Raw genomic sequence first — 48,153 nt, forward strand, 5'->3', positions numbered from 1 at the left:
CAACGAGCTGTACCTCCAGCTCAACGCCGCGCTCCACAACCGGATCTCCGGTGACAGCGTCTATCTCGGGCGGGCGCGGAGCGAGTGGAGCTGGTTCCAGAGCAGCGGGATGATCAACTCCTCGCACCTGGTCAACGACGGGCTCAACGACTCCTGCGTCAACAACGGCCAGCCGACGTGGACGTACAACCAGGGCGTGATCCTCGGCGGTCTGAGCGAGCTGTACAAGGCGACCGGCGACAGCGGCCTGCTGACCACCGCGCGCACCCTCGGCAACGCCTCGACCACGTCCACCGCGGTCAACTCCGGCGGGGTGCTGCGCGAGCCGGGCGAGGGCGACTCGTGCGACAACGACGGGGCGTCGTTCAAGGGCGCGTACGTCCGGGGGCTGCGCGACCTCAACAAGCAGCTCTCCGACCGCCCGTACAGCGGGTATCTGCGCACGCAGGCGAACGCGGCGCACGCCAACGACCGCAACGCGCTGGACGTGTACGGGCCGCACTGGAACGGGCCGCTGGCCGGGACCGGTTACGGCTGCCAGCAGAGCGCGCTGGACGCGCTGAACGCGTCCGAGGCGAGCTGACGTCTCCGCCGTGAGCGTCACACGCCGCCGCCCGCCCCGGAGTCCGGGACGGGCGGCGGCTCTCTGTGCGCGGGGCTCGGCCTCGGATTCGGCCTCGGCCTCGGTATCGGCCTCAGCCGACCGACAGGGCGAACACGTGGAAGCCGCTGTCGTTCGGCAGCGTCACCGTGGCGACCGTCTTGGCCGGGTCGAGCGCACCGCCCGTGGTGTACAGGCTGACGGCGTGGTCGCCGAGCGTGTCACCGGGCGGGCGGTTCCAGTTGGCCGTGGTGACCGCCAACTGGCTGTTGCCGCTGGCCGCGTTGCTGTACCAGTCGGGCAGGACGACCGCGAGGTCCGCGCTCGTGCCGTCGGTGTAGGTCACCTTGACCGTCCCGGCGTGCGTGGAGCTGATGCCCGTGCCGAGCAGGCCCAGGCGGGTGCCCTGGCCCCGCAACCGGATCACCTGTCCGGCCGCCGCCACGTTGTCGGGCTGGCCCGGCTGCGTGTCCGGCCAGGTGTACGGCAGTCCGCCCGCGGTCACCGTGGCGCCCGGCGTGTAGCCGACCGCCGCCAGTTGGGTGGCGGAGAAGCTGTAACCGGCGGGGTCGAGGGTGCCGGTACTCGGATCGCTGTCGGCGCTGATCCCCTTGTTGTTGTACGCGGCGGCCGTCGTCGCGTAGGGGACGGTGGTCGCGGCGTCCGCGGTCCTGCTCTGCCTGCCGCTGAGGTCGTACGTCGCCTTCCCCGTCAGTGTGGCCGCGCCCGGCACCGCGTTCGCGGGCGCCGTGACGACCCAGGTGGCGCTCACCGAGGAGTGCGGCGCGACCGTACGGCCGACGGCCTTGCCGGGTGCGGGCGTCGCCGTCCAGCCGGCCGGGACCTTCAGGCTCAGCGCGAGGTCGCGCACGGTCGAGTCGCCGGTGTTGGTGAAGGTCTGCTTCACCGGGTACGAGGCACCGGCGTCGGCGGCGGCGGGCACGGAGAGCGCGGTGTACTGCGCGCCGACCGTCCTGCTCACCGTCACCGCGGACGTCAGCGGGGTGTCGGCGGACGACTGGCCGACGTACAGCGGGTAACGGCCCTTGAGGACCGTCCAGTCGTGCGCGTCGGCGTCCCACGTCCGGAACGCGTCGGCGGACAGGGTCAGCCGTACGGTCTTCGTCCGGCCCGGCTTGAGCTGGACCTTGGCGAAGGTCTTCAGGGCTTTCGGCGGCTCGCCGGACCCGGCCGGGTAGCCGATGTAGAGCTGCACCACGTCGGTGCCGGTGCGGCGGCCGGTGTTGGTGACGTCCACCGAGACCCGGACCGGCTGGGTGCCGCGGGCGGTGGCCTCGACCCGGTCGTGGTCGACCGTGAGGCGGGACTGCTTGAAGGTGGTGTACGACAGGCCGTATCCGAACGGGAAGAGCGGGGTCTGGCCCTGCTGGTCGTACCAGCGGTAGCCGACGTCCAGGCGTTCGCTGTAGTCGTACACGCCGTTGACCGCGGGGTAGCGGCCTGGCGCGGCGGCGACGGCGGTCTGCGTGTCGGACTTCGGGAAGCTGACGGGCAGCCGGCCGCCGGGCTCGGCGTCGCCGGTGAGCAGCGCGGCCAGCGCGTTGCCGTCCTCCTGGCCCGGGTACCACATGTCGAGCACGGCGGGGACGTCGGCGAGCCACGGCATGAGCACCGGCGCCCCGGCCCTGACGACCACGACGGTACGGGGGTTGGCGGCGGCGACCGCGCGGATCAGGTCGTCCTCGTTGCCGGGGAGCGCCAGCGTCGTACGGTCGGAGCCCTCGCTGGAGGAGTCGCCGACCACGACGACGGCCGCGTCGGCCTTGGCGGCGGCGTCGGCCGCGGCCTGGATGGTCGGGTCGGGCAGTCCTGCCCCGGACCAGCCGATGGTCACCGAGGCGTTCTGGGCGCTGTCGTAGTACTCCACGCGCAGGCTGTGCGGCTCGCCCGCGGTGAGCTGGACGGGCGCGCTCTTGACCGTACTGGCCGCGTGGTCGGACCAGTTGTCGACGATGAGCTGTCCGTCGAGGTAGATCCGGCTGCCGTCGTCGCTGGTCGCGGAGAAGGTGTACGCGGCCGTGGCGGGCGCGGTGACCGTGCCGGTCCAGCGGGCGGAGAAGTTGTCGACGGGGATGCCGTCGGCCGGGGAGCCGAGGACCCAGTCGAAGTCGATGTCCGGGTCGTCGCGGGTGATCGCGGGCGTCCCGGAGAGCGTCTTGTTCGCGAAGTACTCGCCCTTGAGGCCGGTGAGCGCGGAGGCCGGGATCGCCGGGAAGCCGTCGGCGCCGCCCGCCTTCACCGAGGTGACGTCGACTCCGCTGCCCAGCCTGGCCTTCAGCCCCGAGACCGGGTCGACCTTCTTGTACGGGGTGACCGCGGAGCTGCCTCCGCCGCCGGTGACCGCGGTCTCGGCGTTCGGGCCGATGACGGCCAGGGACTTCAGCTTCCTGGTGTCCAGCGGCAGGGTGCTGCCGCTGTTCTTCAGCAGGACGCTGCCGTCCTCGGCCGCCTTGCGCGCGAAGGCGCTGTCGGCCTCGTAGTCGACGGTGGTGGGGGTCTTGGCCTCGAACTGCCCGGTGCGGAACTCCAGTCGCAGGATGCGGCGGGCCGCGTCGTCCAGGACGGACTGCGGCACCTGGCCGGCCGCGACGGCCGCCGGGAGCTGCTGGAAGTAGGTGGTGCCGCTGAACTCCTGGTCGAGACCGGCCAGCGCGGAGGCCACGGTGCTGTGGTTGGCCGGGTAGTCGGTGTCGACGACGCCGTCGTACTTCCAGGTGTCGATCAGGATGTCGCGCAGGATCTGCGCGTTCTCGCAGGCGTAGGTGCCGTTGACCTTGTTGTAGGCGCACATCAGGGACCAGACGTGGGCGTCCTTGACGGCCTTCTCGAAGGCGGGCAGGTAGATCTCGTGCAGCGTGCGCTCGTCGATGTTCGAGCTGGTCGTCGTGCGGCCGTTCTCCTGGTTGTTGCCCGCGTAGTGCTTGACCTGCGCGGCGACGCCCTGCTTCTGGATGCCGTCGATCTCGGACGCGCCGATGTCACCGGCCAGCGCCGGGTCCTCGCCGAAGGTCTCGAAGTCGCGCCCGCCGAGCGGGGTGCGCACGATGTTCACCATGGGGCCGTAGATGACCTGGTAGCCGCGGGACTTGGCCTCCGAGCCCATCACCGTGCCGTACCGCCTGGCGAGTTCGGTGTCGAAGGACGCCGCCAGCGAGACCGGGGACGGCAGCGCGGTGGCGGGCTGCCCGTCGCGTACGCCGCCGGGGCCGTCGGTGAACTGCGTGCCGGGGATGCCGAGGCGGTCGATGCCCGGTATGTAGCCGGTGGCGTGCGACCCGCTCGGCACGCCCACCGCCGTCATGAGCGTGGCCTTCTCGCTGTTGGTCATCTGCCCGAGCAGCAGGTCGATCCGTTTCTCCAGCGGGAGCCGGGAGTTGAGCCAGGGTCGCTGCCCGGCTCCGGCGGGCCCGGTGCTGCCGGACGCGGGTCCTGCCAGCGCCAGCGGTACGGCGAGGGCGGTGACAGCGGCTGCTGCGACCGCGAGACGAGCCAAGCGCATACGTTCTCCAAAGGGGCGTCATTGCCGGCGAATTCAGGAGGTGAACGCAAACGCCTCGAAGTCTGCGCTCACCCAGGAAGAGCGTCAAGAACATGAACACGACACGCTGTTCTGAACGCGCCGACCCTTCGGGTCCCGGCCTCCGTCCCGGTTCCGGCGGCCGGGACGGGGGCGGTGGCGGGGCCTTCCCTGGGGGCGGGGCCTTCCTTGGTGTCAGGGTCTTCCGCGGTGGCGGGGCCTTCCGCGGTGGCGGGGGTCACAGGGGGCAGGGTGGCTCCGGAGCGGGGCGCGGGGGATCATGGGTGCGGACGACGGGCGGGCGAGCGGAGGTACGGGCGTGACGGCGGCGTTGGTGGTGCAGCACGGGGCATCCGGAGGGCCCGGCCGATGGGAGGGCTGGCTCGGCGAGGGCGGCGTCGGCGTAGACGTGGTCGCCGCGTACGACGGCGAGAAGGTGCCCGAGCGGCTGGGGCGGCGCCCCCTGATCGTGCTCGGCGGCGGCTATCTGCCCGACGACGACGAGCGGGCCCCGTGGCTGGCGGCCACGCGCGAGCTGGTGCGGCAGGCGCTGGAGGCCGGCACACCGGTGTTCGGGATCTGCCTCGGCGGCCAGATGCTGGCGCAGGTCGCGGGCGGCGCGGTGCGCGGCGAGCACGGGCGGCCCGAATTCGGCAGCACGACCTTGACGCTGCGTCAGGAGGCGGCGGACGACCCGCTGTTCGCCGGGCTGCCCGAGCATCCCACCGCGATCGAGAACCATGTAGACGCCATCGTCGAACTCCCCGACGGCGCGCGGTGGCTGGCCGAGAGCGAGCGCTGCCCGTACCAGGCGTTCCGGGTCGGAGAGAACGCCTGGGGCGTCCAGTTCCACCCGGAGACCACGGCGGACCGCATCCGCGGGTGGAACGTCGAACGCCTGCGGCGGCACGGCGTGGACCGCGACGAGCTGCACCGCGCCGCCGTGCGGGACGACGCGGCCGCGGCCGACGTATGGCGTCAGGTGGCGTTGCGCTTCGCCGCCGTCGCGTCGGCGGCGTGATCACCTCGCGCGGGTGAGCGCGGGGGAACGCGGTCACGCCGCGTACCGCACGACGGCCCCTGTGCCGTGCCGGGCGGCGGGCCTTGCCGCGGGGCGCTTCACAGGGTCCGTGCGGATGTCACTCCACGCGGCGTAGATCCTCGGCCCACTCCAGTGACACGAGCACCGTCTCGACCCTGGAGCGCAGCCCCAGCTTCCGGGTGATGCTCGTCAGATGCGCCTTCACGGTGCGCTCGGCGATACCGAGCCGGGAGGCGAGTGCCCTGTTGCCCTCGCCGAAGCCCATGACGCTCAGTACCTCGCGCTCGCGGGGGGTGAGGGTGCTGAGCGCCGAGCGCTCCAGCGGCGCGAGACCCGCGCCGCCACCCCGTCCCCTGTCGAACCGACTCAATCCTTGACGGTCAGTAAGAAGCTTGTCCCCGTACACGCTACTCCCCAACTCCCAATGAAGACCTTCAACGCAGAAGGTGCCGAATGGGCTGAACACGCCAATCGCCCGACCGAATTTGACCGTTCATATCGTCACTCCCTTCGCCGGGCTTCATGAGCTCGCGGTGATCGGCCGGATATTGACGCTCCGCCCACTCCCCGACAGTAAACAACGGGGGCTGCCCGCCGCCCGGTTCAGGCGAGGCAATCACGTGACCTACGCCACATACGTGACACCCCGATCCAGGTTTAGCAGCGGCGATGCGTCAACTCCCCAGGCCAGAGGGGCAGTTGTGTGACATGGTTGAAAGTCGGTCGCAATTCGCGCGGGAGCGCTCCCGCTTCTCATTGACGCTCCGTCAGCCCGGCGGACGCGCGTGCCGGCGGCGCATGTCCGGTCATTCGACACGCGGGCATTCGGCACCCGCGAATCGGCGCCGCGCGCGCTCATACGATTGCGCGTGGCACCGAAGCCGCTTCGAGGCCGCTTCGATGTCGCGCGCATAGGGATATCCCTACGGATTTCCGGCGGGCCTTACTTCCTGTGAGCGCACTGTGCAGACTCCCACCCGGGGTGCCACCCACGCCACCCGCCTTCCGACCCTCCGCCGTCGGCTCATCCGCCTACCCCACAAGAGGATCCGATGAGAAACAGACTTCTGTCCCTGGTCGCCGCCGCGGGCGTCCTCGTCGCGGGCGGCGCGGTCGCCGCGGCGCCCGCGCAGGCCGCACCACCCCCACGGACCGCCCCCCACGCCGCACCGGCCGCCTGCACCCCCACCCAGGTGATCGCCAACGGCGGTTTCGAGTCCGGCAGTTCACCCTGGACGAGCTCCACCGGAGTGATCACCACCGGCGGCGGGCAGAGCGCGCACGCGGGCACCCAGTTCGCCTGGCTGAACGGGTACGGCTCCACGCACACCGAGAGCCTGTCGCAGGCCGTCACGATCCCCGCCGGGTGCTCGGCCGCCAGCCTGACCTTCTGGCTGCACATCGACACCGCGGAGACCACGACCACCACCGCCTACGACAAGCTGACCGCGAAGATCGGCAGCACCACGCTGGCGACGTACTCCAACCTCGACGCGGCCACCGGCTATGTGCAGCGGACTGTCGACGTGTCCGCGTTCGTCGGGCAGAGCGTCACCCTCGCCTTCACCGGCACCGAGGACTCCGGCCTCCAGACCAGCTTCGTCCTGGACGACATCGCGCTGAACACCTCGGGCGACACCACACCGCCCCCGGCGGCCGACGCGACCCGTACGCCCGCGGCGCCCGCGTACACCGTCAGCCTGACCAGCGACACGACCGGCGGCACCTGGAACGGCCACGAGAGCGTGAACTTCACCAACGCCTCGGCCACGCCGCTCACCGAGGTGTACCTGCGGCTGTGGGACAACTACCACGGCAGTTGCCCGACGACGCCGATCACCGTCACCAACGTGACCGGCGGCACCGCGTCCGCCCTGACGGTCAACTGCACCGCACTGAAGGTGACGCTGCCCGCGGCGCTGGCCCAGGGGCAGAGCGGCACGGTCGGGTTCGACCTGAAGATCGTGGTGCCCAGCGGGGCCGACCGGTTCGGCAAGGACGGCTCCTTCAGCTTCATCGGCAACGCGCTGCCGGTGCTGGCGATCCGGGACGCGGCGGGCTGGCACCTCGACCCGTACACCAACAACGGCGAGGCGTTCTACTCGCTGGCCGCCGACTTCTCGGTGACGCTCGACCACCCGACGGGCATCTCCGTCCCGGCGACCGGCACCTCGGTGGACACCCCCGGCGCCTCCGGCCGCACCGTCACCAAGGCGACGGCGAGCAAGGTCCGCGACTTCGCCTGGGCCGCGGGCCCGTTCAGCAAGGTCTCCGGTACGTCGCCGGGCGGCGTGAAGGTGAACGTGTACGCGGTGAGCGGCATCAGCACCGCCAACTCCAACTCCATGCTGACCGTTTCGGAGAACGCGGTGGACGCGCACGCGGGCCGCTTCGGCGCCTACCCGTACAGCGAGATCGACGCGGTGCTGGACAACAACTTCTGGTTCGGCGGGATGGAGTACCCGGGCTTCGTGCTCGACCTGGTCGACACCACCGCGCTGACCCACGAGATCGGGCACCAGTGGTGGTACGGGATCGTCGGCGACGACGAGTACAACAGCCCGTGGCTGGACGAGTCGTTCGCGGACTACTCCACCGACCTGGCGCTCGGCAAGACCGGCGCGAGCTGCTGGAACAGCGTCTCCTGGGCGTCCTCCGCCGAGAAGATCACCAACTCGATGGCGTACTGGGACGCGCACTCCTCGCGCTACGGCACGGTCGTCTACAACTACGGCAAGTGCGCCCTGCACGACCTGCGGCGCCTCATCGGTGACACCGCGATGACCCAACTCCTGCGCAGTTACGCGCAGTCGCACTGGTACGGCGTCTCCACCACCGCGGAGTTCAAGGCCGCGGCCCAGGCGGCGACCACGGTCGACCTGACGTCCTTCTGGACGCAGCACAGGATCGACGGCTAGGGCCTGTCCGGCGGATCAACGCCCGGGGCCGCGCCACCGGCCCCGGGCCGCCGGCCCTCAAGGCCGAGGGGCCGGGTCCGGGTCCAGGCCCGGCCGGGACCCGGCCCCTCACTTCTCGCCCCCGTCCGGGAGCCGCGGCGGTTCCCGGACGGGGTGCCCCACACGCGACGCCTCCGACGACCGTCACGCCTTCTTGACAGGTGCACGATCGAAGCTGATGATCGGGGCCCACGCCGTGTCGGGAGGGCCCCGGGCATGACAGAAGCGACGCGTTCCGCAGGCAGGACCGCCGCCCGCCCCACCCCCACGAGGCGGGCTGCGGTCCGCAGCCGCGCCGCGCTGATGACCGCCGCGCGGGCCGCGCTCGGCGGCGGCGCCGGTGTCCTGCTCACCGGCCCCGCCGGAATCGGCCGCAGCACCCTGCTGACGGCGCTGGCCGACGAACACGCCGCGGCCGGCCACCGCGTCCTGCGCTGCGCGCCCTCCCCCGCCGAGCGGCACCTGCCGTACGTCGGCCTCATCGACCTGCTGTCCGACGTCGGGGACACCGCCTTCGCCGACCTCCCGCCGCCGGAACGCGACGCGCTGCGCGCCGCCCTGCGCCGCCCGCCCGCAGCGGCCGGGGCCGCTCCCCCCGACCCGCTCACCCTGCGCCTGGCCCTGCTCCGCCTGCTCACCGCGCTCTGCGCCCGCTCCCCCGTCCTGCTGGCCGTGGACGACGTCCAGTGGCTCGACGCACCGACCGCCGCCCTCCTCGCCTTCGCCACCCGCCGCGCCGCCCGCCTGCCGCTGACCACCGCCGTCGCCCTCCGCGCGGACGGCGCCGCGTGGACGGGAGCCGAAGGGGCCGCGGTGCTGGACGTGCCGCCGATGACCGAGCGGGAGGTGGCCGAACTGCTCGGCGGGCGCGCGGTGGCGGCCCGCGTGCACGCCGAGAGCGGCGGAAACCCTTACGTGGCGCTGGAGTTGACCCGCGCGCTCGGCGAGGGCGAGACGGCGGGGCCGCTCCCCGTACCCCGTTCGCTGCGCGAGTCGCTGCTCGGCCGGGTGTCAGGTCTCACGGCCGGGGCGCGGACCACGGTGCTCGCCGCGAGCGCCGCCGAGCGGCCGACCGTACGGCTGTTGCGCCGGGCGGGGCGGGAGAACGCGGTGGCCGAACTGGCCGAGGCGGTACGGCAGGGGGTCGTGGAGCCGGTGCCGGACGGCGGGGCGGTGCGCTTCGTACCGCCGCTGCTGGCGCGGGTGGTGTACGAGGACGCGGAGCCCGACGAGCGGCGGCGGGTGCACACAGCGCTCGCGGCGGCGGCCGGTGATCCGGTCGAACGGGCCCACCACCTGGCGTCGTTGACGCCCGGCTGGGACGCGGAGGTGGCCGCCGCGCTGTCGGCGGCGGCGACCGCGGCGCGCCGCCGGGGCTCCCCCGCGACCGCGGCGAGACTCGGGCGGCTCGCGGCCGACCGCACTCCGCCGGGGGACGCGGCGGCCGAGACCGACCGGCTGCTGACGGCGGCGGAGGACGCGGTCGCGGCGGGCGACTACCCGCTGGCCCGCCGTATCGCGCACGAGGTGCTGCACGAACCGCCGGCCGAACCGGGCAGGCCCGCGGACCGGGTCAGGGCGTGGATGGTCATCGTGGACTCGTGCGGCCAGGCGATGGCCGAAGTGGCGGACGTCTTCCCGCAGGCGCTCGAGGACGCGCGGGACGACCCGCGGCTGCTGGCCCAGTTGCACCACCGGATGAGCTGGCGGGCCTGGATGGTGGAGGGCACGGCGGTCAAGGCCCATACGCACGCGGCGCGTTCAGCCGTACTGGCCAGGAGCGCGGGCGACCGCCGCACCGAACTGTCGGCGCTCAGCCAGCAGGCGGCCGTCGAGTTCTACCTCGGCCGCCCGGAGGCCGAGGACACCCTGGCCGCCGCGCTGGCGGGGCCGCAGGACCCGCGCGTGCTCTTCGACCACAACGGCCCGGTCTTCCTCAAGCACCGCCGCCATCTGCTGCACGACCGGCTGGACGACGCGCGGACCGAACTGCGGGCGCTGGTCTACACGGTACGGCGGCGCGGCTCGGCCGAGAGCCTGTGCCAGTGCCTGTCGGGCCTCGCCCAGGTGGAGATCCTGCGGGGCCGCTGCGAACGCGCCCTCGACCTGGCCCACCAGAGCCTGCGGATCGCGGAGCAGGGCGGCCTGAGCCAGGGCCCCGCCTGGTACGCGGTCGCGCTCGCGGAGGCGGCGGGCGGCGGTACGGAACGGGCGCTGGCCGCCGCCGACCGGGCCAGACGGCACAGCGAGGACGACGACGACCAGCTCTTCCTGCCCAGGGCGCTGCACGCGGAGGGCCATGTGCGGCTGCTGCGCGGCGAGACGGCCGCGGCCGTGCACGCGCTCCAGCGGGCCAGGCTGCTGGAGACGGGACAGGGGCAGGGCGATCCGGCGATGCGCCGCTGGCAGGCGGACCTCGCCGAAGCACTGGTCAGGTCGGGCGCCACCGACGAGGCCGCCGACCTGGTCGCCGCGACCCGCGCGCAGGCCGCCCGGCTCGGCCGCCGCGGGCTGCTCGCCGTGCTCGACAGGGCCGCCGCGCTGGTCACCGAGGCGCGCGGCGACTCGGACGCGGCGGTGGCCCAACTCGGCGCGGCCGTAACCACGTTGACCGCGCTGCCGTATCCGCTGGAGGAGGGCAGGGCGCGGCTGGCGCTGGGACGGCTGCACGCCAGGCGCGGCGATCCGCGGGCGGCGCGGGCCGCGCTCGACGCCGCGGCGCGGGTCTTCCGCGCGGCCCGCGCGCACCCGTGGCTGGCGCTGACCGACGCCGAGGCCGACCGCGTCGACCGCGATGACCGGCTCGACCGGCTCGGCGGGTACGACCGGTTCGGCGGGTACGACCGCGTCGACCCGCCGGGCCGTGCTCACGACCGGGCCGCGCCGCTCACCGCGCTCAGCGACGCCGAGCGCCGGGTCGCCGCGCTGGCGGCGCGCGGCGCGAGCAACCGGGAGATCGCCGCGACCCTGGTGATCAGCGTCAAGACCGTCGAGGCCGCCCTCACCCGCGCCTACCGCAAGCTCAGCGTCCGCTCCCGCGTCGATCTGGCCAGGGTCGCCCTCGACCACCCGGCCGCCGACCACCACGAGGTCTGACGGCGAGCGTGCGTACGTGGCGCGGACACGGCCTCGCGGCACGTACGGAGGTACCGACGTACCGACGTACGGCCCTACGGACCCGCGGACCCGCGGACTTGGGGGAGAACGCCGAGGGGCGCCCCGCCCGGTCGGCGGAACACCCCTTCGTACGAGCGAGTCGGCCGCCCCCGTGAACGACCGGCCCGCCTCGCCCTGTGCCTGACGCGAGGTCAGTGCATCCAGAGCAGGTAGAAGTTGTTGGTGCCCAACTCACAGATGTAGACCGGGCCGTGGATGGGCGCGTTGGCCTGTGCCTGGGCGACACACGACGCGTAGGTCGGGAAGTAGCCCATGAACATGAAGCCGCTGCCGGGCGGCGGGGAAGCCTGGGCCGCGCCGGCGAAGACGCCGAGGCCGAGCAGGGCGGTGGCCACCAGTGTTCCGGTGCGGGCCATCAGTCGCTTGGTCATGTGCACAACTCCTTTCCGGGCAGGCGGAAGCGCCTGCGGGGGGAGGGAAGGGGGCTTGCGTGTGCGGATCAGACGTCCAGATCAGAGCTGTTCGGGCCGCGCGCCGTGATCGAACGTTAGCCGTTGGCTACAGGCCGCAGCAATAGGTCTAGGCCAATGTGTGACAGCAGCCGACGGATGGCCCTCGTGGGTCAGGTGAGGCGCAGTGCCGCCTCGCGGACGGCCAGCGTGTCCTGCCTGACCTCGCGCAGACCGGGCAGCGCGGCACCACCCCCGACGCCGCCCTCGACACCCCCGCCGACCCCGGCACCGGCCCCGGCCCCGACTCCGGCCCCGCCGCTCCCGTCCCCGCGCAGGCTCCCCGCCCACGCCACCAGCTGCCGACGGAAACCCGTACGCCCCGGCTCCGCCGTGTACGTGCGCCGCGTCCCGAGGCCCGGCCCGGCGTCCCAGGTGTCGACGTGCAAAGTGGCCGCCTCGTCGCGGGCGTACGGCGAGGGCAGGGTGAGCGTGGCCACCGAGTCCTCCGCCACGCACTCCAGCGTCTCCCGGTAGCGGCGGTGCCCGGGCAGCCGTACATGGGTGAGGTCGACCAGCAGGCCGTCGGCCGGGCGCCAGCGCGCGCTCACCGCGCTCATACCCGCCCAGCCAGTGGCGTCGAGCAGCCGCCCGTGCAGCCGCAGGTCCCCGCCCGCCAGGATCGCGTGCACCAGATTGACCTGGTGGATCAGCGAGCCGCCGAGGCCGCGGGCGTACGCCTCACGCCGCCGCGCCGCCACCACCGCGCCCGCCGTCGCCTCCGTCGCCTCCGTCGCTTCCGCCACCGCCGTCGCCTCCGTCGCTCCGGGGCCGAGCGCGCGGGCCAGCGCCGCCTCGGCCGGCGGCGGCTGCGGGCCGAAGGGCGGCGGCGGATACGGCAGCAGGTGCTCGACCTGGTGCGGCGCGTTGGGGTCGTGGATGTCGGCGGTGATCCGGCGGACGGCGGGCAGGTGCTCCCGGCAGTGGTCGAGGAAGCGGGCCACGACCGGGTCGTGCCGCTTCATGTAACCCGCCGCCACCGGCACCCCCGAGCGCCGCTCCGCCGCCGCCAGCTCGTCGATCTCCGCGAGGTCGAGGCTGACCGGTTTCTCGCAGAGCACCGGCAGGCCCCGTTCCAGACAGGCCAGGACCACGTCCCGGTGCGTCCACCACGGCGTGCAGACCAGCGCGGCCCGCGCCCCGGCCCGTACCGCCTCGTCCAGCGTCCGGCAGACGGCGACACCGTCCGCCGGGCGCGCGCCACCGACCGGGCTCCCGGTTTCGGCCGGTGTCACCCCACCGGCCCCGTCCGCCGCACAGGACCCGGCGCCCGCCCGCGTACCGGGAAACCAGGCCCGTACGGCCGCGGTGTGCGCCGGATCGGGGTCGATGACGGCGACCGGGCGCAGCAGCTCCGGGAGGTCCCGCATCTCGCGCAGATGCGCCGCGTGCGCCACCTTGCCCGCGCCGATCAACGCCACGGGAACCGGTTGTCCCATCGGTCCGCACCCCTTTTCCGTCTCTCTCCCAGCGCATCACACGGCGGGCGGCGCGCGCCCGCCGGGGTGAGGGTCACTGGCGTGGCGACCGATGGTGCCCGACCATGTATGCGTGGAGGTGCGACGATGCGGTGGCCAGTGTCAAAAACAGGTATTGACATGCCGACGTGTGCCCAAGAGGATGTTTCCCACGTTGGCGCCCTGCGCCTCCGCACCCATTCGACGCGGGCGACGAATAGGCGATGTGCAACCGGAAAAGTCGCACTTGCGGGCTTCCGGTCGCCGGGCCGCGCCGGTAATACCCCTCACTCCTGGAAGCACTCATGGAACCGGCGGCGAACACTCGTCCGCCGGCTTAGGACAGAACCGTTGCTAGAGTCGCTTCGGGTGCTGTCGGCACGCCGCGGGCCGACCCACGGGACCGGTCCGCGGTGACGAGAGGGGGCTAGCCGTGGCGGGAGTTGTTCGCAGTGGCGGGGCGGATGCCGAGGACATCGGTCTCGCTCTGTACCAGACGCTGCGCACCAACGGATCCATAGCCCCGGAGAAGGCGGCCGCGGGCATCGGGCTGACCGACGCCGAGGCCAGGGCCGGTTGGTCGGAGCTGCGGGAGCTGGGGCTCATACGGGCCGGTCGGGTGCCGGAGGAGGTCGATTCGGTGGAGCCCGACACCGCCCTGATCGGTCTGCTGGCCCGGCAGCGCGAGGCGCTCCAGGCCCAGCGCGACGAGTTGTCCTCGATCGTGCGGGCGGCCGAGTCGCTGATGGAGCGCTACCGCCCCGCGGTGTTGCGCGACGCGGCGGAGATCGAGGTGGAACTCCTCATCGGGGAAAACCGTAAGCGGCAGTCCATCGGCGATTTCAATGCGCGCATCACGGAATCCACCGGTTCGATGCATCCGGGACCGCTGCCGCCCGCCGAAGTTCTCGTGCATTCCATCGCCGCGGACAGCGCGCTTATCGAGCGGGGCGTGAAAGTCCGCGCCGTATACGGGCAGAGCATTAATTCCGCGCCACGTCAACGTAAATACCTGACGGAACTCTCGGCGGTCGGAGTCGAGGTCAGGCTGGCGACCCAGGTCCCCTTCGACCTCCTGATAGCGGATTCGCACAGCGCGCTTGTCTCGGCCAATCCCGACAACCCTTCGGGCCCCGCGGTCATCGTCCGCGGCGCGGCCCTGGTCCGGTCGTACGTGGCGCTCTACGAGGACTGCTGGCTGCGCGCGGTGCCGTACTCGGCGAAGTCGGCGGGGAGCTTCGACTCGGGGGGCGAGCTGACCGAACAGCACCGCACGACGATGCGACTTCTGGCCAACGGGCTGACAGATGAGCGGATCGCGCGCAAACTAGGGGTGTCCCTGCGCACTGTGAGTCGCCTGGTATCAGAGATCATGCGATATCTCCAGGCGGACAGCCGGTTCCAGGCGGGAGTCCTCGCTGCGGCCCATGGGCTAATTTGACCTGCGCATTCGCGCCATTGCGCACTTACGCACAACCGGAATCTGGCCTGGCCCTGTCCGATTTTGACATCATCGGCAGGGCTACGCGTACCTATCACCCCCTTGAGCGCCTGCCCTCCCAACGAAGGATCACGATGTCGCGCATCCGGCACACGACCAAGATTTCCGCCGTCGCCGCCCTGGTGCTCGCTCTGTCGTCGGCTATCGGAACAACCGTCGCCTTCGCCGACGCCGGTTCGGATTCCACTCCGGCGCCCAGTGCACCCGCGGACACGTCGGTGGCCCCGGACAACTGGTTCCCCGGTGCTCAGCCCGCGAACTGGTTCCCCGGTGCCAGCGCGGACACCGGCCCGGACAACTGGTTCCCGAACGCCGTACCGGCGAACTGGTTCCCCACCGCGAGCGCCGTATCCCCCGACAACTGGTTCCCGGGTGCCGTACCCGTGAACTGGTTCCCCAGCGCCGTGGCCGTCTCCCCCGACAACTGGTTCCCGAACGCCGTCCCCGCCGGGAACTGGTTCCCGAATATCGCCCCGACCGATGTGACCGTGTCATCACTGTCGGTTTAATTTCCCCGAGCTCTCCGCGCCACCAGGTCCTGGTTTCCCCGCCGGACCCCGGCGCCGCAAGACCCGCCAAGACCCGCACAGCGCTGTACGGCCCGTGAGCGATATTCACGGGCCGTACAGCGTTTCCTGCATTGTGGGGGGAATCCTGGGGGCTCAGGGAGCCGATGTCACTTCCTGACAGGGGCGGGCGATCCGCAGGGACCGCCGCACCAGTTCATCGATGTCCGTGGCCGCGTCCTCGGCTGCCGGATGTACGGCGAGCCAGCCGAGGTGGCGGCGCAGGAAGGCCGCGAGGGCCGGCACCGTCCGTAGGGGGAGACGGACGGTGCGGCCCTCGACAATCAGATCGGCCCAGGAGGCGAGTGTGCCTCGTATGGCGGCGCGCGCCTCGACAGCCGGCCCGTTCAGGGGGATGCCGGGCCGGGCAGTGCCGGTCAGTCGGTCGCCGGAGTTCGGCGCCGGTACGAGTGCCACCTCCAACTCGCCGTATACCCGGGGAAGCAAGGCGAGTTGCCGATCCAACCGCTCCTGGCAAGGAACGCACAGGGCAGGGTCCGTCTCGACACAAAGGTGTCCGCTACGGAAATCAATCTCCTGCACTGCCGCTGTCCCTTCCTCGCTTGGGGCGGTAAGAAGAGCGAACCAGGAACAGGGTGATCCGGACAATGTCCACGGACCGGCCGGATTCTGCCATGGCGCAATCGCGCATCTAAGCACGTGGCAAGGTCACGACGGAAGCTGTGCCTCAATCGCCCCAACGACCTCCGCAGCCTCGGGCTCGGTCCGCGGCCGAAAACGCCCGACGATTTCTCCCGAGGCGCTGACCAGGAACTTCTCGAAGTTCCAGGTGATGTCACCGGCTTCTCCGGCCGCGTCGGGCACATCGGTCAGCCTGGCGTAGAGCGGATGCCGGTTCGCGCCATTGACATCCGCCTTCTCCAGCAGCGGGAAGCTGACGCCGTAGGTCGTGGAGCAGAAGGTCTGGATCTCCTCGGCGGTGCCGGGCTCCTGTCCGCCGAACTGGTTGCACGGCACGCCGAGGACGGTGAAGCCGCGGTCGGCGTAGCGCTTCTGCAACCTCTCCAGGCCCTCGTACTGCGGGGTCAGGCCGCACTTGGAGGCGACGTTGACCACCAGGACGGCCTTGCCCGCGTGGGCGCCGAGGGTGGTGGGGTCGCCGTCGATGGTGTTCAGGGGGATGTCGTAGAGGCTTACGGGGTTGCTCATGAGTGAATTCTCCTATCGGTCCGTGACCGTGATGCCCAGGGTCTGGGCGAGCGCGGGGGCGAGGTCGAGAAGCTGCGAGGAGCTGATGACGGCGCCGCGCAGCGACTCGTATCCGTCGGCGAGGTCGATGGTGACCGCGCCGCGCAGGTCGGCCTTCTTCAGCGTCGCGCGGCCGAGCCGGGCGCGCTCGATGCTGCTGCCGGGGAAGGTCACCCCGTTCAGCTTGGCCTCGCCGAAGTCGACGTCGCGCAGGACGCAGTCCTCGAAGGCCACGTCGTGCAGGGCGGTGGCGCGCAGATTCACGGAGTCCAGTTTGCAGCGCCGGAAGGTGACCCGGCGCAGCACGGCTCCGAACGCCTCCACGCCGGCCAGCGAGCAGGCGGTGAGCGAGGAGTCCAGCCAGTCGCTCTCGGCGAGCGAGACGCCCGTGAAGCGGCTGCCGGTGGCCCACAGGTCGTTGATCCGGGACCGGCGCAGGGTGGTGTCCGTGAAGGTGCAGTCGGTGACCGCGCACTCCAGGAAGCGGGAGCCGTTGGCCGCCTCGTCCTCGAAGACGAGGCGGTCGAAGTGGACGGTGTCGTAGTCCCCTTCGACGGCCAGCGGGCCGGTGTGAGGACGCAGCAGATCGGCGTACGGAAGGTCGGCGAGTTCGTCCGGGGGTGTCACTCGGCCAGCGTACGCGGCACCTCCGACAGCGCCCCGTGAGGCATCGGCGGCCCACCGGGAAGCCGACTTAAGGGACATACACCCCACCCCTTGCTAGGTTGCAGCCCATGAGCGCAACCAGCGCCGCGGCGGCGGACGCTCCCCCGGCCGCCCTGCGGATGCCCCGCCGCCGCGGTGTGGAGCTGTCGCTGATCGTCGCCGCGGTACTGATCTCGGTGTACGGCTACGCCGAGGTCGGCCTGGCCAGGAACGGCGCGGTGCCGCCCGACGCCGCGGCCTACGGCGCGGGCCTGGGCGTGCTCGCGCTCCTGGCCCACCTCGCGGTCCGGGCCCGCGCCCCCTACGCAGATCCGCTGCTGCTGCCGATCGCCGTGCTGCTCAACGGCTTCGGCCTGGTGCTGATCTACCGCCTCGACCTGGAGCCGGTGCTCGGCGGCCGGGCGGCGCCCACCCAGCTGATCTGGTCCACGCTCGGGGTGGCGCTGTTCATCGCGGTGGTGCTGGCGCTGCGCGACCACAGGACACCGGCCCGCTACGCGTACATCAGCGTGACCGCCGCGCTGCTGCTCATGGTGCTGCCGATCTTCTTCCCCGCGATCAACGGCGCGAAGATCTGGATCAGGGTCGCCGGATTCTCCTTCCAGCCGGGCGAGTTCGCCAAGGTGCTGCTCGCGGTCTTCTTCGCCGCCTACCTGTCGGCCAACCGCGCGGCGCTGGCGTACGCGGGCCGCCGGGTGTGGCGGCTGCAACTGCCCACCGGCCGCGTGCTGGGCCCGGTGGTGGCGATCTGGCTGCTCAGCGTCGGCGTCCTGGTGGTCGAGCGCGACCTGGGCACCTCGCTGCTCTTCTTCGGCCTGTTCGTGATCATGCTGTACGTGGCGACCGGGCGGACCGGCTGGATCGCCGTGGGGCTGCTGCTCGCCGGGGTGGGCGCGTGCGCGGTCGGCGCGCTGGAGCCGCACGTGCACAGCAGGGTGCAGGACTGGCTGCACCCGTTCGCGACCATCGACGCGGGCATCGGCCCCAACCAGATCTCGCAGTCGCTGTTCGCCTTCGCCAACGGCGGGGTGCTCGGCACCGGGCTCGGCCAGGGCCACTCCGCGCTGATCGGCTTCGCCGCGAAGTCGGACTTCATCCTGGCCACCGCGGGCGAGGAGCTGGGCCTGTTCGGACTGACCGCGCTGCTCCTGCTGTACGCGCTGCTGGTGGCGCGCGGCTTCCGGGCCGGGCTCGCGCTGCGCGACCCCTTCGGGCGGCTGCTCGCGGTCGGCCTGGCCTCGATCCTGGCGCTCCAGGTCTTCGTGATCACCGGCGGGGTGATGGACCTGATCCCGATGACGGGCATGGCGATGCCGTTCCTCGCGCAGGGCGGCTCGTCGGTCGTGACCAACTGGATCATCGTGGCGCTGCTGATCCGGCTCAGCGACAGCGCCCGCCGTCCGGCGCCCGATCTGCCCGAGGGGCCGCCGGACCAGCTCGCGCCGCTGGAGCGGACCCGGTGATCCGCTGTGTGCGGCACGCCGCCGCCTTCTGCTTCCTGCTGCTGGTCGCGCTGCTGCTCAACGCGGCGCGGGTGCAGGTCGTCAAGGCGTCCGCGTACGACGGCAACCCGGCCAACCGGCGGATCGCGATCACCCGTTACCACCAGCCGCGCGGCGACATCCTCGTCGGCGGCTCCCCGGTGACCGGATCACGCGACGCGGGCGGCCAGTTGAGGTACCAGCGGACGTACGCCGACGGGCCGCTGTACGCGCCGGTGACCGGCTTCGCCTCGCAGACGTACGGCACGACGCTGCTGGAGGGCACCGAGGACGGGGTGCTGTCGGGCACGGCCTCGCGGTTGGCGTCGGTGCCGCTGTGGAACGAGATCACCCGGGCGCGGCAGCGCGGCGGCGATGTGCACACCACGATCGACGCGGCGGCGCAACGGGCGGCGTACACCGGCCTCGCGGGCCGCAGGGGCGCGGTGGCCGCGGTGGATCCGGCGACCGGGCGGATTCTGGCGCTGGTGTCGTCGCCGTCGTACGACCCGGCGGCGCTGTCGGGCACCGGCGCGGCGGTGAACGACGCGTGGACGCGGATGAACACGGACACAAGTCAGCCGATGCTGGACCGGGCGATCCGGCAGACGTATCCGCCGGGTTCGACGTTCAAGGTCGTCACGGCCGCCGCCGCGCTCCAGAGCGGCAAGGTCACCGATCTGCTGGCGCCGACGCGCTCGCCCGATCCGTACCGGCTGCCGGGTTCGACGGCCACGCTCACCAACGAGGGCGGCGGCTGCGCCGACGCCAGCATGTACGACGCCTTCCGGGTGTCGTGCAACACCGTCTTCGCCAAGCTGGGCGCCGACGTGGGGCTGGCCGGGATGCGGGCGCAGGCGCAGGCGTTCGGCTTCAACGACACGCGGCTGCGGATTCCGCCGTCCGTCGCGAAGAGCAACTTCGACACGCGGATGAGCCCCGACCAGGTGGCGCTCTCCTCGATCGGGCAGTTCGACACGACCGCGACGCCGTTGCAGATGGCGATGGTGGCGGCGGCGGTCGGCAACGGCGGGGTGCTGATGGCGCCGTACCTGGTGGACTCGGTGACCAACCACAGCGGGGCGACGGTCTCCGCCGACGGGCCGCGGACGCTGCACCGGGCGATGAGCGAGGGCACCGCGCGGCAGCTCCAGCAGCTGATGGAGGCGGTGGTCACCGACGGCACCGGCACCAACGCGGCGATCCCCGGTGTCGTCGTCGGCGGCAAGACCGGCACCGCGCAGCACGGTGTGGACAACACCGGGACGCCGTACGCCTGGTTCATCTCCTACGCGAAGCCGCCGGGCGGTACGCAGGCGTCGGTGGCGGTGGCGGTGGTCGTCGAGGACGCGGAGGCGGTGCGGGCGGACATCTCCGGCGGCGGGAACGCGGCGCCCGTCGCGCGGGCGGTCATGCAGGCGGTGCTGAGCGCGCGCTGACGTGCCGTCGGAGACAAGTGCCGTGCGACGGCGGTCAGTTCACCTTGGGGAAGCTGAAGGCGTAGCCCTGCCCCTTGAGCCAGGGCAGGATCTGCTCCAGCGCGTCCACGGTCTGCTCGCGGTCGCCGCCGCCGTCGTGGAAGAGGATCGTCGGGCCGTTGCTCAGCTCGTACTTGATGGTCTGCACGATCGTGCCGACGCCGGGCTTGGTGTAGTCCTTGGTGTCGACGTTCCAGCCGAGCGGGCGCATGCCGTGCTGGGCGGCGAGCGCGCGGCTGGCCGGGGTGAAGGCGCCGCCGGGGGCGCGGTAGTACTGCACGGGCGCGCCGCCCGAGGCTTCCTCGATCATGGCGTAGGCGTCCATGATCTCCTTCTGCTGGTACGCGAAGGGCTTGTGGTCCATCGACTCGTCGTGGGTCACGGTGTGGTCGCACAGCCGGTGTCCCGCGGCGACGACGGCGCGTACGAGGTCGGGGTGGGCCTTGGCCTGCGGGCCGATCATGCAGAAGGTGGCGTGGACGCCGTGCTGCTTGAGGACGTCGAGCACCTTGGGCGTCCAGACCGGGTCGGGTCCGTCGTCGATGGTGATGTTGACGGCCTTGCCCGCGGCTTCCGGCGCGTGCACGATCGTGTCGGGCACCGCGGCCACGGTGGGTATGTGGCTGGTGGGCGTACCGGACGGGCCGGTCGAACCCGCGCCCGTACCGCCGCCGTCGCTCCCGTTGCCGCCGCCCTTGCCGCCGCCGTTCACCCCGCCGATGACGCCGGTGCCGTTGTTCGCCGACGCCTTGCCGTGCCCGTGTGCCAGGACCGCGGTGGCCACCGACGCGATCACCACCACCAGGACCGCCATCGTGATGGCCGCCGCCTGCGGCATCGTCCTCAGTCGCCCCACCGAGAATCGCCCTCCGGTCATCGTCTGTACCCGCCCGCCTCGTTGATTCCATCGACCCGGTCCGCGCCGTGTTCCACGCGCTGTCCGCACGGCCGGCCGTCCCCCCGGCTCCGCGACCGAATAGATGCTGCTGCCTCCGCGTCGGTTCCGCCATGGGCACGTCGGCGACACTGCCGTTACAGAACCCGGACGTCCGGCTAACTCCCTGGTGGCGACGTCAGCCCGGTGCACCGGCGCAACTGCTCGTACCGGTCGGTGATCCGCTGCCCCGCCGCGCCGGTCCGCGGCTGCGGTACGCCCGCGCCGTCGACGAGGGCGGGCGCGAAGACGGCGCGGGTGACCTTGCCGCGGCGGACGGTCAGTGTGGTGACGCCGGTCTCGTCGGAGTGCGGGTACGGCGAGGAGCCGTACCAGAGGAAGTTGCCGAACCCGTAGGCCACATAGGTCGGGCCCAGCATGCCGGAGCCGAGCATCACATGGGCGTGGGTGCCGACGACCGCGGTGGCCCCGGCCGCCGACAGGTCGGCCGCGATCGACTTCTGCTCGGGCCCCGGGCAGCTCTGGCCCTCGGTGCCCCAGTGCAGATAGACCACCACGACGTCGGCGTGCGCCTTGGCGTCCCTGACGGCCTTCAGCAGCCGGGGGCGGTCGAGCGCGGAGGCGATGCCGGGGGCGGTGGCGGTGGCCCGGAAGTTCTCGTTGGTGATGTCGTAGACCTGGCTGGCGGCGACGACCGCGAGGCGTACGCCGTTGACCGTCTCGGTGTACGGGCGGTACGCCTCCGCCGCGTCGGCGCCGATGCCGACCACGGGGACCGGCGCCACGCGCTTGGCCGCGAGGCTGTCGGCCAGGCCCTGGGCGCCGTAGTCCACGGCGTGGTTGTTGGCCATGGTGACGGCGTCGACGCCGGACCGCTGGAGCGCGGCGAGCGCGTCGGGGCCGGTCCTGAAGTGGTACTTCTTCGGCTGCGGGGTGCCGCGCGTGGTGATCGCGGACTCCAGGTTGACCATCGAGAAGTCGGCGGCGGCCAGCGCCGTCGACATCGGCCCGAGCGCCGGGTCGATGCCGAGCCGGTTCGCCGTCCGCTCGGTGAAGTGCACGTCCCCGGCGAAGGCGAGGGTCACGGTGCCGGCGGGCTCGGCCGGGCGCGCGGCGGCGTCCGCCGTCGGCGTCGAGGAGGGCGCGGCGCCGCCGGTCGTGGCGGTGCGCGAGTCCGGTGCGGGCCCGGCCTCGGTGGAGCCGCCGCGGCCGTAGGCCACGTACAGGGAACCGGCGGCGACGAGCAGCAGCGCCGTACCGCCGACGACGGTGTTTCTGCGTCGGCGGCGTGCTCTGGCCCGGCGTGTCTCGCGCCGCGATTCCGGTCCGGCTCCCTCGTTCATCGGACAAGCGTACGATCCGCTCGCCGTGGGTCAGTGCGGGGCCGCCCCCTGCGCGATGGCGTCGGTGACCTCGGCCACGCGGGCCTGCTCCTCGGCGGCGAAGCGTTCCGCGTCGAGTTTCTCCGCGATCTCCTCGTCCTCGTCCATGAGCTGGTCTAGGTTGGAGTCACCGAGGTCGAAGACGCCCATGTCGAGGTACGCCTTCTGGAGCCGGGGTCCCCACAGGCCGATGTCCTTCACGCACGGCACGATGCGGCTGAAGAGCAGCTTGCGGAACAGGTGCAGGAATTCGGAGCGTTCGGTCATCTCGGCGGCCTCGGCGGTGGGGATGCCGAAGTTCTCCAGGACTTCGAGGCCGCGCAGCCGGTCGCGCATCAGGTAGCAGCCCTCGATGACGAAGTCCTCACGCTCGCGCAGTTCCGCGTCGGTGAGCTGCTTGTAGTAGTCGCGCAGCGCCATCCGTCCGAAGGCGACGTGCCGGGCCTCGTCCTGCATGACGTAGGCCAGGATCTGCTTGGGCAGCGGCTTGGTGGTGGTGTCGCGGATCATGCCGAAGGCGGCGAGCGCCAGGCCCTCGATGAGCACCTGCATGCCGAGGTAGGGCATGTCCCAGCGCGCGTCGCGCAGGGTGTCGCCGAGCAGCGCCTGGAGGTTGTCGTTGATCGGGTAGACCATCCCGACCTTGTCCTGGAGGAAGCGGCCGTAGATCTCGGCGTGCCGGGCCTCGTCCATGGTCTGGGTGGCGGAGTAGAACTTCGCGTCGAGGTCGGGGACGGACTCCACGATCCGGGCGGCGCAGATCATCGCGCCCTGCTCGCCGTGGAGGAACTGGCTGAACTGCCAGGAGGTGTAGTGCTGCCGCAGCAGCCCGCGGTCGCGGGCGTTCATCGCGTCCCAGTAGCGGCTGCCGTAGATGGACATGGCCTCGTCGGGGGTGCCGAGCGGGTCGTACGGGTCGACCTCCAGGTCCCAGGCGATGCGCTTGGCCGCGTCCCACTGCTTGTCCTTGCCCTTCTGGTAGAGGGCGAGCAGGCGTTCGCGGCCGTCGCCGTACTCCCAGGAGAAGCGGGCGGCGCCCTGGGCCGGGACCTGCCAGATCCACTCGGTGGGCGGTTGCGTGTACAGGGCTTCCGTCGACATCGGCGGCTCCATTCCACGTGCGCGGGGTCTTGACGGGCTTGTTGACACAGAGTCTCATAAGAGTCGTACCGCAGGTAACCCTCATGCGCCGGAGGCCACTTCACGATGGACACCAGCCTGATCGACCGCGAGAAGACCGCGGAGCGGCTGCTGGCCGCGTCCGCCAAGCACTCGTTCGACCCGGACACCGAGCTGGACTGGGACGCGCCCTTCGAGGAAGGCAAGTGGTTCTGGCCGCCGGAGCTGGTGTCGCTGTACGACACCCCGCTGTGGAAGCGGATGTCGCAGGAGCAGCGCGTCGAACTGAGCCGCCACGAGGCGGCGTCGCTGTGCTCGATCGGCGTCTGGTTCGAGACGATCCTGATGCAGCTCCTGCTGCGGCACACCTACGACCTGGACCCGACCAGCAACCATGTGCGGTACGCGCTGACGGAGATCGCCGACGAGTGCCGGCACTCGAAGATGTTCGCGCGGGCCGTGACGAAGATGGGCACGCCCACCTACCGCCCCAGCAGGCTCGACCACAATCTCGGCCGGCTGATCAAGACGGTGTCCACCACGCCCGGCGCCTTCACCGGCACGCTGCTGGCCGAGGAGATCCTGGACTGGATGCAGCGGCTGACCTTCCCCGACGACCGCGTGCAGCCCTTCGTCCAGGGTGTGACCCGGATTCACGTGGTCGAGGAGGCCCGGCACATCCGCTACGCCCGCGAGGAGCTGCGCCGCCAGATGGTGACGGCGCCGCGCTGGGAGGTCGAATTCACCCGGCTGACCTCCGCGCAGGCCGCCAGGACCATCGCCCGTTCGCTGATCAGCCCGCAGGTCTACGCGTCGGTCGGCCTCGACCCCGTCCGGGCGGCCGAGGCGGCCCGCACCAGCCCGCACCGCCGCGAGGTGATGCGGCAGTCGGCGAAGCGGCTGATGGACTTCCTGGACGAGATCGGGCTGATCAAGGGCCCGAGCCGCAAGCTGTGGCGCTCGTCCGGACTGCTCGGCTGACCCGGCCGCGCCCGCGGAACCGGACACCCGTGCGAAGCCCCGCGCCCGGGCCGACCCGTTCACGTGTGCGGGCGGATAGTCTGCTGGACATGACCAGCAGCGCGGCGCCCGCATACCGCCGGATGAGCGTCGAGCAGCGCCGTACGCAGTTGCTGGCCGCCGCCGTCGACCTGTTCGGCCACCGGCGGCCGGAGGACGTGTCGGTCGACGACGTCGCGGCGGCGGCCGGGGTCTCCCGGCCGCTGGTCTACCGCTATTTCCCCGGCGGCAAGCAGCAGTTGTACGAGGCCGCGGTGCACGACGCGGCGCAGGAGCTGATCGGCCGCTTCGGCGTCCCCTCGCAGGGGCCGCCGACCGAACGGCTCGCGGACGCGCTGGACCGCTACCTGGCGTATGTGGACGAGCACGACGCGGCGTACGGGGCGCTGCTGCGCGGCGGCAGCGTCGCCGAGACCAGCCGTACGGACGCGATCGTGGACGACGTACGGCGCAGGGCCGCGGAGCAGGTGCTGCACCACCTCGGGGTGACGGCGCCGGGGCCGCGGCTGGCGATGATGGTCAGGTCGTGGATCGCCTGCGTGGAGGCGATATCGCTGATCTGGCTGGACGAGGGCAAGCAGCCGCCGGTCGCGGAGCTGCGGGCGTGGCTGGTGGACCACTTCATCGGGCTGCTGCTGGTGACCGCGACGACCGACCCGGAGGCCGCGGAGGCCGCCGCCCGCGCGCTGGCGCTGGAGACCCCGAGCAGCCCGGCCGGCGGGCTGGCGCGGCGGCTCGCGCCGATCGCGGACGCGGTCGCACATCTGCTCCCCGACCCCTCCTGACCCCGACCGGGGAACCCCGCGCCGCCCGCCGTGCCATCCTGAGCGGGTGAGACACGAGGACACGGAATTCGTCGGGGGCCCGCTGGACGGGCGGGTGCTCGGCGTGCTCGCCGGGATGACCGGGCAGCCGCCGCGCGTCTACACCGTGCCCGTACCCACGCCCGAGGGCGGTCCGCCGGTGGTGCACGTCTACCACCGCGAGCCCAGCCCCGGCCCGCGCGGCTCCCGCCGTACCCGCTGGGTCTTCGTGTACGACCCGGAGGGCAACCGCCCGGACGGCCCCAAGTGGCCCTGGCGCAAAGGCGCCTGACGCCCCGCCGGACGGGCCCGCGCGGCCACGCGGGACATCGCGTCGGACCGGGCCGCGCGGCGTGCGGCGCAAAGGCGGCCGAACCGGACGGTTCCACAGGTCAAAGGGCCGGGTATTGGTCCGGACCATTGACACACATTGGTCTGGACCTGTTTGCTGCGCGGTGACATGCGCCGTCCTCACCGAAGGAGCATCCCCCCATGCTCTCCACCGCACCGCGCAACAGACGCAGAACCTTCATCGCCGCCTCCGCCACCCTCGCGGGCGCCGTCGCGCTCGGCGGGCTCGTGGCGCTCGCCCCGTCCGCCAGCGCGGGCGAGTTCCTGACCAACGGCGGCTTCGAGACCGGCGGCCTGTCCGGCTGGAGCTGCGACGCGGGCACCGCCGCCGTCGTCAGCGGCCAGGCGCACAGCGGCACTTACGCCCTCCAGGGCACCCCGAGCGCGAGCGGCACCGCGCAGTGCAAGCAGAACGTGTCCGTCGCGCCGAACACCACGTACACCCTGACCGCCCAGGTCAAGGGCGCGTACGTCTACCTCGGCGTGGACGGCGGCACCAGTACGTGGACACCCGGCACGGGCAGCGGCTACGCGGCGCTGAGCGTGTCCTTCACCACCGGCGCGAGCCAGACCAGCGCGGCGGTCTACGTGCACGGCTGGTACGGCCAGCCCGCGTACCTCGCCGACGACGTCTCGCTCCAGGGCCCCGGCAGCGGCACGACCACACCGCCGACGACGCCCCCGACCACCCCGCCCACGACCCCGCCGACGACGCCCCCGACCACTCCCCCCACCACCCCGCCGACGACGCCTCCCACGACGCCGCCGACCACTCCCCCGACCTCGCCCCCGCCCTCCGGCGGACTGCCCACCCACGCGCTGGTCGGCTATCTGCACGAGACGTTCGCCAACGGCTCCGGCTACACCAAGCTGGCGGACGTGCCGGACAGTTGGAACATCATCGACCTGGCGTTCGGCGAGACCAGCTCGCCGACCTCGGGCAGCATCCACTTCACCCGCTGCTCGGCCAGCGAGTGCCCGGGAGTGGAGTCCGACGCGGACTTCAAGGCCGCGATCAAGGCCAAGCAGGCCAAGGGCAAGAAGGTGCTGCTGTCCATCGGCGGCGCGAACGGCGAGGTGCAGCTCACCACGACGGCCGCCCGCGACGCCTTCGTCTCCTCGGTGAGCGGCATCATCGACACCTGGGGCCTGAACGGCATCGACATCGACTTCGAGGGCCACTCGCTGTCCCTGAACACCGGTGACACCGACTTCAAGAACCCGACCACCCCGGTGATCGTCAACCTGATCTCGGCGCTGAAGACGCTCAAGGCCAAGTACGGCAGCGGCTTCGTGCTGACGATGGCGCCCGAGACGTTCTTCGTCCAGATGGGCTACCAGTACTACGGCTCGGGCCCGTGGGGCGGCCAGGACCCGCGCTGCGGCGCGTACCTGCCGGTGATCTACGCGATGCGCAACGACCTGACGCTGCTGCACGTCCAGGACTACAACTCCGGCTCGATCATGGGCCTGGACAACCAGTACCACTCCATGGGCGGCGCGGACTTCCACATCGCGATGACCGACATGCTCCTCACCGGCTTCCCGGTGGCGGGCAACACCGCCAACATGTTCCCGGCGCTCGCCCCCTCCCAGGTCGCGATCGGCCTGCCCGCCTCGGTCAACGCGGGCAACGGCTACACCGCCCCGGCCGCCGTCGACCAGGCGCTCGACTGCCTGACCAAGAAGACCAACTGCGGCGGCTACACCACCCACGGCACCTGGCCCGCGCTGCGCGGCCTGATGACGTGGTCGGTGAACTGGGACAAGTTCAGCAACTGGGAATTCCAGAAGAACTTCACCAGCTACTTCGGCTGAACCGCCCGCAGATCCCCCGCCGATCCGTCGGCTGACCCCTCGGCTGACCCCTCGGCCGATCCGTCGGCCGGCCTTCGACCGAGCCGGTGACGGCTCCTGAAACGCGTACGGCCCGGCCGCCGAGGGCGGTGACCGGGCCGTACGCTTTTTATGTCCGGAAGGTGATCGCACGGCGAAGATCACCTGTGAGAGTGACCGGGTTGCGCGGAATCGCCTATTCCCTCTGTCGAACATATGACAATTCGTGGCAGGATGCGGATCGCGTAGCGTGTTACCGACCGGTTACGGGAGATGAGGGGTAGTCAGTGGCCCGAGGTACCAGGAGGTGGCTGCGTTCGGCCGCGGTCTGCGGCACTCTGCTCGCCGCCGCGGCACTCGCCCTGCCGGCCCAGCAGGCGGCGGCGCGACCCTACGACCCACCGCCCGCGGCGGAGGTCTCGCTGCCCGATCTGCTGACCAGGCTCCAGACCCTCTACGCGCAGACGGAGACGGCGACCGAGTCGTTCAACAAGGCCAAGGAGACCGCCGACCGGCAGCGCGCCCAGGCCGACCAGGTCGACGCACAACTCGCCGACCAGCGGGTCTCGGTCGCGGACAAGCGCGACGAGGTGGGTCTGATGGCCCGCCAGATGTACAAGGACGGCAGCGTGTCGCCGTACCTGTCGATGCTGACCGGCCAGACCCCGCAGGACTTCTTCGGGCAGCGGCACGTCCTGGACCGGGCCGCCGACCACCAGCAGGACGTACTGGCCGAGCTGACCAGCGGCGAGCAGCGGCTGAACGAGCTGAACACCCAGGCGCAGCAGGCGCTGGACAAGGCGCAGTCCGCGCTGGCCGTCCAGCAGGCGCAGAAGAACACGGTGGAAAAGCGCCTCCAGGAGGTCGAGTCGATACTGGCCGGGCTCACCGGCGTGCAGATCAGCGAATTGCAGTCGCTGGAGGAAAAGGGCGTCAACAAGGCGCAGCAGGAGTTCCTCGACTCCAAGGCGCTGGGTTCCGACGCCGACAGCCGCCTGCCGTCCGACGCGGGGAAGCGGGCCATCAGCTACGCCTTCATGCAGCTCGGCAAGCCGTATGTGTGGGGCGCGCAGGGTCCGGACTCCTTCGACTGCTCGGGGCTGACCTCGCAGGCGTGGTCGCACGCCGGGGTGACCATCCCGCGCACCAGCCAGGAGCAGTGGGCGCGGCTCCCGCACGTGCCGCTCGAACTGCTGCGCCCCGGCGACCTGGTGATCTACTTCTCCGGCGCCACCCATGTGGCGATCTACATCGGCGACGGACTGGTGGTCCAGGCGCCGCGCCCCGGCTCGGTGGTGAAGGTCTCGCCGATCGCCGCCAACCCGATACTGGGCGCCGTCCGCCCGGACCTCGGCAGCGCCCCGGCCGGGGACTACACCCTGCCGAAGATCCCCAAGCAGGCCGAGCAGCCGACGCCGTTCAGCCCGCAGGTGACGCCCCCGGCGCCCAAGCCCAGGACCTCCGGCGGGTCGACCGGCACCGCGCCGGCCACGCCGCCGCCGCACTCCACGGGTCCCGTCACCCGGCCGACCCCGGGCGAGAGCACGCCGCCGCCGAGGATCACCCCGACGCCGACGCCCTCGGACACCCCGTCCGGCGGCCCGACGCCCACGCCCTCCGCCACCGCGAGCGGGGGCGCGAGCTAGGGCCTGTCCGGCGGTCCGTGGGAGCCGGGTCCGACGCCTAGGCGGAGGGCCCGGCGCCCGCCGCGGCCTGCGCCTCGGCGAGATACGCCCCGGCGCGCTCCGGGTCGAAGAACCACTCCTCGTAGTCGGCCGGGTCGTCGAAGCCGTTGGCGAAGCGGTCGGCGACCGGCTGGAGCCCGCCCGCCGCGCCGATCAGGCCGAGGACGTGCTCCGGCGGCGGCGCGAGCATCGCGTTGGTCCACTTGGTGACCGGCGCCGCGTGGTTCCAGTAGCGGTCGAAGGCGCTCTGCATCCACGCGCGGTCGAAGGGCAGCTCGCCGCGCTCGACGATGCTCGCCAGGTACGAGGCCGCGCACTTGGCGGCGTTGTTGGAACCCTGGCCGGTGATCGGGTCGTTGGCCACCACGACGTCCGCGACGCCCAGAACCAGCCCGCCCGAGGGCAGTTCACCGACCGGCTCGCGCACGGTCGGCGCGTACCGCCCGGCGAGCGTGCCGCCCGCGTCGGTCAGCTCGACCGAACCCGCCCGGTCGTACTCCCACGGCGTGAAGCGGCGCATCAGATCAAGTGTGAGGCGGAGCTGCTCCGCAGGGTCCTTGACGCCCTGGAAGACGTCGACCGGGCCGCCGGGCACGCCCTCCCAGAAGAGTATGTCGGCCGGGCCCGAGGTGGTCAGCGTCGGCATCACGAACAACTCGCCGACGCCCGGCACCAGATTGCAGCGCACCGCGAAGAAGTCGGGGTGCTCGGGGCGCGGCCCGAGTCCGTGCACATACGACACCGCGAGCGCCCGCTGCGGGGCGTCGTAGGGCGAACGGGCGGCGTCCCGGCGGAACATGGAGACGATCTCGCCCTTCCCCGCGGCCACCAGCACCAGGTCGTAGGCGCGGGAGAAGTAGTCCAGATCCGATACGGCCACACCGTGGATGACGAGCTTGCCGCCGCGCTCGGCGAAGGTCTCCATCCAGCCGGCCATCTTCACCCGCTGGTCGACGGACTGCGCGTGACCGCGCAGCCTGCCCACCCAGTCGATCGGCCGTGAGGCGTCGGGCGCGGAGACGGAGACACCGACTCCCTCGATGCGCGGCGCCTGGTCCTCCCAGAAGTTCAGCCCGAGGTCGCGTTCGTGCTGGAGCGCGGTGGCGAACATGCACTGGGTGGACATCACCCGGCCGCCGCGTATCTCGTCGGCGGTCCGGTTGGACATCACGGTGACGTCATAGCCCTGGGACTGGAGGCCCAGGGCGAGTTGGAGCCCGGCCTGCCCGGCTCCGACGATGAGTATCTTGCGCACAACGGCTCGCTTCAGGTCGATGGACTTCGTAAGGCGGCGGCAACTGCGGCCACTACATGGGCTGTTCGGACAGCGCGTGCCCGACCAGCGCCAGCAGCGCCTCCACCACTGAATACCGCTTGCGAGCGTCGATCACCAATACGGGGATGTGGGCGGGTACGGCCAGTGCCTCACGGACGTCGTCCGGGGTGTACTGCGCCGTGCCCTCGAACTGGTTGACGGCGACCGTGTAGGGCAGACCGGTGCCCTCGAAGTAGTCCAACGCCGGGAAGCAGTCGGCCAGTCGGCGGGTGTCGGCGAGCACGACCGCGCCTATCGCGCCGCGCACGAGGTCGTCCCACATGAACCAGAAGCGCTGCTGTCCCGGCGTGCCGAAGACGTACAGCACCAGGTCCTGGTCCAGGGTGATCCGGCCGAAGTCCATGGCCACCGTGGTGGTGGTCTTGTCGGGAGTGGCGGCGAGGTCGTCGACGGCCTCGCTGGCCTGGGTCATCACCGCCTCGGTGGTGAGCGGTGCGATCTCGGAGACGGCGCCGACGAAGGTGGTCTTGCCCACGCCGAAGCCGCCCGCCACCACGATCTTCGTGGAGACCGGCGCCCTGCCGCGTTCCTTCTGCCACTCTTGCAGGCCGTCCTGCTGGTCAGAGCCTGCGAAGTCCACTGAGCACCCTTTCGAGCAGCGCGCGGTCGGGGCTGCCGGGCCCGTGCCCGGTTCCGTACACGCGGATCCTTCCCTGGTCCGCCAGGTCACTGATCAGGACACGGACGACGCCGAGCGGCATCCGCAGGAGTGCGGAGATCTCGGCCACCGACCGCATTCTGCGGCACAGTTCGACGATCGCCCGCAGCTCGGGCATCACGCGCTCGGCCCAGTCGCCCCTGGTGAGGGCGAGTTGTTCGCCCGGACCGTCAACGGTGGCCACGAACGTCTCGACCATGAGCACATGGCCGAACCGCGTGCGACCGCCGGTCAAAGCGTACGGGCGTACGCGCGCGGTGCGCCGGTCGGCTCCGCGTTGGGGCAGCGACGGCATCAGCGGGCACTCTCCAGGGCGTGGCGCAGCTCACTGCGCAGTGCGGGGGTCAGGACGTGTCCGGCCCGTCCGACGAACAGGGCCATGTGGTAGGCGATGACGCTCATGTCGCAGTCGGCGCCCGCGTGCACGCCCAGCAGCGAGCCGTCGCTGATCGACATGACGAACAACGCGCCGTCGCTCATCGCGACGGTGGTCTGCCGGACCTTGCCGCCGTCCATCAGCTTCGCCGCGCCGACGGTGAGGGAGGCCAGGCCCGACACGACGGCGGCGAGGTCGCCGCGGTCCCCCGCGGGGTTCTTCCGCGGGGCGGGGACCGCCGGGTCCTCGTCGGCCGGCGGCGCGGGGGGCGGCGACGCGTCGGCCTCGGCGTGCGAGGTGATCAGCAGCAGGCCGTCGGAGGAGACCACGGCGACCGAGCGGACGCCGTGCACCTCCTCGACGAAGCTCTGCAACAGCCACTGGAGATTGCGCGCCTCATGACTCAAGTCCTTCGTTTGCGTGCCGACCGCGTTCAACGGGTCGCCTCCTCAACGGTTTCGGCTGGGCCTGCGTCCCCCTGGTCGTCCCCTCGCACGTCCGTGGTCGTGACCGCGGTGCCCTCCACCGCTCCCGGTCCCGCTCCGGCTCCCTGCTCCGGTATCACCACTCCTGCCCCGGCGACCGGTCCTGATCCGCTGGTGATCTCCTCCTCGACGTCCCGCCGTCCGGCCTGCAATCCCCTTTGCAGACCGCCCAGTTTGCGCCGCAGCGCCTCGGCGTCGACCGGTCCCCCGCGCTGCGGCTCGCGCGTCGCGGGCTCTCCGGTCAGACCGGTGCTGCGCGGGGTCCGCTGCGGCAGCCCCTTGCCGGTGAGGCTGCCGCCGACGGGCGCGGCAGGCGTGTCGGCTGCGGACACCCTACGGTGCCTGGGCCGGGAGGCGCCCTGTCCTGGCGCGGTCCCGCCGTCGGGAGCCGGGCGGGTGTGCTCGGTCTGGCGCGGTACGGCCGGGTCGGCGGCGGGCGCGGGCGCCCGGCCGAACTCCGGTGCGGCGGAGGCGGGTTCGGCGGCCGGTTCCGTGGCTGACGGGGCGTCGGCCCCTGCGCCGGCCGGCGTCGTGGCCGCGGGCATCGGCTCGCCCGCCAGCGCGGCCTCCACCGGCGTGGCGGGCTGCTCGTCGGGCTGCGCGGCCGGGAGCAGGACCCGCGGCAGCACGACGACGGCGGCGGTGCCGCCGAGCTTCTGCGGGCGCAACTGCACCCGGACGCCGTGCCGGTGGGCGAGCCGGGAGACCACGTACAGGCCCATGCCGGAGACCGTGCCGGGCGGGGCCGGGTCGGGGTCGGCGAGTACCGCGTTGAGCTCGCCGAGGCGTTCCGGCGGTACGCCGATGCCCGCGTCCTCGACCGACAGCATGACCTCGCCGCTCTCCAGCAGCCAGCCGGACAGGTGCACTTCGGCGTGCGGGGCGGAGAAGGAGGTGGCGTTGTCGAGGAGTTCGGCCAGCAGGTGGCTGATGTCGTCGGCGGCGCGGCCCGCGATCCGGGCGACGGCGAGCGCCTGGATGCGTACCCGGTCGTACCGCTCGATCTCGGAGATCGCGGCGCGTGCCACGTCGACCAGCGGGACCGGGCGGGCGGCGGCGCCGTGGCTGTGCTCGGTGCCGGTGAGGACCAGCAGATTCTCGCTGTTGCGCCGCATGCGGGTGGCGAGGTGGTCCAGCTTGAACAGGGTCTCCAGCCGGTCCGGCTCCTGCTCCTGGTCCTCCAGGCCCTCGATCAGGGTGAGTTGACGCTCCACCAGGCCGAGGGTGCGCAGGCTGAGGTTGACGTAGGTGAGCTGCGCGGCGCCCTGCGTGGTGGCGGCGGCGAGCTGCCGGGTCAGCTCGTCCTGGCGGCGCAGCAGCGTGTCCCGCTCGGCGGAGAGCGCGCCGTGCACGCCGAGCGCGCGGATGCGGTCGGCGGCCAGGTCGGCGGAGCGCGAGCGCAGCGCCTGGGCCTCCTGCGTCAGCGCGTTGGCCCGGCGGGCGACGGCGGCGAATTCGTCGGTGCCGGTCACCTCGGCGCCCTGGCCGCTCTCGGCGTCGGCGCGGGACCAGCGGTGCAGCGCGGCCAGCGGGCGGGTGAGGCTGCGGAAGACGGTGACGAGGACGCCCACCACGAGCAGCAGGCAGAGCGCGGCGAGCGCGGCCCGCACCTCCAGCGCGGTGACGTCGTCGTCGCGGTCGTGGGCGGCGGCGCGGGCCTCGTCGGTGGCGGCGGACGCCTCGACCGTACGCATCAGGCCGATCCTGGCGGTCAGCGCCGCGTTGACCGGTTTCGCGCCCAGCGCCCGGTCGGAGCGGGTGAGTTGCCCGCCGTCGAGGAGCTGGGCGAGGTCGCGGTCGGCCTGCGCGGTGTCGGCGCCGGTGACGGTCTGGTCGTACTGGCCGCGCAGGTCGGCGGGGGCCGTGGCGCGGAATTCGGCGAGCGCGGCCTGTTCCTGGACGTGGGCGACCTGGGCCGCGGCGGTCAGCTCCGGCTGGGTGCCGCCCGCGGTGAGCGCGGCGACCAGCAGGCCGCGCTGGACGGCGGCGGCGGTGACGGCGCGGGTCAGCGGCGCGGTGACCGGGCCCGCGGTCCTGCCGAGGGCGTCGAGCAGCGGCTGGTAGGCGCTGATGACGCTCTGCGGGCCGCCGTCGCCGCCGAGGGCGCCCTGCCGGACGCGGGGCAGCGCGGCGAGCGCGGTCCGCAGGCCGGCGGGGGCGTCGGCGGCGACGTCCTGGACCTGGCGGTCGACGCGGGAGCGGCTGTCCTCCGGCAGGCCGTCGCCGTTGGCCGCGTCACGGCCGTCGGCGGCGAAGGCGGCGAGGTCGTCGCGCTCGTCGGCGAGGGAGTGGGCGAGCACGGTGGCGCGGGTGGTGAGCTGGGCCGCGTCCGCCCGGTCCTGGGCCCGCGACAGGTCGCGGACCGCGAGGCCGACGCCTGGAGCGGCGGCGGCCAGGACGGTCACGGCGCAGACGAGCAGGGCGGCGAGCAGACGCTGCCGGACCCTCCGCTCTCGCGGTTGACGTCGTTCACGCAACTTCGGTGCTCGCAATCACGTATCGCCGGCGGGCCCGGGAGTGTCCCCGGGGAATATGCAGAAGTCCCTCCGACCCTTGCAGCCCCGCCCGGAGAGGTGCCACGCGTCGCTCCCCCGGACACTCGAACGAGTGAATCGCAACGAGGAGTTGACCGACAAGTCCGGCGTGCGCGGGGACACTTCGCCCGGCGTGGACGGCACTGGCGCGGTGCTGCGACCTTTGGCAGGATGCCCGCGCGCATAGGCCCGCGCGCCCCGGTCCGTACCAATGGGGCCGTCCGCGGGGGGGGCGCGGTTTCGAACGCCGGGCCGCCGCGCGGGGTGCCGGGGAGCCGCCGTCCGGCCACCGCCGGGACACCCGCGGGCCGCCGTCCGTACCCGCGGGTCCCGCACACTGGTCCCATGCGCATCGAGACGGCCACCGCGCCCGGCACCCCCGACCGTCCGAACGAGGACTTCGTCTCCGTGGCCCTGCCCGCTTCCGGGCAGGGCGGCGCCGTGGTCCTGCTGGACGGGGTGACGCCGCCGCCGGACAACGGAGATTGCGTGCACTCGGTGCCGTGGTTCACCGCCCGGGTCGGCGGCGCGCTGCTCGAACTGTCCGTTTCCCGGCCGGAGATGACGCTTCCCGACGCTCTGTCCGCCGCGATCGGCAGGACGGCCGCGGCACACCGTGACACCTGTGATCTTTCTCACCCACTCACCCCGCAGGCCACGGTGGTCGCCGTCCGCTGGGACGAGGAGTACGTCGAGCACCTGGTGCTGTCGGACTCGGCGCTGCTGCTGGAGTCGCCGGACGGCGAGGTGACCGCGGTGCTGGACGACCGGATCGACCGGCTGCGCGCCGCGGGCGTACGGGTCGGGCCGCTGCGCAATCTGGAGGGCGGTTTCTTCACCGCCGCCGCCGATCCCGCCGTCGTCTCGCGGGCCGTCACCGGCCGCACCCCGCGCTCCCGGGTCCGCGCGCTGGCCGCGCTCACCGACGGCGCCGCCCGTACCGTCGAGGTCTTCGGCGACGACGCCTGGCCCGATGTCCTCACCCTGCTCCGCAAGGCGGGCCCCGAGGCCCTGATCGCCCGCGTGCGCGCCCGCGAGGCCGCCGAGGAGTCCCCCGGCGGAAAGCGCCACGACGACGCGACAGCGGTCCTGGTGGAGCTGTAGCCGCGCGGGGGCGGGCTACTCCTCGTTGTTCAGGCGCTGGAGCAGGCGGGCCAGCTCCGCGACGTCCGTGCGGTCCCAGGCCATGAGCTGGCGCAGGTAGCGCTCGCGGCGGGCGGTGCGGACGCGCGAGAAGCGCTCGCGGCCCTCGGCGGTCAGGCGCATCAGGAAGGCGCGGCCGTCGGCGGGGTCGGGCTCGCGGGTGACCAGGCCCAGTTCTTCCATGGCCCGCAACTGGCGGCTCATGGTGGCCTTTCCGACCCCGAAGTACGCCGCGAGTTCGGTGGCGCGCTCGGGTTCCGTCTCCTCCAGCCGGACCAGCAGGCCGTACGCGGCGGGTTCCAGTTCCGGGTGGACGGCGCGGGCGAGGTCGCCCGAGGTGGCGCGGGCGCGCCGGAACAGCACGGTCAGTTCGCGCTCCAGCGCGTCCATGTCGCTGTCGTCGGATCCGGCCGCTTCCGCCGCCTGTCTCGCCTCGTTCACACCGTTCCCGCTTTCAACGCCTGAAAGTTTCCTTCACTCACGGTTGTTTCCGCAGCACGTCAAGTATTTCGCAGGAGTAGACCATCGGCGGTTTCCTGACCCCCTTTCACGCCCGGAGTCGCGCCTCTACCTTCAAATCTGTCATGGCCACTGCAAGGCCATGCCGAGTCCCCACCATGGAGGCACGAATGTCCCACGGAGATCTCTCCGTCGTGCACGGCCCCGGCTCGGTCCGGAAGAGGCTCGGCCTGCTGGCCGGTCTGTTCGTCACCATGCTCGCGATGGTGTTCGTCCTGCCCGGCTCCGCCAGCGCGGCGAGCGGCACGGGGCACCTCACGCACCCCGAACTCGACTGGATGGGCTCCACCATCAAGGCGCACGAGGGCTCCAGCGCCTCCTCGTCGTCGTCCGCCGGGACCGTCACCCCGATGGCGACGCAGACGCTCGGCATGGACGTCTCCGGCTACCAGGGGAACGTCAACTGGGCCACCGCGTGGGCGAACGGCGGCAAGTTCGCCTACGTCAAGGCGACCGAGAGCACGTCGTACACCAACCCGTACTTCACGCAGCAGTACAACGGGTCGTACAACGTGGGCATGATCCGCGGCTCGTACCACTTCGCCACCCCCGACACCTCCGGCGGCGCCGCGCAGGCCGACTACTTCATCGCCCACGGCGGCGGCTGGTCCGGCGACGGCAAGACGCTGCCGGGCGCGCTGGACATCGAGTACAACCCCTACGGCGCGACCTGCTACGGCCTGAGCCAGGCCAGCATGGTGAGCTGGATCCACGCCTTCGCCAACCAGTACCACGCGCGCGAGGGTGTCTACCCGGTCATCTACACCACCTTCGACTGGTGGAACACCTGCACCGGGAACAACAGCGGCTTTGCCACCACCAGCCCGATCTGGATCGCGAAGTACACCAGCACGGTCGGCACCCTGCCCGCGGGCTACGGCTTCTACACCTTCTGGCAGTACGGCGACGCCGGCACCTTCCCCGGTGACCAGGACCGCTTCAACGGAGACCTGTCCCGTCTCCAGGCCCTCGCCCTGGGCTAGTCACCTCGCGGCGGCTCCCGCACGCACGAGTTCCCCGCACCCTCGTCCCAAGGGTGCGGGGAACTCGCGTGTTCAGGGCCGGACCGCGGTCTTCACGGCCGGACCGCGGTCTTCGACCGGACCCGCGGCCGGAGGCCGTCAGGCGGCCAGCGGCACCTCCGCCTCGGCGGCCTCGGCGGAGGCCGACTCCAGCGCCAGCGCCAGGACTTGGCGGACGTCGCTGACCGGGTGGACGTCGAGGGCCGACAGGATCTCGGCCGGGACGTCGTCCAGGTCCGCCTCGTTCCGCTTCGGGATGACGATGGTCGTGATCCCGGCGCGGTGCGCGGCGAGCAGCTTCTGCTTGACGCCGCCGATCGGCAGCACCCGTCCGGTCAGGGACACTTCGCCGGTCATGGCGACGTCGGTACGGACCCGGCGCCCGCTGAGCAGCGACGCCAGCGCGGTGGTCATGGTGACACCGGCGCTCGGCCCGTCCTTCGGCACCGCGCCCGCGGGCACGTGCAGGTGGACGCCGCGCTCCTTGAGGTCGCCGACCGGCAGTTCCAGCTCCGCGCCGTGCGAGCGCAGGAAGGACAGCGCGATCTGCGCCGACTCCTTCATGACGTCGCCGAGTTGGCCGGTGAGCTGGAGTCCCGATCCGCCGGTCTCCGGGTCGGCCAGCGACGCCTCGATGTAGAGGACGTCACCGCCCGCGCCGGTCACCGCGAGCCCGGTGGCCACGCCCGGCACCGCCGTGCGCCGCTCCTCCGGGTCCTGCGCGGACTCCGGTACGTGGTGCGGCCGTCCGATCAGCGCCCGCAGGTCGTCGGGGCCGACGGTGAACGGCAGTTCCTGGTCGCCCAGTTCGTGCCGCGCCGCGATCTTGCGCAATATCCGGGCGACGGTGCGCTCCAGATTGCGGACGCCCGCCTCGCGGGTGTACTCGCCCGCCAGCCTGCGCAGCGTCTCCTCCTCCAGCGCCACCTCGTCCTCGGCCAGGCCCGCCCGCTCCAACTGGCGCGGGAGCAGGTGGTCGCGGGCGATGACGACCTTCTCGTCCTCGGTGTAGCCGTCGAGCCTGACCAGCTCCATCCGGTCGAGCAGCGGCTCGGGGATGGTCTCCAGGACGTTGGCGGTGGCCAGGAACACCACGTCGGACAGGTCGAGTTCGACCTCCAGGTAGTGGTCCCTGAACGTGTGGTTCTGCGCCGGGTCGAGGACTTCGAGCAGCGCCGCCGCCGGGTCGCCCCGGTAGTCGGAGCCGACCTTGTCGATCTCGTCGAGCAGCACCACCGGGTTCATCGACCCGGCCTCCTTGATGGCCCGCACGATCCGGCCGGGCAGCGCGCCGACGTACGTACGCCGGTGGCCGCGGATCTCCGCCTCGTCGCGGACGCCGCCCAGCGACACCCGGACGAAGGTACGGCCCATGGCGCGCGCGACGGATTCGCCGAGGGAGGTCTTGCCGACTCCGGGCGGCCCGACCAGGGCCAGCACCGCGCCGCCCGCCCGCCGCCCGCCGCCGCTCTTGCCGGAAGCGCCGTCCGCCTGGCCGCCGACGACACCGAGGCCGCGGTCCGCGCGCCGCTTGCGCACGGCCAGGTACTCGGTGATGCGTTCCTTGACGTCGTCCAGGCCCGAGTGGTCGGCGTCCAGCACCGCGCGGGCGCCCGGGACGTCGTAGGTGTCCTCGGTCGTGGTGTTCCACGGCAGTTCCAGGACGGTGTCCAGCCAGGTGCGGATCCAGGAGCCCTCGGGGGAGGCGTCCGAGGAGCGCTCCAGCTTCTCGACCTCCTTCAGGGCGGCCTCGCGGACCTTCTCCGGCAGTTCGGCGGCCTCGACGCGGGCGCGGTAGTCCTCGCTCTCGTTCTCCGGGTCGCCGTTCAGCTCCGCCAGTTCCTTGCGGACCGCTTCGAGCTGCTGGCGCAGCAGGAACTCGCGCTGCTGCTTCTCCATGCCCTCCTGCACATCCTTGCGCAGGCTCTCGGCCACGTCCTGCTCGGCGAGGTGGTCGCGCAGCCACTGGACGGCCAGCTTGAGCCGGGCCATCGGGTCGAGGGTCTCCAGCAGCTCCACGCGCTGCTCGGTGGTGAGGTAAGGGGAGTAGCCGGAATTGTCGGCGAGCTGGGACAGGTCGTCGATCTGCTGGACCCGGTCCACCACCTGCCAGGCGCCGCGCTTGCGCAGCCAGCTCGTGGCCAGCGCCTTGTACTCCTTCATCAGCTCGGCGACCGTGCCGGGCGACTCCGCGGGCGCCGGTTCCTCCACCGGCGTGCCCTCCACCCACAAAGCGGCGCCGGGCCCGGTCGTACCGGCCCCGATCCGCACGCGTGAGCGGCCCCGGATCACGGCGCCGGGGTCGCCGTCGGACAGCCGGCCGACCTGCTCGACGGTGCCGAGCACCCCGATCCCCGCGTAGGTCCCGTCCACGCGGGGAACGAGCAGCACCTTCGGCTTGTTGTCGCCGCTGTCACCGGCGAGGCCGCCGGATCCGGCGGCGGCGTGCGCGGCTTCCACCGCGGCCCGCGCCTCCGTGTCCGACAGGTCGACCGGCACGACCATGCCGGGCAGGACGACCTCGTCGGACAGGGGCAGCACGGGCAGAGTGAGCGTTGTGGGCGTCGAAGCCATGATCTCCCCTTCGGCAATCAAGTTGAGCTATGTCGACTCAATGCCTGGGGCACTTCGAATGTTCCCCGGGGCGCGTTCGCTCTCAGCGATCCCCGGCCTCGGCGGTCCTGACCTGCGCGATCCAACTCCCGGCGATCCCCGACCCGGGCGACCCCGACCTCGGCGGTCCCTGACCCGGGCGACCCCGACCTCGGCGACCCCGACCTCGGCGGTCCCGCTCCCGGCGGTCCCCCGCAGCTCCCCCGGTCAGCTCCTGGCGCGCAGGAAGGCCGAGGTGGAGACCCGGCCCAGCATCTCGAACCGGGACTCCCCGGTCTCCAGGTACTTGTCCGCCGCCTCCTGGACACCGGTCCATGCGGCGTCCCCGTAGTCGTCGAGCACCACGATGCCACCGGGCGCCGCGATCTTCTCTGCCCACTCCAGGTCGGCCATGACGCCCTCGGCCGAGTGGTCGCCGTCGACGATGATCACGCCGTACTTCCGGTCGGAGACCGCGGCCTGGGTGTCCGGGTCGCCGGAGAAGCCCTGCTCGATCCTGGCCCGCTCCCCTGCCTTGCCGCCGAGCGCCAGATTCGCGCGCACCACGTCCATCCGCACCGGCGTGCCGGTGGGCTCGCCGACCGGCCGGGCGCCCGGCTGGAGCTGCGTCCCGGCCAGCGGGTCGACGATGGTCAGCCGCGCCTCGACACCGGCCCGGTGCAGCATCCGCATCAGCGCGGCGGAGAACAGGCCGTGCAACGTGCCGATCTCCAGCACGTCCTCGTTGGGCGGGTCGAGCAGCGGGACCGTGGCCAGCTTCCCGCAGATGTTGTAGGTGGAACCGGCCAGGCGGCCGACGGCCAGGGCTTCGAGCGCGATCACATTGCGGAAGGCGATCGTCACATTGCGCCGCGCGTCGGCCTCGTCGCGGCCCGAGACGGCGACCATCTCCCGCACCAGGGTGTCGATCCGGTCCGGGGTGGGCAGCCGGGGACCGCTGCGCCCGGTCTTGTCGAAGAGCAGACCGATCGCGAACTGCTGGTCGCCCAGCTCCGCGACCTTCTTGCGCATCGAGTCGAGATCGGCGACCTGCGACCTGCGGTCGCTCTCGATCTCCTTGCGGAGCTTGGAGGCGGAGCTCTGCACGCGACGGTCGACCAGTGCGGCAGCGGGGGCGAGCACCCGCCTGGTCAGTCGATTCTTCAGTAGGGAGGACATGCGCGGAATTTACGCCGCCGGTTCGCCGCCCAGGTCATGCCCCGATGCAGAGGAAATGAAGTTCTCACGACCGAGCAGTTAACGCCCGATGGAAAGGTGGCCGACATAAGGTCATGACCTCGTGCGGCATACGCCAAACTGGCCGTATGACCCTCCAACACCCATCCTCCTACAGCGGAACCCGCGCCTTCGACCACACCGCTCCCGTGGTGCTCGACCGGCAGGAAGGCCCGTACGGGGAGGTGGTGCTGCGACGGCACGGCGACCTGCTCCAGATCATCGCGAACGGGTGTTTCCTCATGGACACCTCCGACGGGCGGTCCGAACGCCTTCTGGTCGACGCGGCACTGGAATACCTGGACGAAGAACCGGCGGACAGCGCGGACCGGCCCGGCCGCTCGGTGCTCATCGGCGGTCTCGGCGTCGGCTTCTCCCTCGCGCGCGCCGCCGCGCGGCCGGGCTGGTCCCGGATCACCGTCGTCGAACGCGAGTCCGCGGTCGTCGGCTGGCACCGCGACGGGCGGCTCGCGCCGTTCTCCGCGGGCGCGCTGGACGACCCGCGGGTGACCGTGGTCGAGCGCGACCTGGTGGCGTACGTGGCGGAGCCCGGCGAGCGGTACGACGCGCTCTGCCTGGACATCGACAACGGCCCGGACTGGACGGTCACCGACGACAACGGCGGTCTGTACGGCCCCGCGGGCCTCGCGGCCTGCCGGAACCGGCTGACGGCCGGCGGCGTCCTTGCCGTGTGGTCGGCGAGCCCGTCGGCCGGTTTCGAGGACGCGCTGCGGGCCGCGGGCTTCTCCGGAGTACGCACTCTGGAGGTGGAAGTGACGCGTGGGGTTCCGGATGTCGTGCACCTGGCGATCAACGCCGCGTAGTCAGGGCGCCCACCTGCCCCGTAGGCTCCCCCGTAACCAGGACGACCTTGTGGGGCGGAATTGGACAGCGCGCAGACGACGGGCACGCAGCGCCGGGTGCTGGTGGTCGAGGACGACCAGACCATCACGGAGGCCATCGCGGCCAGGCTGCAGGCCGAGGGATTCCAGGTGCGGACGGCGGGGGACGGTCCCTCCGCGGTGGAGTCCGCGCACACCTGGCAGCCCGACCTGCTGGTTCTCGATGTCATGCTGCCCGGCTACGACGGCCTCGAGGTCTGCCGCCGGGTGCAGGCCGACCGGCCGGTGCCGGTGCTGATGCTCACCGCGCGCGACGACGAGACGGACATGCTGGTCGGGCTCGGCGTCGGCGCCGACGACTACATGACCAAGCCGTTCTCGATGCGCGAGCTGGCCGCCCGCGTGCACGTCCTGCTGCGCCGGGTCGAGCGGGCCTCGATCGCCGCGCACGACCCGCGCGGCGCCAGCATGCAGCTCGGCGACCTGGAGATCGACCACGCGCAGCGCCGGGTCCGGGTCAGGGGCGCCGACGTCCACCTGACCCCGACCGAGTTCGAGCTGCTGGTCTGCCTGGCGCAGCAGCCGCGCGCCGTGCTCTCCCGCGAGCAGTTGCTCGCCGAGGTGTGGGACTGGGCCGACGCGTCGGGCACCAGGACCGTCGACAGCCACGTCAAGGCGCTGCGCCGCAAGATCGGCGCCGAGCGCATCCGTACCGTGCACGGCGTCGGGTACGCGCTGGAGACCCCGGCGCCATGACCCGGTGGTGGCGCCGGCTGTGGCGGCGCGTGTGGGACGCGCTGCGGCCCTGGGACCCGTACCGCTCCATCAAGGCCGCGCTCCAGCTCCTGGTGATCATCTCGGTGCTGATCACCACCCTGCTGGTGATCGTCGCCATCCACTCGGCGACCGAGCTGCGGGTCATCACGATCTTCTCGATCATCGCCTCGCTGCTGCTGACCCAGATCGTCGCCAACGGCCTGACCGCGCCGCTGCGCGAGATGACGGCCGTCGCCAAGGCGATGGCGGGCGGCGACTACAGCCGCCGGGTGGCGCGGGTGCGCAGGGACGAGGTCGGCGAGCTGGCCGAGACCTTCAACCAGATGGCGGCCGACCTGGCCGCCGTCGACCGGCACCGCAAGGAACTCGTGGCGAATGTCTCGCACGAGCTGCGCACCCCCATCGCCGCGCTGCGGGCCGTGCTGGAGAACGTGGTGGACGGGGTGTCGGCCGCCGACCCCGAGACGATGCGGCTGGCGCTCCAGCAGACCGAACGGCTCGGCAAGCTGGTCACCCAGCTGCTGGACCTCTCGCGGCTGGACAGCGGCGCGGTCCGGCTGGAGGCCAAGCGCTTCGAGGTGTGGCCGTACCTGTCGGCGGTGCTGCGCACCGCGAGCCTGGGCATGGAGGGCTCCTCCGCGACCGGCTCCCGCTCCCGGCCGCGCGCCGACGTCCACCTGCACCTGGACGTGTCACCCCCGGAACTGACGGCCTACGCCGACGGCGAGCGGCTGCACCAGGTGGTGGCCAACCTGGTCGACAACGCGGTCAAGCACAGCCCGCCGGGCGGCCGGGTGACGGTACGGGCCAGGCGCGGCGGCGCGCCCGGCAGCCTCGACCTGGACGTGCGCGACGAGGGGCCCGGCATCCCCGAGGCCGACCGCACCCGCGTCTTCGACCGCTTCCACCGCGGCGCGCATCCGGGCGGCGACGGCGGGACGGGGCTCGGTCTGGCCATCGCGCGCTGGGCGGTGGACCTGCACGGCGGGCGGATAGAAGTGGCCGAATCCCCTCGCGGCTGCCGGATCCACGTCACCCTTCCGGGTGTTTCCACGGCGCAACCTTGACCTAAAGTTGGGGCGGGCCGCTCCCGGCCGCCCCCCAGCCGCCCTCCGCCGCACCGACGCCGTGCGAGCGCGGCTGATCGAACGACCCCCAAGAGGGATCAATTTCCCGCCAGGAACAGCACTGAAACCAGTCTTCGGGTGTGACATGCGCGACGTAAGGGCCCCGGGCCTGCATCGACCCCTCCAGTAGGCGTAGCCTTTATTTCCGCTGTCCACCATCTTGTGAAGCGGAAGAGGGCGGTTGCCGCCGTGTCGTCACAGTCCCCCAATAGCTCTAGTGTCTCGACCGACCACGAAGCGCAGGGCGAAGGCCCCGCAGCGGGCTTCGGCCCCAATGAGTGGCTGGTCGACGAGATCTACCAGCAGTACCTCCAGGATCGGGACTCGGTAGACCGAGCCTGGTGGGACTTCTTCGCCGACTACAAGCCGGACGGCTCCGCCGATTCGGCGGCCGCCCCCGGCCAGGGCGGCGCCTCCGGCGCCGCCGCTCGCGCGACGTCCCCCGACGAGGGCAGCGCCGTAGGCGCCGCGCAGCCGGTCCCCGCGGGCGCGACGGACGCCCCGGCGCCCGCCGCCCCTCCCGCTCCCGCGCAGCCGGTCGCCAACGGCACCCCCGTGGCCTCCCCCGCCGCGCCTGCCGCCCCCGTGGCGCCCGCGGCGGCCCCGGCGCCGGCGGCCCAGGCACCGGCGGCTCCGGCCGCTCCCGCGCCCGCGCCCGCGCCCGCCCCGAAGCAGGCGGCGCCCCGGCAGGCCGCCCCCGCGCCGGAGCCCCAGGGCACCGAGTACGTGACGCTGCGCGGCCCGGCCGCCGCGGTCGCCAAGAACATGAACGCCTCGCTGGAGCTGCCGACCGCCACCTCGGTCCGCGCCATCCCGGTGAAGCTGCTGTTCGACAACCGCATCGTCATCAACAACCACCTCAAGCGCGCCCGCGGCGGCAAGGTCTCCTTCACGCACCTGATCGGGTACGCGATGGTGCAGGCGCTCAAGGCGATGCCGGCGATGAACCACTCCTTCGCGGAGAAGGACGGCAAGCCGACGCTGGTCAAGCCCGACCACGTCAACCTGGGTCTGGCCATCGACCTGGTGAAGCCCAACGGCGACCGCCAGCTCGTCGTCGCGGCCATCAAGAAGGCCGAGACGCTGAACTTCTTCGAGTTCTGGCAGGCCTACGAGGACATCGTCCGCCGCGCCCGCAACGGCAAGCTGACGATGGACGACTTCACCGGCGTCACCGCATCGCTGACCAACCCCGGCGGCCTGGGCACCGTGCACTCCGTGCCGCGGCTGATGCCCGGCCAGAGCATGATCCTCGGCGTCGGCTCGATGGACTACCCGGCCGAGTTCCAGGGCACCTCGCAGGACACCCTGAACAAGCTGGGCATCTCCAAGGTCATGACGCTGACCAGCACGTACGACCACCGGGTGATCCAAGGCGCCGCCTCCGGCGAGTTCCTGCGGATCATGAACCAGCTCCTGCTCGGCGAGAACGACTTCTTCGACGACATCTTCGCCGCGCTGCGCATCCCGTACGAGCCGGTCCGCTGGCGCACCGACATCGACACCGCGCACGACGACGACGTCACCAAGGCCGCGCGGGTCTTCGAGCTGATCCACTCCTACCGGGTCCGCGGCCACGTCATGGCCGACACCGACCCGCTGGAGTACCGCCAGCGCAAGCACCCCGACCTGGACGTGCTGGAGCACGGACTGACCCTGTGGGACCTGGAGCGCGAGTTCGCGGTCGGTGGCTTCGCGGGGAAGTCGCTGATGAAGCTGCGCGACATCCTCGGAGTGCTGCGCGACTCGTACTGCCGCACCGTCGGCGTCGAGTTCATGCACATCCAGGACCCCAAGCAGCGCAAGTGGATCCAGGACCGGATCGAGCGCCCGCACGCCAAGCCCGAGCGCGAGGAGCAGCTCCGCATCCTGCGCAGGCTCAACGCGGCCGAGGCGTTCGAGACCTTCCTCCAGACGAAGTACGTCGGCCAGAAGCGCTTCTCGCTGGAGGGCGGCGAGTCCGTCATCCCGCTGCTCGACGCGGTCATCGACGCGGCGGCCGAGTCGCGGCTGGACGAGGCCGTGATCGGCATGGCCCACCGCGGGCGGCTCAATGTGCTGGCGAACATCGTCGGCAAGTCGTACGCGCAGATCTTCCGCGAGTTCGAGGGCAACCTCGACCCGAAGTCGATGCACGGCTCCGGCGACGTGAAGTACCACCTGGGCGCCGAGGGCACCTTCACCGGTCTCGACGGCGAGCAGATCACCGTCTCACTGGCCGCGAACCCCTCGCACCTGGAGACGGTCGACCCGGTCATCGAGGGCATCGCCCGCGCCAAGCAGGACATCATCAACAAGGCGGGCACCGACTTCACGGTGCTGCCGATCGCGCTGCACGGCGACGCGGCCTTCGCGGGCCAGGGCGTCGTCGCGGAGACGCTCAACATGTCGCAACTGCGCGGCTACCGCACCGGCGGCACCGTGCACGTGGTGATCAACAACCAGGTCGGCTTCACCGCCGCCCCGGAGTCCGCGCGCTCGTCGATGTACTGCACCGACGTGGCCCGGATGATCGAGGCGCCGATCTTCCACGTCAACGGCGACGACCCGGAGGCCGTGGTCCGCGTGGCGCGGCTGGCGTTCGAGTTCCGGCAGGCGTTCAACAAGGACGTCGTGATCGACCTGATCTGCTACCGCCGCCGCGGGCACAACGAGTCGGACAACCCGGCGTTCACCCAGCCGCTGATGTACGACCTGATCGACAAGAAGCGCTCGGTGCGCAAGCTCTACACCGAGTCGCTGATCGGCCGCGGCGACATCACCCTGGAAGAGGCGGAGCAGGCGCTCCAGGACTACCAGGGGCAGTTGGAGAAGGTCTTCACCGAGGTCCGCGAGGCGGCGTCCGCGCCGCCCGCGAGCCACGAGACGCCCGTGCAGCCGGAGTTCCCGGTCGCGATGCCCACTGCGGTCTCCGCCGAGGTCGTCAAGCGGATCGCCGAGTCGCAGGTCAACATCCCCGAGCACGTCACCGTCCACCCGCGGCTGCTGCCGCAGCTCCAGCGCCGCGCGGCGATGGTCGAGGACGGCACGATCGACTGGGGCATGGGCGAGACGCTGGCGATCGGTTCGCTGCTCCTGGAGGGCACGCCGGTCCGGCTCGCGGGCCAGGACTCGCGGCGCGGCACCTTCGGCCAGCGGCACGCGGTGCTGATCGACCGGGAGACCGGCGAGGACTTCACCCCGCTGCTGTACCTGTCCGAGGACCAGGCCCGTTACAACGTCTACGACTCGCTGCTCAGCGAGTACGCGGCGATGGGCTTCGAGTACGGCTACTCGCTGGCCAGGCCCGAGGCGCTGGTGCTGTGGGAGGCGCAGTTCGGCGACTTCGTCAACGGCGCCCAGACCGTGGTGGACGAGTACATCACCGCGGCCGAGCAGAAGTGGGGCCAGACGTCCGGCGTCACCCTGCTGCTGCCGCACGGCTACGAGGGCCAGGGCCCGGACCACTCCTCGGCCCGGATCGAGCGCTTCCTCCAGCTCTGCGCGCAGAACAACATGACGGTCGCCACCCCGACCACCCCGGCCAACTACTTCCACCTGCTGCGCTGGCAGGTGCACAACCCGCACCACAAGCCGCTGATCGTCTTCACCCCGAAGTCGATGCTCCGGCTGAAGGCGGCGGCGTCGAAGGCCGAGGACTTCACCACCGGGCAGTTCCAGCCGGTGATGGGCGACACCTCGGTGCAGCCCGAGGCGGTCCGCAAGGTCGTCTTCTGCTCCGGCAAGGTCTACTACGACCTGATCGCCGAGCGGGAGCGGCGCGGGGCGACCGACGTGGCCTTCATCCGCATCGAGCGGCTGTACCCGCTGCCGGGTGTGGAGATCCAGGCGGCCATCGCGCCGTACACCAAGGCGCAGAAGTTCGTGTGGGCGCAGGACGAGCCCGCGAACCAGGGCGCGTGGCCGTTCATCGCGCTCAATCTGATCGACCACCTGGACCTGCTGCTCGGCGCGGCCCCGGACAACGCGGACCGGCTCCGCCGGGTGTCCCGCCCGGCGTCGTCCTCGCCCGCGGTGGGCTCCGCCAAGCGGCACCAGGAGCAGCAGCAGCAGTTGATCGAAGAGGTCTTCTCGATCTGACCTCCCGCCCGTCGCGAACGGCCGCCGGCCCCGCACCCTCTCAAGGGGTACGGGGCCGGCGGCCGTTCGCGCGGGGCGCGTGCCAGGCGCCGCCAGCCAGACGAGACTTTCCGGACACGTCCTAAAGGTTGTTGCAGAAGGGTGGGTGTGGGCGGGTTGGTGTGGCGGTTGGCCTGCTGGTGTCATCCTGTCTGGGCGAGGTTGTGCATGGTG

The 48,153-nt window shown here is 71.9% G+C and carries 37 protein-coding genes (1 of these 37 running past the window's edge); 19 read left to right on the top strand and 18 right to left on the bottom strand.

Going from position 1 to position 48,153, the window contains the following annotated elements:
• Window positions 1–583 carry the 3' portion of a glycoside hydrolase family 76 protein gene (locus tag ABZX65_RS25530; protein WP_355344459.1) on the top strand. 911 nt of this gene lie to the left of the window's left edge, so the window shows 583 of its 1,494 coding nt (coding positions 912–1,494); the start codon falls outside the window, past its left edge; the stop codon is at window positions 581–583.
• A gap of 112 nt (window positions 584–695) precedes the next feature.
• Here the strand turns inward: ABZX65_RS25530 and ABZX65_RS25535 are convergent, their stop codons facing one another.
• On the bottom strand, window positions 696–4,121 hold the full coding sequence (locus ABZX65_RS25535; protein WP_355344360.1) for a glycoside hydrolase family 3 C-terminal domain-containing protein: 3,426 nt from the start codon (window positions 4,119–4,121) through the stop codon (window positions 696–698).
• Between the two features lie 298 nt (window positions 4,122–4,419).
• On the opposite strand from ABZX65_RS25535, the gene ABZX65_RS25540 reads away from it, so the two are divergent.
• On the top strand, window positions 4,420–5,160 hold the full coding sequence (locus tag ABZX65_RS25540; RefSeq protein WP_355344363.1) for a type 1 glutamine amidotransferase: 741 nt from the start codon (window positions 4,420–4,422) through the stop codon (window positions 5,158–5,160).
• Window positions 5,161–5,278: 118 nt separating this feature from the next.
• Here ABZX65_RS25540 and ABZX65_RS25545 read toward each other — a convergent pair whose 3' ends face one another.
• On the bottom strand, window positions 5,279–5,551 hold the full coding sequence (locus tag ABZX65_RS25545; RefSeq protein WP_355344366.1) for a LuxR C-terminal-related transcriptional regulator: 273 nt from the start codon (window positions 5,549–5,551) through the stop codon (window positions 5,279–5,281).
• A gap of 682 nt (window positions 5,552–6,233) precedes the next feature.
• Here ABZX65_RS25545 and ABZX65_RS25550 point away from each other — a divergent pair.
• Together ABZX65_RS25550 and ABZX65_RS25555 are read left to right on the top strand one after the other, a co-directional pair.
• On the top strand, window positions 6,234–8,099 hold the full coding sequence (locus ABZX65_RS25550; protein WP_355344369.1) for a M1 family aminopeptidase: 1,866 nt from the start codon (window positions 6,234–6,236) through the stop codon (window positions 8,097–8,099).
• Between the two features lie 255 nt (window positions 8,100–8,354).
• A complete protein-coding gene (locus ABZX65_RS25555; RefSeq protein WP_355344372.1) occupies window positions 8,355–11,234 on the top strand; it encodes a LuxR family transcriptional regulator in 2,880 nt (959 codons plus the stop codon).
• Window positions 11,235–11,446: 212 nt separating this feature from the next.
• Here the strand turns inward: ABZX65_RS25555 and ABZX65_RS25560 are convergent, their stop codons facing one another.
• Both ABZX65_RS25560 and ABZX65_RS25565 read right to left on the bottom strand, forming a co-directional pair.
• Entirely contained in the window at window positions 11,447–11,686 is a 240-nt protein-coding gene (locus ABZX65_RS25560) for a hypothetical protein (RefSeq protein WP_355344375.1), read from the bottom strand.
• 191 nt (window positions 11,687–11,877) lie between these two features.
• Window positions 11,878–13,203 carry a Gfo/Idh/MocA family oxidoreductase gene (locus ABZX65_RS25565; RefSeq protein WP_355344378.1) on the bottom strand — a complete coding sequence of 442 codons (1,326 nt, stop codon included), beginning with the start codon at window positions 13,201–13,203 and terminating at the stop codon, window positions 11,878–11,880.
• A gap of 451 nt (window positions 13,204–13,654) precedes the next feature.
• Here ABZX65_RS25565 and ABZX65_RS25570 point away from each other — a divergent pair, with 451 nt between their 5' ends.
• The gene (locus ABZX65_RS25570) at window positions 13,655–14,662 is read left to right on the top strand and encodes a LuxR C-terminal-related transcriptional regulator (protein WP_188281775.1); all 1,008 of its coding nucleotides are present in this window, start codon (window positions 13,655–13,657) and stop codon (window positions 14,660–14,662) included.
• Window positions 14,663–14,796: 134 nt separating this feature from the next.
• Window positions 14,797–15,231: a hypothetical protein gene (locus ABZX65_RS25575; protein ID WP_355344381.1), complete on the top strand. Its 435-nt coding sequence runs from the start codon at window positions 14,797–14,799 to the stop codon at window positions 15,229–15,231.
• Between the two features lie 153 nt (window positions 15,232–15,384).
• Here ABZX65_RS25575 and ABZX65_RS25580 read toward each other — a convergent pair whose 3' ends face one another.
• The 3 genes from ABZX65_RS25580 to ABZX65_RS25590 form a co-directional block, all read right to left on the bottom strand.
• Window positions 15,385–15,831, bottom strand: coding sequence for a hypothetical protein (locus tag ABZX65_RS25580; RefSeq protein WP_188281773.1), 447 nt, complete (start codon window positions 15,829–15,831; stop codon window positions 15,385–15,387).
• Between the two features lie 126 nt (window positions 15,832–15,957).
• Window positions 15,958–16,458: a glutathione peroxidase gene (locus ABZX65_RS25585; protein WP_355344385.1), complete on the bottom strand. Its 501-nt coding sequence runs from the start codon at window positions 16,456–16,458 to the stop codon at window positions 15,958–15,960.
• A 12-nt stretch (window positions 16,459–16,470) separates the two neighbouring features.
• The gene (locus ABZX65_RS25590) at window positions 16,471–17,124 is read right to left on the bottom strand and encodes a pentapeptide repeat-containing protein (RefSeq protein ID WP_355344388.1); all 654 of its coding nucleotides are present in this window, start codon (window positions 17,122–17,124) and stop codon (window positions 16,471–16,473) included.
• A 107-nt stretch (window positions 17,125–17,231) separates the two neighbouring features.
• On the opposite strand from ABZX65_RS25590, the gene ABZX65_RS25595 reads away from it, so the two are divergent.
• Window positions 17,232–18,626: an FtsW/RodA/SpoVE family cell cycle protein gene (locus ABZX65_RS25595; RefSeq protein WP_355344391.1), complete on the top strand. Its 1,395-nt coding sequence runs from the start codon at window positions 17,232–17,234 to the stop codon at window positions 18,624–18,626.
• Complete coding sequence (locus tag ABZX65_RS25600) at window positions 18,623–20,083, top strand: penicillin-binding transpeptidase domain-containing protein (protein WP_355344394.1); 1,461 nt, start codon at window positions 18,623–18,625, stop codon at window positions 20,081–20,083. Before ABZX65_RS25595 ends, ABZX65_RS25600 begins: the two co-directional genes overlap by 4 nt.
• 34 nt (window positions 20,084–20,117) lie before the next feature.
• Here the strand turns inward: ABZX65_RS25600 and ABZX65_RS25605 are convergent, their stop codons facing one another.
• From ABZX65_RS25605 to ABZX65_RS25615, 3 genes are all read right to left on the bottom strand, one after another.
• On the bottom strand, window positions 20,118–20,999 hold the full coding sequence (locus ABZX65_RS25605) for a polysaccharide deacetylase family protein (RefSeq protein ID WP_355344397.1): 882 nt from the start codon (window positions 20,997–20,999) through the stop codon (window positions 20,118–20,120).
• A gap of 176 nt (window positions 21,000–21,175) precedes the next feature.
• Window positions 21,176–22,360, bottom strand: coding sequence for a CapA family protein (locus ABZX65_RS25610; protein ID WP_355344400.1), 1,185 nt, complete (start codon window positions 22,358–22,360; stop codon window positions 21,176–21,178).
• A gap of 30 nt (window positions 22,361–22,390) precedes the next feature.
• Window positions 22,391–23,500 (bottom strand): ferritin-like domain-containing protein, encoded by a 1,110-nt coding sequence (locus ABZX65_RS25615; protein WP_355344403.1) that lies wholly within the window; start codon window positions 23,498–23,500, stop codon window positions 22,391–22,393.
• Between the two features lie 105 nt (window positions 23,501–23,605).
• Between ABZX65_RS25615 and ABZX65_RS25620 the strand changes: the two genes are divergently transcribed.
• The 5 genes from ABZX65_RS25620 (at window position 23,606) to ABZX65_RS25640 (ending at window position 29,174) form a co-directional block, all read left to right on the top strand.
• On the top strand, window positions 23,606–24,499 hold the full coding sequence (locus tag ABZX65_RS25620) for a diiron oxygenase (RefSeq protein ID WP_355344406.1): 894 nt from the start codon (window positions 23,606–23,608) through the stop codon (window positions 24,497–24,499).
• Window positions 24,500–24,588: 89 nt separating this feature from the next.
• Window positions 24,589–25,323: a TetR/AcrR family transcriptional regulator gene (locus ABZX65_RS25625; protein WP_355344409.1), complete on the top strand. Its 735-nt coding sequence runs from the start codon at window positions 24,589–24,591 to the stop codon at window positions 25,321–25,323.
• A gap of 46 nt (window positions 25,324–25,369) precedes the next feature.
• The gene (locus ABZX65_RS25630; protein WP_355344412.1) at window positions 25,370–25,633 is read left to right on the top strand and encodes a hypothetical protein; all 264 of its coding nucleotides are present in this window, start codon (window positions 25,370–25,372) and stop codon (window positions 25,631–25,633) included.
• Between the two features lie 200 nt (window positions 25,634–25,833).
• Window positions 25,834–27,510 (top strand): glycosyl hydrolase family 18 protein, encoded by a 1,677-nt coding sequence (locus ABZX65_RS25635; RefSeq protein ID WP_355344415.1) that lies wholly within the window; start codon window positions 25,834–25,836, stop codon window positions 27,508–27,510.
• A 305-nt stretch (window positions 27,511–27,815) separates the two neighbouring features.
• Window positions 27,816–29,174, top strand: a complete 1,359-nt coding sequence (locus ABZX65_RS25640) for an NlpC/P60 family protein (protein WP_355344418.1) — start codon at window positions 27,816–27,818, stop codon at window positions 29,172–29,174.
• Window positions 29,175–29,211: 37 nt separating this feature from the next.
• Here ABZX65_RS25640 and ABZX65_RS25645 read toward each other — a convergent pair whose 3' ends face one another.
• The 5 genes from ABZX65_RS25645 to ABZX65_RS25665 are packed head-to-tail and all read right to left on the bottom strand — an operon-like array spanning window position 29,212 to window position 34,545.
• A complete protein-coding gene (locus tag ABZX65_RS25645) occupies window positions 29,212–30,468 on the bottom strand; it encodes a styrene monooxygenase/indole monooxygenase family protein (RefSeq protein WP_355344421.1) in 1,257 nt (418 codons plus the stop codon).
• A 52-nt stretch (window positions 30,469–30,520) separates the two neighbouring features.
• On the bottom strand, window positions 30,521–31,129 hold the full coding sequence (locus ABZX65_RS25650; RefSeq protein WP_355344424.1) for an ATP/GTP-binding protein: 609 nt from the start codon (window positions 31,127–31,129) through the stop codon (window positions 30,521–30,523).
• Window positions 31,110–31,502: a DUF742 domain-containing protein gene (locus tag ABZX65_RS25655; protein WP_188281760.1), complete on the bottom strand. Its 393-nt coding sequence runs from the start codon at window positions 31,500–31,502 to the stop codon at window positions 31,110–31,112. The genes ABZX65_RS25650 and ABZX65_RS25655 overlap by 20 nt, the downstream gene beginning before the upstream one ends.
• A complete protein-coding gene (locus tag ABZX65_RS25660; protein WP_355344428.1) occupies window positions 31,502–31,990 on the bottom strand; it encodes a roadblock/LC7 domain-containing protein in 489 nt (162 codons plus the stop codon). Before ABZX65_RS25660 ends, ABZX65_RS25655 begins: the two co-directional genes overlap by 1 nt.
• A gap of 26 nt (window positions 31,991–32,016) precedes the next feature.
• Window positions 32,017–34,545 carry a nitrate- and nitrite sensing domain-containing protein gene (locus ABZX65_RS25665; protein ID WP_355344431.1) on the bottom strand — a complete coding sequence of 843 codons (2,529 nt, stop codon included), beginning with the start codon at window positions 34,543–34,545 and terminating at the stop codon, window positions 32,017–32,019.
• A 402-nt stretch (window positions 34,546–34,947) separates the two neighbouring features.
• Here ABZX65_RS25665 and ABZX65_RS25670 point away from each other — a divergent pair, with 402 nt between their 5' ends.
• Complete coding sequence (locus ABZX65_RS25670; RefSeq protein ID WP_355344434.1) at window positions 34,948–35,706, top strand: hypothetical protein; 759 nt, start codon at window positions 34,948–34,950, stop codon at window positions 35,704–35,706.
• Window positions 35,707–35,721: 15 nt separating this feature from the next.
• On the opposite strand, the gene ABZX65_RS25675 is transcribed toward ABZX65_RS25670, so the two are convergent.
• Window positions 35,722–36,135, bottom strand: a complete 414-nt coding sequence (locus ABZX65_RS25675) for a MarR family transcriptional regulator (protein ID WP_355344462.1) — start codon at window positions 36,133–36,135, stop codon at window positions 35,722–35,724.
• 239 nt (window positions 36,136–36,374) lie between these two features.
• On the opposite strand from ABZX65_RS25675, the gene ABZX65_RS25680 reads away from it, so the two are divergent.
• Window positions 36,375–37,247 (top strand): lysozyme, encoded by an 873-nt coding sequence (locus ABZX65_RS25680; protein WP_355344437.1) that lies wholly within the window; start codon window positions 36,375–36,377, stop codon window positions 37,245–37,247.
• A gap of 138 nt (window positions 37,248–37,385) precedes the next feature.
• Here ABZX65_RS25680 and lon read toward each other — a convergent pair whose 3' ends face one another.
• Window positions 37,386–39,860 carry an endopeptidase La gene (gene lon / locus ABZX65_RS25685; RefSeq protein WP_355344440.1) on the bottom strand — a complete coding sequence of 825 codons (2,475 nt, stop codon included), beginning with the start codon at window positions 39,858–39,860 and terminating at the stop codon, window positions 37,386–37,388.
• Window positions 39,861–40,106: 246 nt separating this feature from the next.
• The gene (locus ABZX65_RS25690) at window positions 40,107–41,057 is read right to left on the bottom strand and encodes a class I SAM-dependent methyltransferase (protein WP_355344443.1); all 951 of its coding nucleotides are present in this window, start codon (window positions 41,055–41,057) and stop codon (window positions 40,107–40,109) included.
• 146 nt (window positions 41,058–41,203) lie between these two features.
• Here ABZX65_RS25690 and ABZX65_RS25695 point away from each other — a divergent pair, with 146 nt between their 5' ends.
• The 4 genes from ABZX65_RS25695 to ABZX65_RS25710 all read left to right on the top strand — a co-directional run bounded on the left by ABZX65_RS25695 (window position 41,204) and on the right by ABZX65_RS25710 (window position 47,940).
• Window positions 41,204–41,938, top strand: coding sequence for a spermidine synthase (locus ABZX65_RS25695; protein ID WP_355344446.1), 735 nt, complete (start codon window positions 41,204–41,206; stop codon window positions 41,936–41,938).
• A 60-nt stretch (window positions 41,939–41,998) separates the two neighbouring features.
• Window positions 41,999–42,712, top strand: coding sequence for a response regulator transcription factor (locus ABZX65_RS25700; protein ID WP_188281597.1), 714 nt, complete (start codon window positions 41,999–42,001; stop codon window positions 42,710–42,712).
• A complete protein-coding gene (locus ABZX65_RS25705) occupies window positions 42,709–43,800 on the top strand; it encodes an ATP-binding protein (RefSeq protein ID WP_355344450.1) in 1,092 nt (363 codons plus the stop codon). The genes ABZX65_RS25700 and ABZX65_RS25705 overlap by 4 nt, the downstream gene beginning before the upstream one ends.
• A gap of 249 nt (window positions 43,801–44,049) precedes the next feature.
• Window positions 44,050–47,940 (top strand): multifunctional oxoglutarate decarboxylase/oxoglutarate dehydrogenase thiamine pyrophosphate-binding subunit/dihydrolipoyllysine-residue succinyltransferase subunit, encoded by a 3,891-nt coding sequence (locus ABZX65_RS25710; protein WP_355344453.1) that lies wholly within the window; start codon window positions 44,050–44,052, stop codon window positions 47,938–47,940.
• Window positions 47,941–48,153 lie beyond the last annotated feature (213 nt).

Source organism: Streptomyces sp. NPDC003300, from assembly GCF_040610915.1.
In the GTDB taxonomy this organism is placed as follows: domain Bacteria; phylum Actinomycetota; class Actinomycetes; order Streptomycetales; family Streptomycetaceae; genus Actinacidiphila.

Excerpts from the sequence above, each read along its gene's own strand:
- ABZX65_RS25535 (WP_355344360.1), bottom strand. The coding sequence starts at position 4,121 with ATGCGCTTGGCTCGTCTCGCGGTCGCAGCAGCCGCTGTCACCGCCCTC.
- ABZX65_RS25540 (WP_355344363.1), top strand. The coding sequence starts at position 4,420 with ATGGGTGCGGACGACGGGCGGGCGAGCGGAGGTACGGGCGTGACGGCG.
- ABZX65_RS25550 (WP_355344369.1), top strand. The coding sequence starts at position 6,234 with ATGAGAAACAGACTTCTGTCCCTGGTCGCCGCCGCGGGCGTCCTCGTC.
- ABZX65_RS25555 (WP_355344372.1), top strand. The coding sequence starts at position 8,355 with ATGACAGAAGCGACGCGTTCCGCAGGCAGGACCGCCGCCCGCCCCACC.
- ABZX65_RS25560 (WP_355344375.1), bottom strand. The coding sequence starts at position 11,686 with ATGACCAAGCGACTGATGGCCCGCACCGGAACACTGGTGGCCACCGCC.
- ABZX65_RS25565 (WP_355344378.1), bottom strand. The coding sequence starts at position 13,203 with ATGGGACAACCGGTTCCCGTGGCGTTGATCGGCGCGGGCAAGGTGGCG.
- ABZX65_RS25575 (WP_355344381.1), top strand. The coding sequence starts at position 14,797 with ATGTCGCGCATCCGGCACACGACCAAGATTTCCGCCGTCGCCGCCCTG.
- ABZX65_RS25585 (WP_355344385.1), bottom strand. The coding sequence starts at position 16,458 with ATGAGCAACCCCGTAAGCCTCTACGACATCCCCCTGAACACCATCGAC.
- ABZX65_RS25595 (WP_355344391.1), top strand. The coding sequence starts at position 17,232 with ATGAGCGCAACCAGCGCCGCGGCGGCGGACGCTCCCCCGGCCGCCCTG.
- ABZX65_RS25605 (WP_355344397.1), bottom strand. The coding sequence starts at position 20,999 with ATGACCGGAGGGCGATTCTCGGTGGGGCGACTGAGGACGATGCCGCAG.
- ABZX65_RS25610 (WP_355344400.1), bottom strand. The coding sequence starts at position 22,360 with ATGAACGAGGGAGCCGGACCGGAATCGCGGCGCGAGACACGCCGGGCC.
- ABZX65_RS25615 (WP_355344403.1), bottom strand. The coding sequence starts at position 23,500 with ATGTCGACGGAAGCCCTGTACACGCAACCGCCCACCGAGTGGATCTGG.
- ABZX65_RS25620 (WP_355344406.1), top strand. The coding sequence starts at position 23,606 with ATGGACACCAGCCTGATCGACCGCGAGAAGACCGCGGAGCGGCTGCTG.
- ABZX65_RS25625 (WP_355344409.1), top strand. The coding sequence starts at position 24,589 with ATGACCAGCAGCGCGGCGCCCGCATACCGCCGGATGAGCGTCGAGCAG.
- ABZX65_RS25635 (WP_355344415.1), top strand. The coding sequence starts at position 25,834 with ATGCTCTCCACCGCACCGCGCAACAGACGCAGAACCTTCATCGCCGCC.
- ABZX65_RS25655 (WP_188281760.1), bottom strand. The coding sequence starts at position 31,502 with ATGCCGTCGCTGCCCCAACGCGGAGCCGACCGGCGCACCGCGCGCGTA.
- ABZX65_RS25670 (WP_355344434.1), top strand. The coding sequence starts at position 34,948 with ATGCGCATCGAGACGGCCACCGCGCCCGGCACCCCCGACCGTCCGAAC.
- ABZX65_RS25675 (WP_355344462.1), bottom strand. The coding sequence starts at position 36,135 with ATGGACGCGCTGGAGCGCGAACTGACCGTGCTGTTCCGGCGCGCCCGC.
- ABZX65_RS25680 (WP_355344437.1), top strand. The coding sequence starts at position 36,375 with ATGTCCCACGGAGATCTCTCCGTCGTGCACGGCCCCGGCTCGGTCCGG.
- lon (WP_355344440.1), bottom strand. The coding sequence starts at position 39,860 with ATGGCTTCGACGCCCACAACGCTCACTCTGCCCGTGCTGCCCCTGTCC.
- ABZX65_RS25690 (WP_355344443.1), bottom strand. The coding sequence starts at position 41,057 with ATGTCCTCCCTACTGAAGAATCGACTGACCAGGCGGGTGCTCGCCCCC.
- ABZX65_RS25695 (WP_355344446.1), top strand. The coding sequence starts at position 41,204 with ATGACCCTCCAACACCCATCCTCCTACAGCGGAACCCGCGCCTTCGAC.
- ABZX65_RS25705 (WP_355344450.1), top strand. The coding sequence starts at position 42,709 with ATGACCCGGTGGTGGCGCCGGCTGTGGCGGCGCGTGTGGGACGCGCTG.